General features: G+C 42.4%; 42 protein-coding genes and 1 pseudogene (1 of these 43 only partly in view). 15 read left to right on the forward strand and 28 right to left on the reverse strand.

Features of this window, described 5'->3' with window-relative positions; all coding sequences use genetic code 11:
* Positions 1–167: 167 nt before the first annotated feature.
* Positions 168–1,166, reverse strand: coding sequence for an NADP-dependent oxidoreductase (locus tag AC5YCD_RS07800; protein WP_441367053.1), 999 nt, complete (start codon positions 1,164–1,166; stop codon positions 168–170).
* A 49-nt stretch (positions 1,167–1,215) separates the two neighbouring features.
* Positions 1,216–1,872, reverse strand: a pseudogene (locus AC5YCD_RS07805) (SDR family NAD(P)-dependent oxidoreductase); the annotation flags it as partial.
* A 52-nt stretch (positions 1,873–1,924) separates the two neighbouring features.
* On the opposite strand from AC5YCD_RS07805, the gene AC5YCD_RS07810 reads away from it, so the two are divergent.
* Positions 1,925–2,663 (forward strand): IS5 family transposase gene (locus AC5YCD_RS07810; RefSeq protein WP_496129499.1). Its coding sequence is split into 2 segments (ribosomal slippage): positions 1,925–2,256 and positions 2,255–2,663, totalling 741 coding nucleotides; the frame shifts between segments, so codons are not numbered across the junction.
* Positions 2,664–2,783: 120 nt separating this feature from the next.
* On the opposite strand, the gene AC5YCD_RS07815 is transcribed toward AC5YCD_RS07810, so the two are convergent.
* Entirely contained in the window at positions 2,784–3,875 is a 1,092-nt protein-coding gene (locus tag AC5YCD_RS07815) for a transcriptional regulator (protein WP_496129500.1), read from the reverse strand.
* Between the two features lie 233 nt (positions 3,876–4,108).
* Positions 4,109–5,083 (reverse strand): lipoyl synthase, encoded by a 975-nt coding sequence (lipA, locus tag AC5YCD_RS07820; protein ID WP_496129538.1) that lies wholly within the window; start codon positions 5,081–5,083, stop codon positions 4,109–4,111.
* 384 nt (positions 5,084–5,467) lie between these two features.
* Between lipA and AC5YCD_RS07825 the strand changes: the two genes are divergently transcribed.
* From AC5YCD_RS07825 to AC5YCD_RS07855, 7 genes are all read left to right on the forward strand, one after another.
* On the forward strand, positions 5,468–6,430 hold the full coding sequence (locus AC5YCD_RS07825) for a thiamine pyrophosphate-dependent dehydrogenase E1 component subunit alpha (RefSeq protein WP_078389307.1): 963 nt from the start codon (positions 5,468–5,470) through the stop codon (positions 6,428–6,430).
* 15 nt (positions 6,431–6,445) lie between these two features.
* Entirely contained in the window at positions 6,446–7,465 is a 1,020-nt protein-coding gene (locus AC5YCD_RS07830; RefSeq protein WP_004979604.1) for an alpha-ketoacid dehydrogenase subunit beta, read from the forward strand.
* Between the two features lies 1 nt (position 7,466).
* Positions 7,467–9,002, forward strand: coding sequence for a dihydrolipoamide acetyltransferase family protein (locus tag AC5YCD_RS07835; RefSeq protein WP_496129501.1), 1,536 nt, complete (start codon positions 7,467–7,469; stop codon positions 9,000–9,002).
* 11 nt (positions 9,003–9,013) lie between these two features.
* Positions 9,014–10,414, forward strand: a complete 1,401-nt coding sequence (gene lpdA, locus AC5YCD_RS07840; protein ID WP_126036461.1) for a dihydrolipoyl dehydrogenase — start codon at positions 9,014–9,016, stop codon at positions 10,412–10,414.
* Between the two features lie 11 nt (positions 10,415–10,425).
* Positions 10,426–11,211, forward strand: coding sequence for an acetoin reductase (locus tag AC5YCD_RS07845; protein WP_126036463.1), 786 nt, complete (start codon positions 10,426–10,428; stop codon positions 11,209–11,211).
* 21 nt (positions 11,212–11,232) lie between these two features.
* A complete protein-coding gene (locus AC5YCD_RS07850) occupies positions 11,233–12,291 on the forward strand; it encodes a 2,3-butanediol dehydrogenase (protein WP_010326712.1) in 1,059 nt (352 codons plus the stop codon).
* A gap of 1,650 nt (positions 12,292–13,941) precedes the next feature.
* The gene (locus AC5YCD_RS07855; RefSeq protein ID WP_496129502.1) at positions 13,942–17,070 is read left to right on the forward strand and encodes an efflux RND transporter permease subunit; all 3,129 of its coding nucleotides are present in this window, start codon (positions 13,942–13,944) and stop codon (positions 17,068–17,070) included.
* 409 nt (positions 17,071–17,479) lie between these two features.
* On the opposite strand, the gene AC5YCD_RS07860 is transcribed toward AC5YCD_RS07855, so the two are convergent.
* The 5 genes from AC5YCD_RS07860 to AC5YCD_RS07880 all read right to left on the reverse strand — a co-directional run bounded on the left by AC5YCD_RS07860 (position 17,480) and on the right by AC5YCD_RS07880 (position 22,863).
* Positions 17,480–18,115, reverse strand: a complete 636-nt coding sequence (locus AC5YCD_RS07860) for a tetratricopeptide repeat protein (protein WP_496129503.1) — start codon at positions 18,113–18,115, stop codon at positions 17,480–17,482.
* A gap of 223 nt (positions 18,116–18,338) precedes the next feature.
* Positions 18,339–19,199 carry an isochorismatase gene (locus AC5YCD_RS07865; RefSeq protein ID WP_496129504.1) on the reverse strand — a complete coding sequence of 287 codons (861 nt, stop codon included), beginning with the start codon at positions 19,197–19,199 and terminating at the stop codon, positions 18,339–18,341.
* Between the two features lie 9 nt (positions 19,200–19,208).
* Positions 19,209–20,843 (reverse strand): (2,3-dihydroxybenzoyl)adenylate synthase, encoded by a 1,635-nt coding sequence (locus tag AC5YCD_RS07870; protein WP_496129505.1) that lies wholly within the window; start codon positions 20,841–20,843, stop codon positions 19,209–19,211.
* Between the two features lies 1 nt (position 20,844).
* Positions 20,845–22,071 (reverse strand): isochorismate synthase, encoded by a 1,227-nt coding sequence (locus AC5YCD_RS07875; RefSeq protein ID WP_496129506.1) that lies wholly within the window; start codon positions 22,069–22,071, stop codon positions 20,845–20,847.
* A gap of 21 nt (positions 22,072–22,092) precedes the next feature.
* Positions 22,093–22,863 carry an SDR family oxidoreductase gene (locus tag AC5YCD_RS07880; RefSeq protein ID WP_496129507.1) on the reverse strand — a complete coding sequence of 257 codons (771 nt, stop codon included), beginning with the start codon at positions 22,861–22,863 and terminating at the stop codon, positions 22,093–22,095.
* Positions 22,864–23,124: 261 nt separating this feature from the next.
* Between AC5YCD_RS07880 and AC5YCD_RS07885 the strand changes: the two genes are divergently transcribed.
* From AC5YCD_RS07885 to entS, 4 genes are read left to right on the forward strand one after another with little or no spacing between them, the layout of a single operon-like run.
* Complete coding sequence (locus AC5YCD_RS07885; protein WP_496129508.1) at positions 23,125–24,318, forward strand: alpha/beta hydrolase-fold protein; 1,194 nt, start codon at positions 23,125–23,127, stop codon at positions 24,316–24,318.
* Entirely contained in the window at positions 24,315–24,530 is a 216-nt protein-coding gene (locus AC5YCD_RS07890; protein ID WP_496129509.1) for an MbtH family protein, read from the forward strand. The genes AC5YCD_RS07885 and AC5YCD_RS07890 overlap by 4 nt, the downstream gene beginning before the upstream one ends.
* A 10-nt stretch (positions 24,531–24,540) precedes the next feature.
* Complete coding sequence (locus AC5YCD_RS07895) at positions 24,541–31,638, forward strand: amino acid adenylation domain-containing protein (RefSeq protein WP_496129510.1); 7,098 nt, start codon at positions 24,541–24,543, stop codon at positions 31,636–31,638.
* A complete protein-coding gene (entS, locus tag AC5YCD_RS07900; protein ID WP_496129511.1) occupies positions 31,635–32,867 on the forward strand; it encodes an enterobactin transporter EntS in 1,233 nt (410 codons plus the stop codon). Before AC5YCD_RS07895 ends, entS begins: the two co-directional genes overlap by 4 nt.
* 100 nt (positions 32,868–32,967) lie before the next feature.
* On the opposite strand, the gene AC5YCD_RS07905 is transcribed toward entS, so the two are convergent.
* The 7 genes from AC5YCD_RS07905 to aptA form a co-directional block, all read right to left on the reverse strand.
* Positions 32,968–33,678 (reverse strand): 4'-phosphopantetheinyl transferase family protein, encoded by a 711-nt coding sequence (locus tag AC5YCD_RS07905; RefSeq protein ID WP_496129512.1) that lies wholly within the window; start codon positions 33,676–33,678, stop codon positions 32,968–32,970.
* A 57-nt stretch (positions 33,679–33,735) separates the two neighbouring features.
* The gene (locus tag AC5YCD_RS07910; protein ID WP_496129513.1) at positions 33,736–35,349 is read right to left on the reverse strand and encodes a PepSY-associated TM helix domain-containing protein; all 1,614 of its coding nucleotides are present in this window, start codon (positions 35,347–35,349) and stop codon (positions 33,736–33,738) included.
* Positions 35,346–35,642: a hypothetical protein gene (locus AC5YCD_RS07915; protein WP_496129514.1), complete on the reverse strand. Its 297-nt coding sequence runs from the start codon at positions 35,640–35,642 to the stop codon at positions 35,346–35,348. Before AC5YCD_RS07915 ends, AC5YCD_RS07910 begins: the two co-directional genes overlap by 4 nt.
* Positions 35,639–35,887: a hypothetical protein gene (locus AC5YCD_RS07920; RefSeq protein ID WP_496129515.1), complete on the reverse strand. Its 249-nt coding sequence runs from the start codon at positions 35,885–35,887 to the stop codon at positions 35,639–35,641. The genes AC5YCD_RS07915 and AC5YCD_RS07920 overlap by 4 nt, the downstream gene beginning before the upstream one ends.
* Positions 35,888–36,046: 159 nt before the next feature.
* Entirely contained in the window at positions 36,047–37,447 is a 1,401-nt protein-coding gene (locus AC5YCD_RS07925) for an amino acid permease (RefSeq protein WP_496129516.1), read from the reverse strand.
* 94 nt (positions 37,448–37,541) lie between these two features.
* Positions 37,542–39,077, reverse strand: a complete 1,536-nt coding sequence (locus AC5YCD_RS07930) for a CoA-acylating methylmalonate-semialdehyde dehydrogenase (RefSeq protein WP_496129517.1) — start codon at positions 39,075–39,077, stop codon at positions 37,542–37,544.
* A 10-nt stretch (positions 39,078–39,087) separates the two neighbouring features.
* A complete protein-coding gene (aptA, locus tag AC5YCD_RS07935; RefSeq protein ID WP_496129518.1) occupies positions 39,088–40,446 on the reverse strand; it encodes an omega-aminotransferase AptA in 1,359 nt (452 codons plus the stop codon).
* 103 nt (positions 40,447–40,549) lie between these two features.
* Here aptA and AC5YCD_RS07940 point away from each other — a divergent pair, with 103 nt between their 5' ends.
* Positions 40,550–41,473 (forward strand): LysR family transcriptional regulator, encoded by a 924-nt coding sequence (locus tag AC5YCD_RS07940; protein ID WP_496129519.1) that lies wholly within the window; start codon positions 40,550–40,552, stop codon positions 41,471–41,473.
* A 25-nt stretch (positions 41,474–41,498) separates the two neighbouring features.
* Here the strand turns inward: AC5YCD_RS07940 and AC5YCD_RS07945 are convergent, their stop codons facing one another.
* The 5 genes from AC5YCD_RS07945 to AC5YCD_RS07965 all read right to left on the reverse strand — a co-directional run bounded on the left by AC5YCD_RS07945 (position 41,499) and on the right by AC5YCD_RS07965 (position 48,667).
* On the reverse strand, positions 41,499–42,875 hold the full coding sequence (locus AC5YCD_RS07945; RefSeq protein ID WP_496129520.1) for an amino acid permease: 1,377 nt from the start codon (positions 42,873–42,875) through the stop codon (positions 41,499–41,501).
* A 281-nt stretch (positions 42,876–43,156) separates the two neighbouring features.
* A complete protein-coding gene (locus tag AC5YCD_RS07950) occupies positions 43,157–44,068 on the reverse strand; it encodes a bestrophin family protein (protein ID WP_496129521.1) in 912 nt (303 codons plus the stop codon).
* An 82-nt stretch (positions 44,069–44,150) separates the two neighbouring features.
* Positions 44,151–45,845, reverse strand: a complete 1,695-nt coding sequence (locus tag AC5YCD_RS07955) for a purple acid phosphatase family protein (protein ID WP_496129522.1) — start codon at positions 45,843–45,845, stop codon at positions 44,151–44,153.
* A gap of 269 nt (positions 45,846–46,114) precedes the next feature.
* A complete protein-coding gene (locus AC5YCD_RS07960; protein ID WP_496129523.1) occupies positions 46,115–48,232 on the reverse strand; it encodes a TonB-dependent siderophore receptor in 2,118 nt (705 codons plus the stop codon).
* 129 nt (positions 48,233–48,361) lie between these two features.
* Entirely contained in the window at positions 48,362–48,667 is a 306-nt protein-coding gene (locus AC5YCD_RS07965) for a hypothetical protein (RefSeq protein WP_496129524.1), read from the reverse strand.
* 326 nt (positions 48,668–48,993) lie between these two features.
* Between AC5YCD_RS07965 and AC5YCD_RS07970 the strand changes: the two genes are divergently transcribed.
* Together AC5YCD_RS07970 and AC5YCD_RS07975 are read left to right on the forward strand one after the other, a co-directional pair.
* On the forward strand, positions 48,994–49,488 hold the full coding sequence (locus tag AC5YCD_RS07970; protein WP_496129525.1) for a lipocalin family protein: 495 nt from the start codon (positions 48,994–48,996) through the stop codon (positions 49,486–49,488).
* A 51-nt stretch (positions 49,489–49,539) separates the two neighbouring features.
* Positions 49,540–50,409 carry an SDR family oxidoreductase gene (locus tag AC5YCD_RS07975; RefSeq protein ID WP_496129526.1) on the forward strand — a complete coding sequence of 290 codons (870 nt, stop codon included), beginning with the start codon at positions 49,540–49,542 and terminating at the stop codon, positions 50,407–50,409.
* A 24-nt stretch (positions 50,410–50,433) separates the two neighbouring features.
* Here AC5YCD_RS07975 and AC5YCD_RS07980 read toward each other — a convergent pair whose 3' ends face one another.
* From AC5YCD_RS07980 to AC5YCD_RS08010, 7 genes are all read right to left on the reverse strand, one after another.
* Positions 50,434–51,213 (reverse strand): SDR family NAD(P)-dependent oxidoreductase, encoded by a 780-nt coding sequence (locus AC5YCD_RS07980; RefSeq protein ID WP_496129527.1) that lies wholly within the window; start codon positions 51,211–51,213, stop codon positions 50,434–50,436.
* The gene (locus AC5YCD_RS07985; RefSeq protein ID WP_496129528.1) at positions 51,185–51,910 is read right to left on the reverse strand and encodes an SDR family NAD(P)-dependent oxidoreductase; all 726 of its coding nucleotides are present in this window, start codon (positions 51,908–51,910) and stop codon (positions 51,185–51,187) included. The genes AC5YCD_RS07980 and AC5YCD_RS07985 overlap by 29 nt, the downstream gene beginning before the upstream one ends.
* A 68-nt stretch (positions 51,911–51,978) precedes the next feature.
* The gene (locus AC5YCD_RS07990) at positions 51,979–53,343 is read right to left on the reverse strand and encodes an MFS transporter (protein WP_496129529.1); all 1,365 of its coding nucleotides are present in this window, start codon (positions 53,341–53,343) and stop codon (positions 51,979–51,981) included.
* 46 nt (positions 53,344–53,389) lie between these two features.
* The gene (locus tag AC5YCD_RS07995; RefSeq protein WP_496129530.1) at positions 53,390–54,835 is read right to left on the reverse strand and encodes an NAD-dependent succinate-semialdehyde dehydrogenase; all 1,446 of its coding nucleotides are present in this window, start codon (positions 54,833–54,835) and stop codon (positions 53,390–53,392) included.
* Between the two features lie 12 nt (positions 54,836–54,847).
* Entirely contained in the window at positions 54,848–56,275 is a 1,428-nt protein-coding gene (locus tag AC5YCD_RS08000; RefSeq protein WP_496129531.1) for a sigma-54 interaction domain-containing protein, read from the reverse strand.
* Positions 56,262–57,413 carry an iron-containing alcohol dehydrogenase gene (locus AC5YCD_RS08005; RefSeq protein ID WP_496129532.1) on the reverse strand — a complete coding sequence of 384 codons (1,152 nt, stop codon included), beginning with the start codon at positions 57,411–57,413 and terminating at the stop codon, positions 56,262–56,264. The genes AC5YCD_RS08000 and AC5YCD_RS08005 overlap by 14 nt, the downstream gene beginning before the upstream one ends.
* A gap of 12 nt (positions 57,414–57,425) precedes the next feature.
* Positions 57,426–57,671, reverse strand: partial view of an alpha/beta hydrolase gene (locus AC5YCD_RS08010; RefSeq protein WP_496129533.1) — the end only. Its footprint extends 693 nt past the window's final position; only the last 246 of its 939 coding nucleotides appear in the window; the start codon falls outside the window, past its right edge; its stop codon occupies positions 57,426–57,428.

Raw genomic sequence — 57,671 nt, forward strand, 5'->3', positions numbered from 1 at the left:
ATTGTTTATTTGGATAAATTAATTTACTTAAAAGAAGATGGTTCATGAACCTAAGATTTTTATTAAAAATAAGCTTAAAACCATAAGTTCTTTCATTCGATTGAGGCCTACTCTCGTTTATTGAGGAAAAGGCATCAAAAGATGCCTTTTTTCTCTTTTCCCTGAATTTATTCTGCAATTTTTAAGACAACTTTACCTTTGGCTCGTCCAGTATTTACATATTGGAAAGCATTTGTAATCTCACTGAATTCATAAGTCTTATCAACGATTGGATTTATTTTCCCCGACTCGACTAATTTTGAAATTTCAGATAACTGTTGACCATTCGGTTGCATAAACAAAAATGAGTAGGTGATGCCTCTTTTTTTTGCTTTATTGCGGATTGACCAACTTAAAAGGGGGATAATACATTTCAGTAACCAATTGGCTTTGATTGTTTCTGCGAACTCACGATCAGGTGGACCTGAGATACTGATAATACGACCACCACGTTTAAGAATATTCAGAGACTTCTCTAAAGTTTTTCCACCTTGCGTATCTAAAACTACGTCATAGTCTTTAAGGACTTGCTCAAAATCAGTCGTTTTGTAGTCAATGATCGTGTCTGCACCTAATGCTTTGACCCAGCGAATATTTTTTCCACTTGTGGTTGTTGCAACAGTTGCACCTAAGTATTTTGCAAGCTGAATAGCAATTGATCCAACACCGCCAGAACCAGCATGAATCAGTACTTTTTGTCCTGCTTGAACTTTCGCAATTTCGACCAAAGCTTGCCATGCAGTCAAAGAAACAAGGGGAAGAGAAGCCGCGAGTTCCATAGAAATATTTTGAGGTTTTAGCGCCAGTGAAGATTGCTGTACGACCGTATATTCGGCAAAAGCACCATTCGAATCTGTCTTGGCATACACTTCAACACCGACTTTGAATTGAGTAACATTTGCCCCAACTTGAACAACTGTACCAGCAAAATCATTGCCTAAAATAAAAGGAAATTGAATGGGCAGAATTGCCTTAAATTCACCTTCTAAAACTCTTAAGTCGAGTGGGTTAATACTTGCGGCATGAACTTTAATGAGAACATCATTTTCTGTTAGAACTGGTTTGGATTGTTCATCCAGTTGTACATCATTGATATTGCCGTAGCGGTTAATGTAGGCTGCTTTCATATTAGGACCTCTATTTTTTGAATTTTGTTTTAACGTTTTATAAGCATCATTAAACTTTCAAGCTGCGTTGAATTAATGTGTCAAAGATCTTTACTGGGGCAAATTTTCGCAAATTTTTTAAATGTTTTGCTGCCTTGCCCGAGGTATAGCGGGGTAAGATGTTTTGACTGTTCATGACCGTTAAAATGGTCTTCGCAACAACACGCGGATCATCTGACTTATTAATTGATTTTATCATTTGTTGATGTAGCTTCTCACGAATGTGGTCATACGCTGAGACTTTTGCATCTGCTTCAAGTAAGTTTATTCCTAATGATGTTTTGGTGTAAGCAGGTTCAATCAATGAAACACGAATGCCTTGAGACCTTAACTCATGATCTAAAGATTCGGAATAGCCTTCGAGCGCATGTTTTGAAGCAGAATAAAGCGCACCAAAAGGTGTTGGTAAAAGTCCTAAAATTGAACTGATATTGAGAATAAGTCCAGATTTCTGTTCACGCATCACAGGAAGTACCGCACGGGTCATTCGGACAACACCAAAAAAATTGGTATCAAAAATAGCTTGAGCTTGTTGCATCGAACTTTCTTCAGCGCCAGCTGGTGCAATGGCAAATCCTGCATTATTGATCAAAACATCAATTCAACCTTCATTCTGAATCACTTTTTCTATTGCATGATTCACCGAATCATCATTATTTACATCTAGGGCGTGTCATCAATTAGCTTGAGGAAAACCGCCTTGTCCCCATTATACTTTTATGACTAAACGCTATGCATTAAAAGATGAGCAGTGGGAACAGATTAAAGATCTGTTACCTGGACGAATGGGTATTGTTGGAGTGACGGCCAAAGATAACCGACTATTTGTTGAAGCTATATTGTATCGGTATCGTTCAGGTATCCCGTGGCGAGACTTACCCGAACGCTTTGGTGATTTTAGAGTCGTGCATACTCGTTTTAGTCGTTGGGCTAAAACAGGTGTGTGGCAGAGAGTCTTTGAAGTACTGTCACATGACTGTGATAATGAATATGCCATGTTAGACTCTACCATTGTACGTGCTCATCAACACAGCGCTGGGGGAAAAAAATCAGGCGATTGGACGCAGTAAAGGGGGCTTAAGCACCAAAATTCATGCCCGTACTGATGCTTTAGGCAACCCGACAGGATTTTATCTCACTGATGGGCAGGTCCATGACTTAAATGGTTCAGATGTGTTGCTGGACTTATCGTTGAGCCAGATCTGGCTTATGGATAAAGCCTACAACTCTAGTGATCGGGTCATTGATCCAATTTTAGAGGCGAAGGGTCAAGTTGTGATGCCAGCGAAAAGTAATTCTATTGATCAGCGTGATTATGATCGACATCTCTACAAGGCAAGACATCTGATCGAGAACTTTTTTGCAAAGCTCAAGCAGTATCGTGCTATTGCCACACGCTATGATAAATTGGCTCAAAACTTCTTATCAGCGATCTACTTGGCTTCAACAATCATCTGACTTAATTGATGACACGCCCTAGTTCTCAATTTTAAATTTTATTAAAGGAAGTATGAAAATCATACTTCCTTTTCAATCTGCTTCACAATAAAACTTTAGAGTTGAAGCAACAGATCAAATCTAAATCAGATTTGAAAAATAATTACGGTGGATACTGTCCTGTGGTAATAACTCTAATAAACGCTGTACCGCATCAATTCGGTCATGTGTTTGCCCAATAATTCTTAATAATTGATCGATATCCTTTATTTGATAGATCAACTGGCTTAAACGGGCATCAAAACAATGTCTCCAAGTGCTGAGTAAAGGGCTTTCTGATTTAGAGAGAAAGCTACCTTTATATAGCGAGAATGTACTGGAAATAAGATTTGCATTTAATGATTGTTCAGCACGTAAAAAATCACATTGGACTTCACAGCTAAGCCTATAAATGCGAGCCTCAATTGAATGAGGTAATAGGCTACGAAGTTGTGAAAGCTCAGCCTTTAGGGTTTTTAGGCTGACACTACGCTCACCATAAAGGGCATAGTGTAACTCTTCTAAGCCAATGCCATGGGGATGCAAAGCTAAAATGCAAAGTATTTCAATTTGACGGTGACTCAAGTTCAAGGTATGTCCATTAAATTGAACCCAAGGCGAGCCTAGCGCCTTAATGTATAAAAAATTTTGCTGTTCAAACTTTATGGCTCGTTGTATTAAATCCGCACAGCGCTCAACTGCAAGCAGCCCCAAAGGAGTATGTTTTTTATATTTTGTGGAAAGGTTAATAATGCCATGAAATTGCCCTGATGTCGGATCCCAGATCGGCGCGGCATAACAGACCCAATCTCGAACACTGTCCATTTGGTTTTCATGAGTATAGACACAACTTGATATTTGGCTGTTCAACGTCATACCAATCGCATTGGTCCCAACAGCCTGTGTAGACCAATGCCCACCCTCAATAAAATGAACCTGTTCGGCAGAAGAAAGCATTGCAGAACTACTCCATGTCCATAAGAGAGTCCCGTGATGATCTGTAAGACCAATCGCCATATCTGAATCTTCCGCTATTTTGAGTAAGTCAGCATAATTATGTTGGATAGAGCGGCGAAATAAAGACGTTTTATCTTCTGGAGGTAAGGCTAAAACAGGGGCGGCATGCACAGTATGTTGATTAATTAAATGGGTTGTTTGCAGATTTTTTGCAGATGCGGTATTGAACAGGTTCATATCATATTCCTTTATGATGAGACTGTAATATTTTTAAATTTTAGAAATGAGTTTCCAAATTTATAGTCATTTACGTCATTTCTTCTTGCTTCAATTTTAAATGCTTTTATCTTTGCTTGGTTAAATCATATCTTTTGGCTTTACCAGTCCTTGAGTTACTTTAAAAATGTTCTTATGAGCTGAAAATGACTATTTCCATCTGAAATGTTAATAAACGTAAATAGGATGAAAATTCATTCGCTCATGTAAGGGCTAGGCACAGCTTCACCATGATACTGACGGTCTGCAAAATAACTTGATCGTACTAATGGCGCACTCCAAATATTTTTAAACGCTAAGCGCTCCCCATGTATTTGATAATGCTTAAACTCTTGCAACGTAACAAAACGATGAATTGGCGCATGAGATTTAGATGGCTGTAAGTATTGACCGATTGTGACATAGTCCACTTGATAATCTTTCAAATCATTTAATAACACAATAACCTCAGCCTCGACTTCTCCTAAACCGACCATCAAACCACATTTCGTTGGAATTTCAGAACAGTAGTGTTTAAATTTTTTGAGTAAATCCAATGAGTGCTTATAGTCAGCGCCTGGTCGCATGGCTTTATACAGACGTGGAACGGTTTCAATATTATGATTAAAAACATCGGGTGGGTTTTGGCTCAGAATCTTCAGGGCAATATCTGCACGACCACGAAAATCAGGAACCAAAATTTCTATAAGAGTTTCTGGACTGGTTTGACGAATTTCTCGAATGCAATCTGCAAAATGCTGTGCGCCACCATCTTTTAAGTCGTCTCGATCAACAGAAGTAATCACGACATACTTTAAGTTTAGATTCTTGACTGTTTCAGCCAGATGCTTTGGCTCATTAGGATCTAGGATATTAGGACGACCATGTGCGACATCACAGAATGGACAGCGGCGAGTACAAATATCTCCCATGATCATAAACGTTGCAGTCCCTCCGCTAAAGCATTGTGGCAAATTGGGGCAGGCCGCTTCTTCACAAACCGTATGTAGTTTCTGTTGTCGTAATAAATCCTTAATGATTTGAACTTCATCAGGTTGACTAATTTTAGTCCGAATCCATTCTGGCTTTTTCGGTGTCGTTTCCGTTGGAACAACTTTAATTGGAATACGCGCCATTTTTTCAGCGCCACGTAGCTTCTTTCCAGTTAATACTGTGTTATTTAAATCCATTACAAACACTCCATCGTTTAATACTGTGTTATTTAAATCCATTACAAACACTCCATCGTTTAAAATAATTAATATAGATCCCGATATTAAATAAGCTCTTTTAGGTGCTTTAATAATATTAAAACAGTGCAAAAAACTTATCATATAAAATAAAGGTTGGTTAAAGGTTTGTTTTCATATGTGATTGAACTAATGTAAAATTTTAAAAAATTTTTTAAGTTCTTAACCTTCTGTTTTTAATATTTTTCTCATCTTTTTATGCATTATATTTTTTTAGTCTAATATGAAATTAAATAAAAATATATTTATATAAATATACGGTTTAAAAATTCAACCATTAATTTTTGGATTTTCTTTTAAGCGTAATTAATAAGGAACAAAGATATGCAATTAACGGAAGAGCAATTGCTAGCAGCATACAAAAGAATGCGCGACATTCGTGAATTTGAGGATCGACTTCACGATGAAAATAATACAGGTGATATTCCCGGTTTCATCCATTTATATAGCGGCGAGGAAGCTGTTGCCGTAGGGATCTGTGAAAATTTAACAGACAAGGACTTCATTACATCAACGCATCGTGGTCATGGACATTGTATTGCTAAGGGCTGTGACATTCATGCCATGATGTTAGAAATTTTTGGCAAAGATGATGGTTTGTGTCGTGGTAAAGGCGGCTCAATGCACATTGCGGACTTAGATAAAGGCATGCTCGGTGCAAACGGTATTGTGGGTGGTGGTCCACCTTTGGCTATTGGGGCAGCTTTAAGTGCTAAAACACTGAAAAATGGTGGGATTGGTCTATCTTTTACCGGTGATGGCGGGTCAAATCAGGGCTTAACTTTTGAAGCCATTAATATGGCTGTCGTGTTAAAGCTCCCTGTCATTTTTGTTTTTGAAAACAACGGTTTTGGTGAAGGCACTGCACACGACTATGCCGTAGGCAGTAAAGACATTGCAGGCCGAGCGGCAGGTTTTGGCTTACCTGCCGAAAAAGTAGATGGAACAGACTTTTTTGCTGTGTATGAAGTTGCACAAAAAGCCATTGAACGTGCCCGCTGTGGTGAAGGTCCGAGTGTGATTGAAACGGTAACCAACCGTTTTTATGGACATTTTGAAGGTGATCCGGGGCTTATTCGTTCCAAAGAAGAACTGGATTATGTCAAAGAACATAAAGACCCATTGAAAATATTCCGTGAAAAAGTCAAGGATAAAATTGACGAAGCCAAACTGGATGCGATTGATGCCCAGTCTAAAGCCAATGTAGACGATGCCGTTGCAAAAGCACGCGCAGCTAAGTACCCAGAAGTCTCTCAGTTACTTACTGATGTTTACGTCTCTTACTAAAGGAATAGTAGAAAAATGCCAAATAAAAGTTATCGAAACGCGATTAAAGAAGCAATTGAATTAGAAATGCGCCGAGATCCGAGTGTCATTGTGGTCGGTGAAGATGTTCGTGGTGGGCATGGTGGCAAAAATACCGATGACAATAAACTGGAAGGTTTTGGCGGTGTACTTGGTGTAACCAAAGGCTTATGGACTGAATTTGGTTCTGAGCGAGTCATTGACACCCCGATTACAGAATCGGCGATTATTGGTATGGCGGCAGGTGCTGCTGCAACGGGTTTAAGACCTGTGGCAGATTTAATGTTCATGGATTTTTACGGCGTGTGTTATGACATGCTGTATAACCAAGCGGCTAAATTCCGCTATATGTTTGGTGGCAAAGCCAAAGCGCCACTCGTTGTACGAGGCATGATCGGTGCAGGTTTTTCCGCAGCAGCGCAGCATTCTCAGTCGCCATATAACGTGTTTGCCTCAGTGCCTGGTTTAAAAGTGGTGGTGCCTTCAAGTGCCTATGATGTGAAAGGGTTGTTGATTCAAGCCATTCGAGATGATGACCCAGTAGTATTTTGTGAACACAAATTGTTGTATGACATTAAGGGCGAAGTGCCAGATGAAGCCTACACTATTCCTTTTGGTGTCGCAAATTACACCCGTGAAGGCACTGATATTACCATTATTGCCTTAAGCTTGATGGTGCATCGTGCCAATGAAGTTGCGGATAAGCTCGCAAAAGAAGGCATTTCGGTTGAAGTGGTTGACCCTCGAACCATTTCTCCATTAGACGAAGATGGCATTTTAGAATCAGTGGCGTCAACAGGTCGCGTAGTGATTGTAGATGAATCTGCGGCGCGTTGCGGTTTCGGACATGATGTGGCTGCACTCATTGCACAGAAAGGCTTTCATTATCTTAAAGCACCAATCGAGTTAGTCACTCCACCACATTCACCCGTACCATTTTCACCAGTATTAGAAAAAGAATGGCTACCCAGTGTAGAACGCATCGAACAGGCTGTACGTAAGACGTTGGAGGCTTAGGATGAGCGAAATTAAAACTTTAGAAATCCCAAAATGGGGTTTGTCCATGGAAGAGGGTACGATTGCCCAATGGCTGATTGAGGAAGGTACGCAATTTAGTAAAGGACAGGAAATTTGTGAAATTGAAACCACAAAAATCGTCAATGTTCTTGAAGCACCTTTTGATGGCTTGCTACGCAAAATTATTGCTAAAGATGGTGACACTCTGGTTGTAGGTGGAGTTATTGCAATTTGTGCAGACGCTCAAGTTTCAGATACAGAAGTTGAAGCATTTGCACAGTCCTTAGGTGGAACACCTGCTGTAACAGAAAATAAAGCGGTAGCAGCGGTTCCTGAAAAAGTAGCTGTAGCTCAAGTTGAAACCAAAGTGCAAGCTGCTCCTAAACAGAACAGTGTTGGTAATGGATCAAAAGCGGTGACTCAGGGCGGATATTCTATTCCTGCTGCGTTACAAGGCTACCAACAAAGCGATGATATTTTTGCAACGCCACATGCCTTGAAATTGGCTGAAAAGCATAATGTAAACTTGTCTCAGATTACGGGTTCTGGACGTGAAGGTCGTATTAGTGTTCAAGATATTCAGACCGCAGTTCAAGCTGCTGGTGGTTCTTGGCCAGATGTGCGTCATCAAGCCAGTACCAAAGCCGCGAAATCTAAAGCAGATGATACTGATGTTCTAGCGACACCTGTTGCCCGCCGTTTGGCAAGACAATGGGGCATTAATTTGCATGATTGTCGTGCATCGGGTTCACGTGGACGAGTCTGTAAGGAAGATGTTGAAGCTGTATATCAACGTGAAAACCCTGTACAAGCTCAACATGCTGATCATGCGCATCCAGCAGAGTCCGCAAAATTCACTACTGTAGCTATGAATGGTATGCGTAAAGCAATTGCTTCGCGCTTACAGGCTGCGAAACGCAATGCACCACATTTTCGCTTAACGATAGACTTAAATGTTGAGTCGGTTCAGGCTTTGCGTCAGCAAATTAACAGTACCGTACCGCAAGTCAAGCTGTCCATTAACGATATGCTGATTAAAGCTGCTGCTGCCGCACTGATCAAAGTTCCACAGGTCAATGTTCAGTTTGATGAAGAAAATCAGCAGATTTTACAGTTTGAACAGGCTGATATTTCGGTTGCTGTGGCCATCGAAAATGGACTGATCACGCCAATTATTAAATCAGCGAACCTTAAATCTTTGGCGCAAATTTCCAATGATATGCGCGATCTGGCGACACGTGCCAAAACTGGAAAACTAGCACCTGATGAGTTTCAAGGTGGCAGTTTCAGTATTTCCAATTTGGGAATGCTGGGTATTCAACAGTTTGATGCCATTATTAACCCACCTCAAGGTGCAATTCTGGCCTTAGGTGCAGCAGAGAAACGTGCTGTCATCGAAAATGATGAGATTGTTGTTCGTGAAATGGTGACTGCAACATTGTCTTGTGATCATCGTGTCATTGATGGTGCGTTGGGTGCTCAATTCTTATCGGCATTGAAGCAGTTTGTCGAAAACCCTGCATTAATTTTGGTGTAGGAGGAATAGCCATGTCAGATACACAATTTGATCTTGTGGTTATTGGTGCTGGTCCTGGAGGATATGTCGCTGCGATTCGCGCAGCGCAACTGGGATTAAAAACAGCAATTGTTGAAAAACAACACTTAGGCGGAGTGTGTCTTAATTGGGGATGCATTCCAACCAAGGCATTATTGAGCGGGGCTGCGCTTGCGCAGCAGTTCAAACATGCAGAGCAGTTTGGCTTTACTCTTAACGCGGTTGATTTTGACATTCAAAAACTGGTCCATCATAGCAGACAGGTTTCTGAGCAACTGGTACAAGGTATCGGTCAATTATTGAAAAAGAATCAAATCACTGTTTTTAATGCAGCAGCCCAATTTATTGCCAAAGAGCATTTAGAGCTTACAGATGCGAATGGTCAAAAACAGCAGATTTCTGCACTGCATATTATTGTCGCAACAGGTGCACGTGCGGCCAATTTGCCTCATATTCCTGTAGATGGCCATCAGGTCTGGAGTTATAAAGAGGCTTTAGTTCCAGACCAATTACCAAAATCTTTACTGGTCATTGGTTCGGGTGCTATAGGCAGTGAGTTTGCAAGCCTATACCAAGACTTAGGCTGCCAAGTCACCTTGGTTGATATTGCAAAGCAGATTCTCCCTAGCGAAGACATTGAAGTTGCGAAGTATGTACAAAAGCAATTTGAACAGCAGGGTATGCAGGTTTTAACCGAAGCGACTGTAAAAAAAATAGAAACTGATCAGGCTCAAGTACATTGTCATATTGAAACTGCCACAGGTGTGCAAATAATTACTGTTGAAAAGGTGCTTTCAGCTATTGGCGTGAAACCGAATGCTGAAAATCTTGGCCTAGAAGCTTTGGGAATTGAATTTGAGAATGGTTTTATTAAAGTCGACTCATGGTGTAAAACCAATGTAGTGGGCATTTATGCAATTGGTGATGTCGCAGGCGCACCGTGTTTGGCACACAAAGCCAGTCATGAAGCCATTCTTTGTGTGGAGAAAATTGCAGGCCTAAGTCATGTATATGCTTTAGATCGTACACAAATTCCGGGCTGTATCTTTACCCATCCGCAAGTGGCCAGTATTGGTTTGACAGAACAGAAAGCGAAAGCTGCGGGCTTGAATATCAATGTGGGTAAGTTTCCTTTACAAGCGAATGGTAAAGCATTGGCTTTGGGCGATAGCGCAGGATTTGTTAAAACCATTTTTAGTCAGGAAACAGGTGAATTGTTGGGTGCTCACATGGTTGGACATGAAGTCACCGAACACATTCAAGGGTTTGCCATCGCGAAATACCTAGAAGCTACAGATGAAAGCTTAGCGCAGGTCATTTTCCCTCATCCTACTTTGTCTGAGGCGATGCATGAGTCGGTCTTGTCGGCGATGCAACGTGCAATCCATATTTAAGGAGTCGCAACATGCCTAGAGGTTTAAACAATAAAGTTGCATTAATTACGGGTGCGGCACAAGGTATTGGACGCGGTATTGCCTTACGTTTAGCACAAGAAGGTGTTCATATTGGATTGGTCGATCTTCACCAAGAAAAGTTAAATACTGTTCAACAAGAGGTTGAAGCCTTTGGCGTAAAAGCCACCACATTTATTGCGGATATTTCAGATCCAATACAAATCAGTGACGCTATTAATCATGCAGAATCGACACTTAATGGTTTTGATATCATGATTAATAATGCAGGTATTGCACAAGTCAAAGCTTTGGCAGAAGTAACGCCGAGTGAATTTAACCAAATTATAAACATCAATGTCGGTGGTGTACTTTGGGGGATTCAAGCCGCAGCAAATAAATTTAAACAACGCCAACAGGCTGGAAAAATTATTAATGCATGCTCAATAGCAGGTCATGAAGGCTTTGCTTTACTCGGTGTTTATTCGGCAACTAAATTTGCAGTTCGTGCATTGACGCAAGCTGCGGCTAAAGAATATGCCAGTGTTGAAATTACTGTAAATAGTTATTGTCCGGGTGTTGTTGGTACAGACATGTGGGTCGAAATAGATCAGCGGTTCTCTGAAATTACAGGTACACCAATTGGTCAAACGTATAAAAAATATGTAGATGGTATTGCTTTAGGACGTGCTGAAACACCAGATGACGTGGCTGCATTAGTTGCATTTTTAGCCAGCGAGGATGCAAACTATATTACAGGTCAGTCTATTTTGACAGATGGTGGAATGGTTTACCGTTAATATCAACATGAGGAATACACAATGAAAGCAGCTCGTTTTTATGATCGAGGGGATATTCGAATTGAAGATATCCCTGAACCGAAAGTACTTCCAGGCACAGTTGGAATTCAAGTTGCATGGTGCGGTATTTGCGGTACAGATTTACATGAATTCATGGAAGGCCCTATTTTTATTCCACCTTGTGGTCATCCACATCCAATTTCGGGAGAATCTGCACCTGTAACAATGGGACATGAATTTTCAGGCGTAGTTTATGCAGTTGGTGAGGGTGTAGACGATATCCAAATTGGACAACATGTCGTAGTTGAACCCTATATTATTGCGGATGATGTCCCGACTGGCCTGAATGATAAGTATCATTTATCAAAAAATATGAACTTTATTGGTTTAGGCGGACGTGGCGGCGGTCTTTCTGAAAAAATTGCAGTTCAACGACGTTGGGTACATCCTATTTCAAATGATATTCCCTTAGATCAGGCCGCATTGATAGAACCTTTATCTGTCGGTCATCATGCCTATGTCAGAAGTGGTGCAAAAGCTGGCGATATAGCACTGGTTGGTGGAGCAGGCCCTATAGGCTTACTTTTATCAGCCATTTTAAAGGCTAAAGGTCTCACGGTCATCATTACTGAATTGAGTGCAAAGCGTAAAGAAAAAGCGATAGAAGCGGGTGTTGCAGATTATGTGCTAGATCCATCTAAGGTTGATGTGGTCGCTGAAGTGATGAAAATTACGGAAGACCGTGGTGTTGATGTCGCTTTTGAATGTAGTAGTGTTAATAAAGTCATGGATACACTGGTGGCGGCGATGAAACCAACTGGTGTGGTCGTTATCGTTTCGATTTGGAGCCATCCTGCCACAATTAATGTGCATAGTGTGGTTATGAAAGAGCTAGATATTCGTGGCACGATTGCTTATGTAAATGACCATCAGGAAACCATCCGCTTAGTCGAGCAAGGTAAGATTAATCTAGAACCTTTTATTACCCAACGTATTGCATTAGATGATCTTGTTTCTAAAGGCTTTGAAACGCTGATTCATAATAATGAGTCTGCAGTAAAAATTATTGTTCATCCGTAGTAAAACCTAATTTTAACGACAAATTTGAATAAGCTAGAAATAAACTTTATGTAGCTATTTCTAATATCTTTAGCGATAGGGAGTGACTCTGTACTTACAGATTCATTCTCAAATTTACAGTGTTGAGTGCCAGTATGATTTTGATCATACAGCCTAGTAAAGATAGAAAATAAGTTTTTAAATAAACCATAGGGATATAGACTAAATTTTGCTAGGAGAGTGGTGGCAGCCCACCAACAATTAAAAGGTGTCTACAAAATCATTGGCTATTCACAATAATTTGATTTCGTTCTTATTCGATATCTTTTGCTCTAACTGGATACTTTTGACTTCAAACATAGTGAACTTCATGAACTAAAATTTAGGTCAACATATCATATTTTTGATTAGGAGTTATATTTGTATAAGTTATTGATATTAGGTAGGTGAAGTATAATTATGAATTTATTATCAGGTGTATTATATTTAACATAATCTATATTATACGAAATTAGACTTGTAACTCCAAAATAGAAATGTCCGGTTTCTCCAAAGTAAAAATGTCCGCTTTTAGAAAAAGTTATAAGCGGACTCAAAAGCTACAAGATCAAATGAATGACCTAATTCTTTTGTATAGCGAGTAGCTGCGATGAAAAGCGTCACCAATGATATTTCAATTGCGTTTTAAATTTTGTCTTGCAATGCTTAAAACAAAAATAAGCTATAGATATTTGGCCTATAGCTTGAGTAGTTTGAGATCTAGTTTTAAACCACCGCTTATAAAATTTTCGGCGAGTTTTTAAATACAATAGCCATCCTCAACCAAACTAATCACAGGTAAATCTAAAGCCTTGAGTTTGGCAGCAACTTACGCAAACCAAGCAGTACTAAATTGCGCTGAGTCGCCAGATCCATCACAGACTCAATTATGACCATTTAATTGCATAAAAGTATGCGCTGTACTGTGCCGAACACCATTCACTCTATCATCAAGATATCCAAAACTTAGAACAAATTTCAGGCCATGATTTTATTGCCTTTCAGAGTGATCAACTCGATGATCCTGCCTCAGCGCTGTATCACTTACGTCAGAAAATTTTGGAGCAAAATCGTCTTTTAGTCAGTCAATACCAATAATTTAGATGAATTGATCCACTTTATTCGTAGTGGTTTTGGCATCGGCTTTTTGCCACAACATGTGGTACATCATCATCCAGACGGCATCTATTTAAACAATTATCGCCGTTTCCTTATATTCGCGTAGTGCCTATTTATGTGATGTGGCATCAAGATCGTCTTTTAAGCATAGCACAACAATATTTGCTGCATGATTTACATCTAGCTTTTAGTAAAGACAGTTAGTCTTAGAATCATTTGATATTGAAACAAAAATAAATGATAATTAATTTCACTTAAAATTAATTATCATTTAAATTTTGTCAGATTTAGAGCTTATCCTGATCTTATTGATCATATTATTCACCAGCCAAATCAGTTGTTCACTAGTTCTTTATCTATTCTAGATGCATTATTTTTAATTTAATATCAATAAAACCAATAAAATATAGCTCAAATAAAAATGATTATCATTATTGTTTATGATGAATAAACATCCTATGATGGTGGAAATCGAACGTAATTTCCCCCTATTTTTGTTCAAGTGAATGCACTATGCTGCCGCGATTTTTTATTTATCATCCAATTTTTGCCAGTGTCATTGCACTTGCGATGCTTATATTTGGTAGTTTTGCCTTGTCGAAGATGGCAATTGAGCGTTATCCCAATATAGCCCCACCAACAGTCAGTGTCGGTGCCAATTATCGAGGTGCCTCAGCACAAACGGTTGAAGAAAGTGTCACTCAGGTTTTAGAACAACAAATTAAAGGCTTAGAGGGCTTGTTATATTACACATCCAAAAGCGAAGCCAACGGTCGTAGTCGAATCGATTTACATTTTGAGCTCGGCACAGATATCGACCAAGCGCAAATTCGTGTACAAAATGCCATGAACGCTGTACTCAATAAACTCCCTGAACCCGTGCAACGTCAAGGCTTAAATATTTGGAAAACCACCGGTGATTTGCTGCTGATTGTCGGCTTATACGATAGCAAGGGCTTAGCTAACAATATTGATCTATCTGATTATATGATCAATTATTTTCAGCAACCGCTGAATCAAATTACAGGAGTGGGTGAAGTCGATATTTTTGGCTCCTCCTATGCGATGCGTATTTGGCTGAATCCACACCAACTAAGAAATTACGCTTTAGTCGCCAGTGATATAGAACAGGCTTTGACTGATGCCAATACGCAAATCGCAGCAGGTGCGATTGGGTCGATGCCAAACTTAGCCGAGCAACGCATTTTTGCCAAAGTCAGTGCAGGCTCACAATTAAAAACGGTGGCTGATTTTGAAAATGTAATTTTAAAAGCGGATGCCGATGGTCGTGTAGTGCGTTTAAAAGACGTCGCACGCGTTGAAATGGGCGCTGAAAATTACACCACCATCAATACTTTAAATGGCTACCCTTCAGCAGGTTTAGGAATTTACTTAACGCCGGATGCCAATGCGATCAGTACCTCAAAGCAAATTAAAGCCAAGATAGAACAACTCAAACCCTACTTACCAGAAGGTTATCAAGTGATTTATCCACGAGATAACACACCATTTATTGAGGAATCTATTCAACAAGTCATGATGACTTTAATTGAGGCGATTATTTTAGTGGTCGCGGTAATGTATTTATTTTTACAAAATTGGCGCGCCACTTTAATCCCAACCATTACGATTCCCCTTGTCATAGCAGGCACCGCTTTACTGTTATACCTCATGGGGATCAGTATAAATACCCTCACTTTGTTTGCTTTGGTCTTAGCCATTGGCTTATTGGTAGATGACACCATTGTTGTCGTTGAAAATGTTGAACGGCTCATGCATGAGCAAGGTCTTGAGGTCAAACAGGCATGTTTAGCATCGATGCAGGAAATGAGCGGTGCATTAATTGGTATCACCTTGGTCTTGAGTGCGGTTTTTATTCCGATGGCATTTTTTACTGGCTCAACAGGTGTGATCTATCGCCAATTTTCCATCACCTTAGTGACAGCCATGCTGTTATCGCTCTTCGTGGCAATGTTCATCACGCCTGCGCTGTGTACCCTCTTGCTTAAACCATCGCCTAGGCCAAGATGGGCAGTTTACGTTGAATATGGTTTAAATCATATTCGGGATTATGCGACAAGAATTGCGCAATGGATGTTAGCGTATAGAGTTTGGATGCTCACGAGTATTGTCGTGCTGAGTCTTGGATTAGCTCTGCTCTATCGTCATCTACCGACTAGTTTTATTCCGAATGAAGATCAAGGCTTACTGGCACTGCAATATCGGCTGCATGAAAGTGCTACTTTGAGTGAAACACAGGCTATTGGTCAACAAATTAATCAGTACTTATTGTCTCAACAGGCGGTGGAGAGCGTATTACTGATTAATGGTCAAAACTTCTCTGGCAATGGTGCGCATTTAGGCATGGCCTTTATTTCACTCAAACATTGGGATCAGCGTAGGTCAAAAGCAGATGCTGCCACAGCTTTAAGGCAACGTTTTATGCAGGATTTGCAAAGCGTCAATGCTAAAGTCATGCTGAGTTTACCCGCAAGTGTTTCAGGTCTGGGGCAATCCAATGCATTAGAGTTTTGGCTACGCGATGTCCATGGTCAAGGTCGCCAAGCTTTACGGGAAAAGCTAGAAGCATTGCAACAACAAAAAGCTGTGCACTACCAAGATTTAGGATCTGTAGCCCCAGAACATAAAGCTGAAATTTTTATCGATATTGATCAAAATAAAACTAAAATTTTAGGTATTGAGCAACGTGATATTCAAAATACTTTAGCAAGTGCATGGGGTAGCCGTTATATCGGAGATTTTATTGAACGTGGTCGTATTAAACCGATTATCTTACAAGGTGATGCGCCCTATCGTTCTGATCCACAGTATTTAGGTGACTGGTATGTGCGCAATCATCAAGGGCAAATGCTGTCTTTAGCGCAGTTTGCAACACCAACGTGGACAGGTGGAGCAGAAAGTCTGCATCGTTTTATGGGACTTGCTGCCTTGCCCATGGAAGCCTTTGTACAATCACATGCGAGTTCAGGGCAAGCCATGCAGGAAATTCGCACGCATATTCAGCAATACCGTGGTATTGATTTGGCTTGGAGCGGTTTATCTTTACAGGAGCAACATGCCCAGCATCAAGCACTTTTTCTGTATCTCATTTCCATTTTATTTATTTTCATGTGCTTAGCAGCATTATATGAAAGTATTAAAATTCCATTGGTGATTTTATTGGGCTTACCCCTTGGGGTCATGGGCAGCATTATTTTTGCGACCTTATTTAAATTACCTAATGATGTTTATTTCCAAATTGCCTTACTGACAGGGATTGGTTTGTCTTGTAAAAATGCCATTTTAATTGTTGAATTTTCAACAAAAGCGTTAAGTCTCGGTAGGAGTGCCCGTCAAGCAGCGCTCGCAGCTTTGCAACTGCGTTTACGCCCTATCCTGATGACCTCTTTAGCCTTTGGGGCAGGTATTGTTCCCCTGATTTTTGCCACCGGTGCTGGCGCAGTGAGTCGACATGAAATTGGACTCAGTATCTTAGGCAGTGTGCTGTTTGGTACCTTATATGTGCCACTTTTTACCGTGTTGCTGTTTGTAATGATTTATGAATTATCTTTTACTCAAATCTCAACTCGCGTCAAGCGAGCCCAAAAGAGCCACTTAAATAACCTCACTTCTAAAAAATGAATCACGCCCTATGGCTTATCTTTACTTAAACATACGGGTGAATAACGCTCGCTTTGGTGCCAACTGATCAAAGCAAGCTGTTAATTAAGGCCTAAGAAATGCGGATCATCTTTTTGTGCATTGGCATGCAAATGATCTAAAACCTGCTGTGAATGGTGTAAAAAATTGCTGCATCATGATTTTTAATACTGTCAGCAAAGACAACTGCGATATTAAAATCATGCTATAGCTCAATCACCTATGCCACTTATCCTTGAGCCGTCGGATCCACATCAAGGTATACGTGGATCCTTAGCCCTCAGTTCTCGCGTATGCAGAGCAGCTAAGTGATCTTCTGTGTAGTGAATATTGCAATGTTTGAGATGCTTGTTAGGCAAACTAAGTATCAACTGCCTTATGGATAGTAGCTTTAGCTATATAATACAGGGATCATGAGACGACTCAGCATTTCATCAGCACCCGCCCAGCCATGCTGATCAGCTTTGGTAAACCAATAACGAGCCAAACTTAAGTCTTGTTCGATCCAAGTGCCATTAAAGTATAACAGCCCTAAACTCCACTCCGCCGCTGCTATTTCTTGTTCAGCCGCTTGGGTATACAGTTGAATCGCTTGGGGAATATCTTGTATGACCCCTAAACCTTGTTCATATTTATCGGCTAAGTTATTCATGGCAGGATAAAAGCCACGTTCTGCGGCATAAGCATAATATTCAACTGCTAATTGCATATCTTCAGTTTCATAAAACACACCCAGTACATAGACTGCCGCCAACTGACCTTCAGCGGCAATCTGTTTTAAGGTGTCTAAATCAATCTCTTCTGGAAAATCGTGTGCATTGAAGTCGCCCCATGTTAAGGCCCAATAGTATTGAGCTAAAAAGGATTCATAGTAGCAGGCTGCTACCCAAAACCATGCCCGTGCACATGCTAAATCCTCTGCAGTTGCTCGTTCTTTTAAGGCATATTGTAACCCGATCTCAATTTGTTCATATACGCTAAAATTGCGTGCCTGTTCAAGCACGTCTTGGATACAAATTTCGCTCATTACATGCCCTTGTGTCATTCTTGGTGTACACCGTGCCAATCAATGCGGTGTCTATTGATATCAATCTTGTGTTTGGCAGTGTAACAGCTTCAATGTGTGAAATTTGGCTTATTGTCTTCTACTGCAGCGCTATCAGTCTATTTATGTGTGAAGTGCAGGTTGTATTGCTGATTAAAGGTAAAAAACCCAAGCATGCGCTTGGGTTCTGATGTGAAATATAATATTAGGCCGCCAGCTTATTAAGCCATGCAGCTAAAGTAGGTTGTTCAGCCAAATCTTCAAAACTGACTTTCGCCCCGGCAGCCTGCCACTCACCTACTAAGGTCATTAAGCGAACTGAATCGAGCCCTAACATTAAGAGGTCATCTTCGAGTTCAATTTCATCAACAGGCAATTCTAAAGCTTGACTGACAGCAACGATAATCTGATGCTCCTCAAGTAACGCTTTTGTCTGCCAAGCTTGTGTGATGTTTTGCGTTGCTTCAACTTGTGCACAACGCGTGCTGGCATATTGCAATGCCAAATCATGCTCTTTACGGCTAAAATCTGCTAAAGCATCTCCCACTAAGAAAGGCTGAATATTCAGCATAAATGCTTCAGCCGCACTCATTAAACAACCAATATGTGCATAAACCCCACAAATGACCAGTTGATCACGTCCCCAAGATTGCATGCGTTGTTCCAGATCGGAAAATTTAAATGCACTATAACGCCATTTTGTGAGCACAATATCTTGCTCGGCAGGTTGAACAGCATCATGAATTTTGGTGATTTCAGGGTCAGCTTTTAAGCCCGTACCCCAAAAATCAGTGAGGAGTTGGCGATGTTCTGGGGTTTGATCTCCCGGCTGAGCAGTATAGACCACCGGAATACCTTGCTGGCGTGCGGCGGTAATTAAAGCTTGGCTATTACGCAATAGTTCTGGAATAGGTGCTGCATCTAGATCATAAAAATCTAAGAAATACTGTTGCATGTCATGCACCAAAAGCACAGATCGCTTAGGATCTACATTCCACTGAGTTTTATTGTTAAAAAATTCCTGCGGCTTTGGCATGGCATAGCTGTTAATTTTTGGAATACTCATATGAATCTCTTAAGCGGGAATAGGATTTAAGCGCTGACGTAGGCATTTTTTATCAATTTTGCCAAACGCCGTGTAAGGGAAATGATCGAGGAACTCAATGCGATCTGGAATTTTGTAGGTTGCAAGCCCATAATCTTGAAGATATTGGCGTAGCTGCATGGCTTTACGCACTGGGCTTGGATCTCCCTCTTGGGCTTGCCAAGCGACAAAGGCACAACTTTTCTCCCCTAAGAGGTCATCAGGCATGGCAACTAAAGCCACCAAACGTACCTGTGGATGGGTAATCAGCACTTGTTCCACTTCTTCAGTGGCAATTTTTTCCCCACCACGATTAATTTGCTCTTTGGCACGTCCCTCAACCACGATGCAACCGTCTTGACGTATGCGAACCAAATCACCTGTGCGGTAAAAACCATCTGGGGTGAAAGCATTTTGGTTATGTTCAGGTGCATTAAAGTAACCACGAATCGTATAAGGACCACGGGTCAGCAGATGGCCGACCTCCCCGGCTTTGACCGGCTGATCGTCATCATCTAAGACTAAAATTTCATCATGTGCAGAAATCTTCAGTCCTTGGGTATGAATAATTTGTTCTGCCGTCATATCAAAACGGGTGTAGTTGACTAAACCTTCTGCCATACCAAACACTTGTTGCAAATTGACCTTAAATTCATAGATCAGTCGTTCGGCCACTGCATTCGGTAAACGTGCGCCTCCTACCTGTAAACAGCGCAGTTGGCTTAAAATAGGATCTTGATCCCTGGCTGCTTTATCCATCCAAGGACGTACCAATGCAGGGACTAAACAAACATCCGTCACTTGATACTTTTTGATACGTTGAAATGCGGCCTCAGGACTTGGATCTTGGCCTAAAATAACAGCCCCACCTGCATAGAAAATACCCAGTGCACCGGCCGAGCTCATCGAAAAGTTATGCGCTGCAGGTAAAACCATCAATAAACGCGACTGATCGTCTAAACCACAGATGGTTGCACTTGCACGGACACTGTATAAGTAATCATCATGTGTACGTGGAATCAGTTTTGGCATTCCTGTACTGCCACCTGAAAGCTGCAAAAATACCACTTCATCTGCAGAGCTTGTGGCACAAACATGCGGATCAATGGCTGTATTTTGCATGAGCTTTGCCAAGTCTAGATGGTGTGCCGCATCGCCTAAAATAAATACGTGTTTTAAGCAGCTATGTGCGGCTTGAACTTTATCAGCTAAAGCACGGTAATCGAATTTTTGTGTGCCCAAATCTGCTGCAAAGTAAGCGGTGGCTTGGGTTTGCCCCACAAAGCTTTGAATTTCATTATAGCGATGGGCGGCAAGTGCCATAATAGGCACCACACCTAAGCGAATGAGCGCGAAAAATAGCGCATAGAATTCAGCACAATTGGGTAATTGTAAAACAGCTTTATCCCCCACTTTAAAGTAAGGCGCTAAGGCTGTGCTGGTTTGCGCCACTCTTTGTTCGAATTGTGCATAGCTCCATTGCTGATGTTCATCAATAATGGCGATATGTTCAGGAAATTTGTGGCAACTCTGCTGTAAAAACTCGGTTAAATTTTGTCCTTGCCAATATCCCAACTGTCGATATTGTTGGGCATATTCTGCAGGATAAGGTACACAACCGTTCATATTAAGACTCCAAAACTGCCTGTATATCTGTTGGATTTAATGCGAAACCATCTAAAACAGTACGCAACTTCGCGGCGGTTTCAGCATGTTCTGCTTCAGGTTGCGAAGCGCTGACAATGCCTGCCCCTGCAAATAAACGCGCAATGCTGTGCTGAATACGGGCACAGCGGACAGTCACCGACCATTCACCATTGCCCTCACAATCTGCCCAACCCATGGTGCCGGCAAATAATTCACGGTTAAATGGTTCTAAAGCTAAAATTAATTCTTTGGCAGTGTGTGTCGGTTGACCACAAATGGCAGGCGTTGGATGCAGGTATTGCACTAAGTCTAAGACATGGGTGTCTTTAGATTTAAGTTCACCTTGGATCTGTGTAGCTAAATGCCAAAGACGTTGCGTACGAATGAGCTCAGGCTGCTTGGGAATATTCAACTTGCTACAAAAAGGCGCCAGCGTATCGGCAATCATTTCAATCACCACCCGATGCTCGTGTTGATCTTTATGAGATTGCAGTAAGGTCTGGGCATTGGCCTGATCCTGAATCGGATCTAGATCACGAGCCAAGGTTCCGGCAACCGGCTTACTCCAAATCTGCCGCCCCTGTTTACCGACTAAAAGTTCGGGACTTGCTCCCATAAACCAGCCATGCTGCTTAGGATCATTGGCCACAGCATAACTGTAACCTTCAGGATTAGCTTGCGTGAGCTGTTGCAATAAAGCTGAAGCATCAATCGGTTGATCGAACTCAAGTTCTAAGATCCGTGCTAACACAGCTTTACTCAGCTTGCCCGCCTGCATTTCATCCACCAAATATTGCACTTGTGCCTGATAATCTGTGCCTTGAGGGATATAACTGGCATATTTCAGGGTTAAACTGTGCAGCTGATGATAAGGTTGATACAGTAATTTTTGATAGACTTTGATCTGATCGAGCAACATTAGATTTACATCGTGCGAGGATGCAAATGGAATACCGCCCATTAACATAGTTTTGCTATCACTTTGAGCCTGTGCATTGGATAAAGCCTGTTTAGCCGTACTGATCCAGTCACTGAGCTTAGAGTTAGGACTGACCTGAATGTCAGCGCGTTTTTTTTCACCTGTTAAGATATATTCAGGTGTTGCAAATAAAAAACCTGCATTTTCTTGACACTTAAGCACCTCATGTGCCCAAGCTGTATGTTGACAGCTGTGTTGTTCTGCAGCGAATGCCGTTAAAATACTCATCACCATTCCTTGTTTAAATATTTAGACCCCAAGCGTGGCCCCACCATCAATCACCAATTCTTGCATGGTAATTTGTCCTGCCTGTTCAGATAAAAAGAAACGTACGGCATGGGCAATATCCTCTGCCTCGGCCATTTTCCCTAATGGAATACCGGTTCTAAATTGGTTAAGATCACCGGTTAAAATTGAAGCAGGTGGTTCATCCCCATCCCAAAGCTGTTTTTGCATGTGTGTTAAGGTTGAACCGGGTGAAACCACGTTGACACGTACCCCATAAGGTGCCACTTCAAGCGCAAGGTTACGGCAATAATGGCTTAAAGCCGCTTTAGTCGTCGCATATAGTCCTAAATCCATACGTGGCATGCGCGCACTATTAGAACTAATGGTGACAATTGACCCTTGGCGTTTTTGACAAAAGTGCGCCGCACATTGCTGACTTAAATAAATCGGTGCCAAAACATTGACTGCAAATGAATGCTGCCAGTCCTGAGCCTTTGCCTCTAATAAACGGGTCATTTTTAAAATTCCCGCTGCATTCACTAAGGCATCTAAGTCATATTGTTCAATCAGACCTGCAACTAAACTCTGGGTCGCATCATAATCGCGAATATCCTGACAAATGCCTAACCAACGCGCGCGCAGCTCTTGGGTTAACTGTTGTTCAATTTGCCAATGCTCAGGAGGTGCTTGGCAATCCAGACCAATAATTCGATGTCCATCTTTTAATAAACTTAAAGCCACTGCAGCACCCATTCCTTGTGCTGCACCTGTGATTAATATCGTTTTCATCATGTTTTCTCCGTACGCCTGAACAGCGTCGCGAAGAATAATGCAAACAATTCTCATTATTATCAAGAGCCATGACTATGTTTCCTGTTGCCCCCCTGCCCGTATTGATCAACACGCAAACAATTTCTTAACTTAAGTATTTGATTTTTAAAAATACATGAAAATTACCGTTTTTTTAATTGATTATAATGATAATTATTTTCATTTACTATTGATATTCATTCTTGTAGTTTAACCTAGTTTTTGCTTCAGGACTTGAGCAACATGCAACCAGAATGCATTCCCTTATTTCAACATCCATTTTTTGCCCGCAATGATTTTGCGACTGAGGCATGGTGGCAAGCGTTTCAACAACCTTTACAATTCAAACAACATGAAAATAGTCAAACTTGCGTTTTTTTATGGCGACAACATGATGATATTCAACATGTTTATATTGACGTTTATTCACAAACACCAAGTATTTATCAAACTTGGAATGCCTTTAAAAAAATTCCAGACAGTGACGTTTTTTACTACACACTGGAATTACCGCATGACTGGTCTGGCAGCTATGTCATTGTAGAATCAAACACACCTGCCCCAAACAGCACAGATAAACGAGAGCGACGTCTATGGTGGCAGGCGCAATTACAACACAGTGTACAAGACCCGCATAATCTTTATCCCGCCTATCGGGCCAGTATGGCGCGCTTGGTAAATCAATGCCATTTAAATGGCGCTTATTTAGATCAAAAAACTTCGGATTTAATTTCATTTCAGCTTGAAGTAGATGACCTTTCTATCCAAATGGCAACCATGGGTGAGCTAACAGCAGAGAGTCCCACTGTAATTTTATTGGATGGTCAGTGGTGGTGTCATGATTTATCCATTCTGAATCAAATTGCTCAGCAGACTCAAGCACAGACCTGGCAAGCGGCACGCTATATTTTCATTCACACCCAACAACGTCAAAAATATTACGGTTGTGTAGATGCCTTTCATCACATTCTCGTCCAACAGCTCTTCCCTTATCTTCAAGCCATTGATCCTAGTTTTAGTCCAAAACACTTTATTTTGGTGGGTCAAAGTTTGGGGGCCACAGCCGCACTCTATCTTGCCTTAAATAATACTCAACATATTCAAGGTCTGATCTTACAGTCAGGGGCGTACTGGTGGTCAGATTTTTCCCAGAGTCACTATCTTTTTCAAGGCAGTACGCTGTTACAGCACCTACAACGTGCGCCACAGACACTCAGCCATGTTAAGCATATTTCAATCAGTGCGGGCAGTTTAGAAACAGACATGCGCCAAGATGCTGTGCATCTGTTTCAAGCTTTACAACCCACGACCCAAGTTGAATTTCAAATCTTTTCTGGTGGCCATGATGCGATTCATTGGCGTAAGGATTTATTACGTCAACTAGATATTCATCTTAGCGCCAATCCCCTTTCCCATCGCAAGGAACGATGCATATGAGTACTTTACAAGACAATTATATTAATCCATTTGATCATGAGGGTTATCGCTTTTCAGTGCTAAAAAATCAGCAAGGCGAATACAGCCTATGGCCTGAAATTCAAGAAATTCCTGCAGGTTGGCAAGTCGTGTTCGGGCAAGCATCCCGTCAAGAATGCTTGGATTATGTGACGCAATCTTGGACACAAATTAATCCATTTGCGCAAGTTTAAGGAAGATATCATGAATCAAAAATTATCTGAAGATGTAGCCTATCTACAACAACAATGGCCTTTACAATCTGCCCAATTGGGTATTTTTCTAGCCGACCATCTGTCTGAAGTAAATGATCTATATAGTATCGCGCACTGTCTAGAGTTGCCTAAAGATCTCAACCTAGAGCAATTTAAACAAGCCATTCAGCTAGGCTTAAATGAGGCTGACAGTGTGGTGGCTGATTACTCAAGTGACCCAGCAGCGCCCTATTTAAAATTGGCGCATAAACACATTGAGATTGAATGTTTTGATTTTCGTCATTTATCCCAAAAGCAGGCTTTAGAACGGCTTTGGAGTTGGATGCCATCTGATCGTGAAGCAGCTAAATCTCTCAAAGATCAAGGTGCCAGCTTATATCGTCAGGTCTTGTTTATTACCCATGATAAGATCTTTTGGTATCAACGCTATCATCATATTATGTTAGATGGTTTTAGCTTTATTCATCTGAGTAAACGTATTGTCCAACTCTATCAAGACATTCACCATAATCGAGCCATTTCAGCCTCACCTTTTATCTCCTTGGTTGAGGTGCACCAAGAGCGTGAAGCCTATTTAGCCAGTGCTGCATTTACGCAGGATCGTGAGTTCTGGCAAGGCTATTGTCGCGAATTGGCCACGCCAATCACACTATCGACTCACCATCGCACCGCGACCACCACTGCACATTTTATCCAACATCAACTCAAGTTTTCAGCTGGCATTTTGTCAAAAATCCAAGCCTTAAGTGCGGCGCATAAACTCGCTTTACCTGATATGGTGATGGCATTGTCATTACATTATCTACACAAAATGACTGATAAACGTGATTTGGTGGTCGGTATTCCCTTTATGCGCCGCCTCGGCTCAAAAGCCTTGCGTTCAACTTTACCCACCGTAAATGTCTTGCCGGTACAATTCCATGTTGAAGTAGAAGCGTCATGGTTAAGCTTAGCACAGCACGTAAAAGCCGAAATGCAACGTGTACGCCGACATCAAAAATACGATGCCGAACAAATTTTACGTGATCTCAATGCCATTGATGTACATGAACGCCTTTATGGTCCGATCTTAAATTACAAAGCATTTGATCAAGCACTTGATATCGATGGTGAGAGCATTCATACCCATCATATCTCGACCGGTCCAATCGATGATTTTGAATTTTCATTCATGCTACAAAATGGTGAATTAGTCATTGAATTACGTGCCGATGCAGAACGTTACCGTCTGACTGAGCTTAAAGCACATGCTGAACGTTTGACGTTATTGCTTGAACAGGCGCTATATGCACCAGACGCTGCCTGTCAGAGCTTCAATTTAATTTCACCTGCTGAACAAAGATTACTCCGTGAGTGGGGTACAGGACCGGTGTTTCGTCATCCAGCACATTATAATAATTTACTGGATATTTTTTATGAACAAGCCAATTTATATCCAGAACGCATTGCGATTGTCAGTGGTGAACGACCCCATTTAAAGCAGCTCAGTTTTGCCCAAGTAAAAACGCAAATTAACCAGCTGACACGTTTTTTAAAGGCCAAAGGTGCTGGGCGCCAGACAGTCGTGGCTGGTGCGATTCCACGTTCTAGCGATTCAATTATTTTGATGCTGTCGGTACTCAACTCAGGGGCCAGCTTCTTGCCCCTCGATTTAGATTATCCAATTGAACGCATGCACATGATGTCTGAAGATGCACATCCTTTGTTTGTGGTGACCACACAAGCGCTCAGCCAAAAACTGCCAAACAATATGCCGCAGCTCTATTTAGATGATGCTGCCGTACAAGCAGAAATTCAGGCGCAATCGGCTGAGGATATTACAGCTCAGCAACGTCAGTTTGACTTTCAAGATGTGGCCTATGTGATCTTTACTTCAGGCAGTACAGGACGTCCTAAAGGCGTGATGAACACCCATGGCTCCTTGGTCAATTTAATTCTATCGCACCGTCCAAGTATCTACCTGCCTGCTTTACAAGCAGTCAATACGCGTTTCCCTGAGCGTACGTTACGTGCGGCACATACTCATTCATTCTCCTTTGACTCTTCTTGGTTACAGGTCTTTTGGATGATTTGGGGACAAGAGTTACATATTTTTGATGAAAATATGCGCCGTGACGCCTATGCCTTAGTGCAAGAAATTCAAGCCCGTCATATTGATACCCTCGATTTACCGCCTTCTTTTTGCGCACAAATGATGAGCAATGGCTTATTCGAGCCGGGGCAACATCATCCAAGCCTGATTTTAATTGGTGGTGAGGCAGCACCTGTGGCCTTATGGCAACAGCTCAATGCACAGCCCAACTTAATCGCGCATAATCTATATGGCCCGACCGAATATACAGTGGATACTTTCCGTGCAGAACTTAAACTCACACAACGTCCAGTGATTGCCCATCCAATTGCCAATACACAAGCTTATGTTTTAGATGCGTATTTACAACCTTGCGCAACTGGCGTGATTGGTGAGCTTTATATTGCCGGTTATGGTATTGCCAATGGCTATTTAGGCCGTGCCGATTTAAGTGCAACACGCTTCGTGGCCAATCCATTTATGTCAGGTCAACGGATGTATCGTACAGGTGACTTAGTCCGTTGGAATCATCAGGGCAAACTTGAATTCATGGGCCGCTGTGATGATCAAATTAAAATTCGTGGTTATCGGGTCGAAATTGGTGAAGTCGAAAATGCCCTGTCATTGTTAGAAGACGTAGAAAGTGTCGTCGTCATCGCTGAGCCTATTCATAACAGTCACCGTCTACTCGGTTATTGTGTGGTGAAAGATCGTGATTTAAATGAGCAGCTTGCTACAGCGCTGGCAGCACAGTATTTAGCCCAATTACGCCAAAATCTACCTGATTACATGGTGCCATCAGCACTGATGGTCATGGCAGAGTTTCCACGTAATGTCAGTGGTAAAGTGGATAAGAAAGCGCTGCCCAAACCTCAGGTCAGTGTACAAAGCCGCCAAGCTGAAACCGCTGAGCAACAATTACTCTGTGATATTAGCGCCAAAGTACTCAAATTAACCCGCATTGGCATTGATGATGACTTCTTTATGGTCGGTGGGGATAGTATTTCTGCCATTATGCTGTGTACCCAATTGCGTGAACACGGCCTGATCTTAAAGCCAAGTGATGTATTTCGCTTAAAAACCATTGCCGCTATGGCCAAAGTTGTACAAAAACCAACTGAAGCCAAGCCAAGCATCAAAGCACAAGTACTCGATCAAGCCACTTTAAATGCCCTACAACAGCGTTATTCTGCCCAACATTTTCGCTTTTTACCTGTACTGCCCTTACAAAAAGGCATGTTATTCCATGCGCAAAGCAGTCTAGAAGCCGACTATCAAGCCTTTACCCGCTTAAGCCTCGACCGTCATATTGATATGCCACGTTTGCAGTTGGCCTTGAATTTGGTCTTACACAAACATCCACATTTAGCCGGTTGCTTTGATAGTCAATCGAGTGACGAGGCTGTGTTTGTTTATCCATATCAAGATCTACACGATTGGCCATTACAACATCTCTATGTCTCTGAAGATCAGCTCGAAGTACACATTGAACAAGCGCTGCATACACCAATGCAAGTTGATCAGTGCTACGGTTTAATCCGTGCTGTGGTACTACACACCCCATCACGTGCAGAACTCGTGCTGATTGTGCATCACCTGATCACCGATGGTTGGTCAACCCCACTGTTTATGCAAGATTTGCTTGCTGCCTTTACTCATTTAAAACCTTTACCACCGTTATCGCACAGCTATGACAGTGTGATTCAGGCGCTTGTACAACGTGATCTGCAGGAAAGCCGCAGTATTTGGCAACAAGATTTGCACACCTGTTCAACGACCCTTTTATTTGATCAGGTGAATCAAGCGGTCCAAGAGCAGCGTATATGTTTAAATCGCAGTTTGACTCAAGCCCTACAGCAACAGTTACGTCAGCGCGGCATTACCTTAAACGTGTTTATGCAAATGCTGTGGGCGATGACTTTAAATAGCTTTAATCACCAGCAGGATGTGGTCTTTGGTACCCCTGTAGCGGGTCGTTCTGCGCCTATTGATGGCCTAGATCAACAGATTGGACTATTTCTAAATACGATTCCGGTACGTGTCCAACTTGATCCACAAGCAGATCTATGGTCACAATTAGATGCGCTGCAACAGTTACATATGCGCCATCTTGAGCATGACGGTTTAGGCTTAAATGCCATTCAAGAAATCTGTGCTCAAGGCCCATTATTTGACACATTATTGGTGGTTGAAAATTATCCTGATCATCAATATTTACAGCAGGCTCTAGGTGATGCGCACATTACCAATCTCACCAATCGTGGCTATAGTCATTATCCACTGGCGTTATTGGTCATTCCAGATCAAGAGATTGAATTATTACTTGAACAACGTGGCGTATTACAAGCACCTGAAGCATTGTTACAACGTTTGGTTAGTTGGATTGAAATCGCCTTAACTCAGCCTGAGCAAGCGATTAGCGCTTATCCGCTGCTAGATACACAGGCCGCCGCTTTGATTCAACAGGTCAATCAAACAGCATATCCTGTACCGCAAATCACGTTGCAAGCGTTATTGCGTGAGCAAGCCCTTCAAACACCGGATCAGATCGCCTTAGAAGATGCAATGCATTGCCTGAGCTTTGCACAAGTACGCGCCCAAGTTGAGCATTTAGCCGCGCAGCTACAATCGCATGGTGTTGGTCCGGGTGAGATTGTTGCGGTAGCCTTACCACGATCTGTGCATTTAAGTATCGCAATTTTAGCGGTGATTGAAGCCGGTGCGGCTTATATGCCGATTGATGTGCAACATCCGCTGCAGCGTATTGAGTTTATGTTACAAGATGCTAAGCCGAAGGTACTCATTCAAGCAGATACACGCTTCAATGCGATTGCTGCTATGCCGAGCGTTATTTTTGACCAGTTAGCCGCTATTGAGAGCCAAACTCAAAGTCTTAACCCCACACAAATTAGCCCTGCCCATCCGGCCTATTTAATTTACACTTCAGGCACTACGGGACGCCCCAAAGGGGTATTGGTGTCACACCAAGCGATTGTCAATCGTATTTTGTGGATGCAACATCAATATCCACTTGATCAACACGATTGTATTTTACAAAAAACGCCGTGTAGCTTTGATGTATCAGTGTGGGAGTTCTTCTGGTCGTATCTTGTTGGTGCGCGTCTGTATATGGCAGCGCCAGATGCCCATCGTGATCCACTGGCCTTAATCGAATGCATTCAACAGCACAACATTACGACTTTGCACTTTGTCCCATCCATGCTCTCTGTGTTTGAAAGTGCCGTGCAACAAGCACTGCATCCAACACAAATTCAAGCCCTGCCGCTGAAGCAGGTGTTCTGTAGTGGCGAAGCCTTAAGCTCACATCTAGCAAGCGCTTTCCGACGACATTTTAGTGCTCAACTGCATAATTTATATGGCCCAACAGAAGCAGCAGTCGATGTTAGCTACTTCCCTGCAGCACAAGATCAAGGGACAAATAGCAGCGTCGCGATCGGCTATCCGGTTTGGAATACTGAACTTTATATTCTAGACGCACATTTACGTCCTGTTGGTTTTGATCAGCAAGGCGAATTATATTTAGCAGGTGATCAATTGGCGCTGGGCTATTTAGGGCGCAGTGATTTAACTGCAACACGCTTTGTCGCCAATCCATTTAAAGCCGGTCAACGAATGTATCGTACCGGCGACATGGCACGTTGGAATAGCGATGGCAGCGTACAATACTTAGGGCGTAGCGATGATCAGCTCAAAATTCGTGGTCAACGTATCGAATTGGGCGAGATTGAACAACTGCTGCAAAGTTTAGTGCCACGGAGTGAAGTGGTCGTACATGCGATGCCAGTTGGCGAAACGACTGAACTGAGCCTAGTCGCTTATCTAAAAACAGCGTTAGAGGTAGATATTGATCGTCTGAAACATGCCTTAAGCCAACAGCTGCCTGCATATATGCTGCCACAGCATTGGGTCCGTGTAGATGAATTCCCAGTGTCACATAATGGTAAATTAGACCGTAAAGCTCTCCCACAACCTCAGCAACATGTGCAAGTCATGCGTTATGCTGAAACTGCCCAAGAGCAACAATTAGAGTCGATTTTCCAGAAGCTGCTCAATACACAACAACGTATTGGTGTAGAACAAGATTTCTTTAGCTTAGGCGGTCACTCAATTTTAGCCATGAAATTGGCGATCGAAATTCGTAAACGTTTTGATCAAAACATTGCCATGCAGCAACTCATGAGTCATGTCAGCATTGCACGTTTGGTTCATCTTCTCAATCATCAGGATGCAAGTGCCAATGCCAGCACAGATCCTGTATTTACGATTCGTGAAGGTTCACAACGACCAATATTTTGCTTCTACCCAGGTTCAGGCTCGGCTTGGCAATATACTGCACTTAGCCCTTATATCGATGCTGAGATTGGTTTGATTGGTTTACAATCGCCACGTCCTGATGGTTTATTGGCACGCAGTGAGAGCATGCAACAATTGGTCAGCGCACAGCTTGAGCAAATTCAAGCATTACAACCGCATGGCCCTTATAGCTTACTCGGATACTCATTGGGGGGGACGGTTGCCTACAGCGTGGCAGCCGCATTACAAGCCCAAGGTGAACAAGTTGATTATTTAGGCTTACTCGATACCTATCCAGCAGAAATTCATCAATGGCAAGAAGAATCCATAGAAGAAAAAAATGCTGAAGCAGAGCAATTACAATTCTTTGCTGATTTAATGCTCGATGCAGATTCCGAATTGTATGCTGAGGCAACACGTATGCAAGAGGATATCTTTGCCAATTATCGTGATGCTGTACGTTTATTAAAACCTTATCAAATGCCTCATTTTAAAGGACATCTGTATTTAAGCGTGGCTGAACGTGGGTTACTCAACTATATTCAGCCAGAACAGGTATGGACCCCTTTAGTCGATCGTCTCACGATCACGTCCTTAGCGGAGGCCAGTCACAGCACTATTTTATCACCAGCGCAATTAAAAACTTTAGGACCAATTTTAAATGCTCAAATTGTTGCAGCACGCCGTGAGGCTAAAGCATGAAGTGGCTGACTGATTTTAGTTTACTCAAAACCAATAAAAATTTTCGTCATGTGTTTTGGGCCAGAACTTTATCCTTACTCACAATTGGTATGCTCGTGGTTGCCATTCCCAAACAGGTGTATGACCTGACCGGTGATTCATTGGCGGTGGCATTTGCCACTGCCTGTGAAGGTATTGCGATGTTTATTGGCTTATTGTTGGGCGGTGTATTGGCCGATCGTTATGAACGTAAAGGGTTAATTGTTTGGGCGCGTAGTCTATGTGGTCTCGGTTTTGTCGGTCTAGGCATCAATGCGATGTGGTCAGATCCTTCACTTTATGTAATTTATAGCCTTGCCGCTTGGGATGGCTTCTTTGGCGCGATTGGTGTCACGGCCATGATGTCCATCATGCCGAGTATTGTTGGGCGTGAAAATATTGTTCAGGCCCGCGCAATTAGTATGCTGTCTGTACGTTTAGCGACCGTTATTTCGCCAGCTTTAGGCGGTATCTTAATTGCGTCCTCCTCTGTTGCCAATGTCTACTGGATCTCTGCGATTGGTACACTGATGACCGTGCTCTTGCTGCTGGCTCTACCGCAAATGCAACCCAAATCCACCGCCCAGAATGAACATCCTCTGCAACAACTCAAACAAGGCTTTGAGTTTATTTTCCGCAATAAAATTGTTGGCAGTACCATTTTAATTGGAACCTGTTTAGGTTTTAGTAGTGCGATTCGTATTTTATTCCCCGAGTGGAATGCTGTTCAATTTGGGGGGTCTAGTACTAGTTTAGGACTCATGTATGCTGCTGTACCCTTAGGTGCAACTTTCGCTGCACTCTTTAGTGCGTGGGCGAAAGAGATTCAGCGTCCGGGCTTGGTGATGCTTTATGCCTGTCTGGGGGTATTCAGTTGTATTATTTTCATCAGTATGACGCCTTGGCTGATTTTGTGCTTAGTATGGTTATGTACTTTTGGTTATTTAATGTCTGTTGCCAACTTGCTGCAATACAGTATTGTACAAGGACATACACCGGATGAATATTTGGGCCGTATTAACTCAATTTGGCTGGCACAAGATGCATCTGGGGATTCTATTGCCGCCACCGGATTAGGTGTCCTCACCCGCTTTTTACCTATTTCAAGCAGTCTATTTTGCTTTGGTATGCTCAGTCTCAGCTTTGGCTTACTGTGTTTAATCAAGCTACAAGGCATGCGCCGTGCTGCTATTCAAGATCCGAGTCTTTAGACTTACTTTAAAAAAAGACCCGATTGGGTCTTTTTTAATGCTTGTCTGTATATTTAAATCTTAAGCATTGTGACTTCAATCTGCTTCGGATTGCATAGCTTTAAGCACTGCTCATTGCTGAGTCTTCAGGCTGCAAAGGCATTTTATTGATAAGATCACTGACCATCGTTGCGATAAAGTCTGTGTCAGCATACCAATAACCATAATATTCACGCTGTAATTGATGCTGATGTTGGATGTCTGCGGTAAAACTTAAACTTAAGGTTTGCGTCGCTAAATCAATATCTACAATGTAGGCCTCTAAAAAATCAATGTATTGCTGCACTTTAGGATAGATGGCCTTATACAGACTTTCCTTGATCGAGAAGACTAAAGTCAAATATTCTGTCCAAGAGAGTTGCGAGGCAAGGTTCGCATACAGTTGCTTTTCATGCGCATGTAGTAATAAATCAGCACTTTGCATCGCAAATTCAGCGTCAACCCAATATTCAAGATCTATACCGAGATAATCGGCTTGCTGAGTTAAGGCAACAATTACATCAGTTGCACAATGACTAATACTCCCGAGCCAACCTGTAGGCCACTCAGGTAACGGATAATGGAACACATTTTGAGTATCTTCTATACCCTGCTGTTGCAAAATTTTCGCAGCAAGACAACGCCCTGTTAAAAACTCATCTTTTCGTGTGATCGCCGCTTGTTGTAAAGCACCAGGGAGTTTTTGAATATGGGCAGCTTGATTTGTTAACACAGTATGTTCAAGTAGAATATATGGAAATAATAACTGTTTAATATGATTGATAAATTGCATAACATGAGTATTTAAAGCGCGTATAAGCCTGATTGGGCTTATACGCAATTGAGATGTTTAAGCTTTTTCTAATGCCCATAAACTGCCAGGTTCTGCAGTTATGGCACGTTTTTTCGCATTTTTGTAAAATTGGAAAAATAGAAAACTCAATAGAATGGCCATCAGATCAATACTGATGCTATCTGCGTGGTACCACAAACCGCTATTCGGCCATAGATATGCCACCAAGGACGATATTGGAATCAGCATTAATATCATTGCAATGCTACATAAGATCTGCGCTAAGGCACGCTGATAACCAATCACAAAGGTATATAAAGTGACAATCATGAATATTGCATAGTAACTATACATATAGAGATGATTGATACTATTCACTTCCATCCAGATATGCGCCAATCTGCCCACCAACATGCTGGTTGCTATCGCCAGTACACAGCCTAAACAAGTACCAATGGTAAGATTGGCAAGAAAAATCACATCTTTACGTTGCTCTGGTACAGGATCCTGTGGGCGCTTTTGTTTACGTGCACGCGTTTCTACCCATAAAATATTGCCTGAATAGAATAAGAATGCCCCACCAATTCCTAAAATAAAGTAAATCCAGCGCACGCCATTGCCGCCGTAGCTGCCAAAATGCATACTAAATAAGGCATTAATCAACGTATTGGCGTGGTCTGTTTGAGTGTTAATTCCACGATGATCATACACCTCCACATTGTAAGGATTTAAACGCATAAAGTCGTTATTTGCCCCACGTAGCAGCTGTGATGAGCTATATAGAGCAATCCGTGCATTGGCTTTTTGTGGTTCATCTAATCCACTAAATTGAATGTATTTCACCTCATATTCTGGCGCAACTTGCTGGACTTTGGCCAAAATTTGCTGAACATCAATATGCTGTTGTTGAATTTCAATGACCTGAGCAGGTGGTCGTGCAAAAGGTGACTCTCCTTTTAAAGCCAGTTGCCGAATAGAATCATAAAAATAATCATGGAAGGCAAAGACCACAACCGTAAAACTAATCACAATATGAAAGGGTAAACTAGTAATACCAATCACATTATGTGTATCCAGCCAGAAACGCTTCTTATTTTTACCCGGACGAATAGCAAAATAATCTTTGACCAATGTCGGCAGTAAAATAATTAAACCTGACATTAAAGCAAGAAAATACAGTGCTGCCACCACGCCCATGACGTACACCCCTAAGGTGTGATGTCCGGCCATGCCCGGAATTCCTGCAGTTTCATGCAGTTGTTCAATCAACCACCCCAATTTGGAGAGATTTTCTTGACTGCTGATTAACTCACCTTGAGAATTTAAACTGGCTAAATATGCTGTTTGTGTGGTGTTAAAGCCTTCTCCACGTCCTTGGCGCTCAGTCCATATCAGGGGTGCATGATGAAACTCTTGCGAAGAAATATTCAGGGTAAAGCCTTTTTGTGTTGCAGGATACGCCTGTTGTACTTGTGCAATGAGTTGATTATATTGGTCCGCTTGAATATCGGGTAAGACTTGCGCTTGTGGTGTACCCCAACGGCTTAAATCGTGTTGGAACATGCTTAAGCCACCGGCAAAGAAGCAGATAAATAGTAAAATCCCAGAACAGACGCCAACCCAAGTATGCATGGTTTTGGAGAGCTTCATAATATCGCTACGAACTTTCATATTAATCCTCGTAGCGCAAAAATCAGTGCATAGCTGAGAAAATTCATAACACTCATAACCCCAACCATGTGCCAACCCGTTTTAAAATAAAAACAACCAAACAGTAAAGCTAAGAATAAAATGGCTATGCTCCACATCCCCATTTGCGCCAATACATCTAAAGCCATAAAGGGTTTAAACAGTACAATCATTAAATTGGCTAGTCCTACTGCGAGGAGCAGGCTCAGTACTGTGCCTAAAATACTTTTGACCCACCAGTCAGGTTGAATCTGAATCTGGACTTTGCGATTCATTGATCTAATCCCCTGTTAGCCAAGCCGATAAAAGGCATAAAACTCCATACGGTGATGGGTAGAATTAACCAAGTTAGTAATGCCACTGCTTTTGGTAGGCTGAGAAATAGTAAAACCAAGGCAATCAATAGTAGGATTGCCCCGCCCCACATGCCAGTTTTTCTAAATGGCTGTTCTAATAGCATTTGATTGGAATGGGATAAATACACAACTATTGCACCGCTTAAAGTCAATAGGTAGCCCATGGTATGCATCCTTGACCCTCTTTTTGTCATAAGGCATGGTATTATTATTTAAATGATAATTATTATCAAATAAAAAATATAATATTTTATTATTAGGCCGAATGGTCTTTCATAAAGGCATAAAAAAGCCCCCTGAAGTAGGAGGCTTTAATTTGAATTTTAAACTGAGGATTGTTTGGTTAAATGCTTGAGAGGCACATAACGCTCTCGACGACGCCGTGTCACAATAATACCTAAAATTACCACAATGGAGGTAATCCCCAGCGATAACATAGTTTCATAGCTATATTCAGGTGAGAAGAACATATAACCTAAAACACTTAGAATCACTGCAATTACAAACCAAGTCAGCCATGGGAACAGCCACATTTTAAATGGCACTTCAATTTGATGTTGAATGTAATGGCGACGTAAACGTAGCTGTGAAATTGCAATCACTAGGTAGACCAATAAGGCAATTGCTCCTGTAGTGGACAGCAAAAAGCCGAAGACTTGACCTGGGAACATATAATTGGCCAAACATGCAATTAGACCAATCAAGGTCGAGGCAAGTACTGCCACACGTGGCACACCGTGTTGGGTCAGTTTAGTCATGATTTTAGGTGCATCACCACGTGTGCCTAAGGAAAATAACATACGTGATGAAGTAAATAGAGCTGCATTCATACAACTGGCCACAGCAATAAAGACCACAGTATCAATAATCAGTTTAGTCCCTGGGACATTAAGCGTCATTAGTACATACTGGAAGGTGCCATATTGTTGTAATAATGGTGAGCGCCAATCCACTAAAGACACTGCCAAGAAAATAGATACCACAAAGAATAAAATAATACGATACAAGACCAAATTGGTGGCTTTTTGGATTTTCTCCTGTGGATTCTTGGCTTCAGCTGCGGCAATCGATAAAATCTCCACGCCAAAAAAAGAAAATGCGGTAATTAAAACAGCTCCTAGTACACTGCCAATACCATTAGGCATAAAGCCTTCATTTTGAATGAGGTTGGCAACACCACTGACATCGGGTGCTAATGGCCAAAAACCCAGTACCGCCATGAGCGCCACTGCGATAAAGCCAACAATCGCCACCACTTTAATCAGCGCAAACCAAAACTCAAATTCCCCAAAGTTTTTCACGCTAAAGAAATTGGCTAAGCTGAGGAAGACCACAAACCCAAAGGCAAATAGCCATGCAGGCACCATAGGAAACCATGAGCTTAAAATAGCTGCACCAGCAATGGCTTCAATGGGAATGACCAACACCCAAAACCACCAATAGAGCCAACCAATGCTAAAGCCTGCCCAAGGGCCAATCGCTTTACGTGCATAGGTAGAAAATGAACCTGTATCAGGTTGCATCACCGCCATTTCCCCCAGCATACGCATGACTAAAAATACCAATACGCTGGTTAAAATATACGAAATCACCACTGCTGGGCCTGCTTTGGCAATCGCAGCAGAGGAGCCAATAAATAGACCTGCGCCAATCACGCCGCCTATGCTAATCATCATAATATGACGATTACTCAGTCCTTCAGGAAGTTTGGTTTCGGGTTGCATATCAGGGCTTCCTTTATTGTTTTATTTTTACATGAGAGATACTCGGGTTGAAAAAAATAAGGGAAATGCACAGCATTTCCCTTAAGTTGTAGGTTTAGTTTAATGTTGGCATTGAAAATTGTTTGGCTTCACGCACATGCGCAGATGGCCAGCGCTGAGTAATGGTTTTACGTCGTGTGTAGAAACGTGCACCATCTGGACCATAGGCATATAAGTCACCAAATAATGAACGCTTCCAACCACCAAAGCTATGGTATGCCACGGGCACAGGTAATGGTACATTGATCCCCACCATTCCCACTTGAATATGGCTGCTAAAATAACGCGCGGCTTCACCATCACGGGTATAGATACAGGTGCCGTTGCCATACTCATGCTCGTTAATGAGTTGCATCGCTTCTTGCATGGTCGCAACACGCACAATTTGTAGCACTGGACCAAAAATTTCTTCTTGATAGCTTTGCATATCTGGCGTGACTTGATCAATTAAAGTTGGACCCACAAAGAAGCCCTTTTCAAAGCCTTGTGGTGCAGCACCACGACCATCCACCACGATTTTAGCACCTTGCTGTTCTGCACTGGTGATATAACCTTCTACTTTGGCTTTATGAGCGGCACTAATCACTGGACCAAAATCGTTGTTGGTATCGGCGTAATTGCCATATTTAAGTTTTTGAATTTCAGCCTGTAATTTTTCAATTACCACATCGGCAATTTCATCCCCTACAGCCACCGCAACCGATAAAGCCATACAGCGTTCGCCAGATGAACCAAATGCAGCACCAAGTAAAGAGCTCACTACATTATCGACATCGGCATCAGGTAAGATAATGGCATGGTTTTTCGCTCCACCTAGTGCTTGGCAGCGTTTACCTGTGGATGTGGCAGTCGCATAAATATATTCAGCAATTGGGGTCGAACCCACAAAACTTACTGCTTGAATACGACGATCATGCAATAGCGTATCGACGGCCTCTTTATCACCATTCACTACATTAAATACACCATCTGGTAAACCGGCTTGTTGAAGTAGCTCTGCTAAGAATAAGCTTGCTGATGGATCTTTTTCAGAGGGTTTTAAAATAAAGGTGTTACCGCAGACAATCGCCATTGGGAACATCCATAGGGGCACCATTGCGGGGAAGTTAAATGGGGTGATACCTGCCACCACACCTAGCGGCTGAAATTCACTCCATGAGTCAATATCAGGTCCTACATTTTTACTAAATTCACCTTTTAAGAACTCTGGCGCACCGCAGGCATATTCAACGTTTTCAATACCACGTTGCAACTCACCTGCAGCATCATGCAAAATTTTACCATGTTCTTGCCCAATCAAGGCGCAGATCTCTGCACTGTGTTGCTCTAACAGTTCTTTAAACTTAAACATAACACGTGCGCGTTTAATCACTGGGGTATCACGCCATGCAGGAAAAGCTGCAGCTGCAACCGCAATCGCTTGCTCAACAGTTTTACTGTCTGCCAGTGCCACTTGTTTGGTTATTTCGCCTGTCGCTGGGTTATAGACGTTTTGGGTGCGTTCGCTATGCTGGAGTACTTGTCCGCCAATAAAATGGCCTACTACATTGGTGTTTTGTTGTTCTTGATCAAATTTTTCATTAAAGTTCATGTGTAATTCCTTAAGCGCTACATGCTGTTTTTGTTGTTGCTTCAAGTTGATATAGAGTGTCACCGACCGCATTGATCAAGCGATCTAAATCTTGTGCTTTGGCATTAAACATGGGTCCAAATTGCAGCGTATCTGCACCAAAACGGACGTAAAAGCCTGCTTGCCACAGTTTGAGTCCCGCTTCAAATGGACGAATGGCTGCATCACCGTCACGTGGGGCCAGCTGTACCGTGCCAATCAAACCACAGTTACGAATATCGACAATATGTGGTGTACCTTTTAAGCCATGCAATAAGCGCTCAAACTCAGGTGCTAGCGTTGCGGCACTTTCAATCGCCTGCTGCTCTTCTAAGGCTTGAATGGTGGCTAAGCCCGCAGCACAAGCCACAGGATGTGCGGAATAGGTATAACCATGCCCAAATTCAACCATATGTTCTGCTAAATCTTGTTGCATAAAGGTTTGATAAATCTCACGCGTTGCGACCACGCCACCTAAAGGAATGGCACCATTGGTGATTTGTTTGGCAAAGTTTAAGATGTCAGGTGTCACGCCAAAATATTCTGCGCCAGTCCACGCGCCTAGGCGCCCAAAACCTGTAATCACTTCATCAAAAATAAGTAAGATATTGTGTTGATCACAGATTTCACGTAGACGTTTTAAGTAGCCCACCGGAGGTGCAAGACAACCTGCAGAGCCTGAAACAGGCTCTACAATTAAAGCGGCAATATTCGATGCATCATGTAACTCAATGAGTTTTAGCATCTCATTGGCAAGTTCGACTCCACCCGTTTCAGCACAGCCTTGATGGAATTGAATATGCGGCTGTAAGGTATGTGGAATATGGTCGGCATCTAACATTTGACCAAAGGTTTTACGATTACCCCCAATACCACCTACACTCGTCCCCCCCACGTTGACGCCGTGATAACCACGGGCACGTCCAATGAGTTTAGTTTTGCTAGGTAAACCTTTGGCACGCCAGTAGGCACGCGCCATTTTTAGGGATGTATCGGCTGATTCTGAGCCTGAATTGGTAAAAAATACATGTTCTAGACCAGCAGGCATTTTTTCTACGATTTTTTCTGCTAATTTAAACGACCAAGGATGAGCAAATTGGAATGCCGGTGCATAGTCAAGTTGAGATAATTGTTGTGCCACGGCCTGCTGAATTTCAGGTACACAATGACCTAAGCCACATGTCCATAAACCAGACAAGGAGTCGTAGACTTGGCGACCGTGTTGATCCTGTAAATAATGCCCTTTGGCACCTACAATTAAACGTGGATCACGTTGAAATTGTCGATTGGCAGAAAATGGCATCCAATGTGCTTGGTAATTGAGATCGTTTAAATTATTGATATCGTTCATATCCATCTACTTATTGTTGAATTTATACTTTGAGTGTAGATGGATCAGAGATAGAGATAAATTTAGATTCACTTACGTTTAGATATAAAAAAGTTTACCTAAAATGAAAAACACTAAATTACAGCAAATCACGGATTTTGATTTAAAACTGCTCAAGATTTTTAAGACCGTTGCCGAATGTCGCAGTTTTACCGCTGCTGAAAGTGTGCTGGGGATTAGTCGTTCTGCCATTAGTTTACATATGACTGATTTAGAGAATCGAATTGGATTGCGTTTGTGTCAACGGGGTCGCGCAGGGTTTGCTTTAACAGAGCAAGGTCAAGAAGTCTTAGGCTATTTTGAAGAGCTTTCGACAGCAGTTGAGCGCTTTAGGAGTAAAATCAATCAAATCCATAATCAGTTAAAAGGTGAACTACATTTGGGTTTGATTAATAATTTGGTCACCATGCATCATGATCTAATTACCGAAAGCCTCGCGCAATTGACCGAAGAAAATCCTGATGTGTGCCTAAATTTAAGTATGAGTACCTTATCTGATATTGAATGTAAGGTACTGGATCAACGTTTGCATTTGGGCGCTGTGCCTTTGGTCACGCCACTTGCGGGCTTGGACTATACGCCCCTTTATGCTGAAGATTCATCTTTATACTGTGCCAAACAACATCCGCTCACTCAGTTAACAGACATTAACTTAAATGACTTGGGGCGCTGGCCTGCAGTGCGACCCAATTATGCAATGCCAGATAGCGCAATCCGCTTACACCAACACTTAAATTGTACCGCAACCGCAACAGACCGGGAAGGCATCGCATTTTTAATTTTAAGTGGAAAATTTCTAGGCTTTTTGCCCGATCACTATGCAAAAAAATGGCTCGATGATGGTTTAATCGAGCAAATATTGCCACAAAAAATGCACTACACCACCGAAATTTGCATGATTAGTCGTAAATCAAATTCGACCAATTTGATTGTCGAGCAATTCTTTAAGTATTTACAACAAGCACAGCAACGCTATCAAGCAGCATAAAAAAGGCAACTTACGTTGCCTTTTCTTAGTTGGGTTCATGCTGCCGATGACGCGTGACATAGAGGCCACAGATCATCACCAACAAGGTCACACCAAAAGACATCAATGTTTCGTGACGATACAGCGGGGAAAATAACATGTAACCCAACACCATGACAATGATCGCAATCACTAACCACGTGAGCCAAGGAAACAGCCACATTTTAAAGTCAGGCGTTTGCCCTTGAGCGTCTAAGTGGTAACGTAAACGTAACTGAGAAATCGCAATGACCAAATACACCAATAAAGCAATAGCACCAGTAGTGGAGAGTAAAAATGTAAAAATTTGACCAGGGAATAAATAATTTGCCAAGCAGCACACCATCCCAACCACAGTTGAGGCAATGACCGCCACACGTGGTACCCCTTTCGCATTCACCCGTGTCACGATACGCGGCGCATCATGCCGTGCACCTAAAGAAAATAGCATGCGTGATGAGGTATATAATGCTGCATTCATACAGCTGGCTACAGCGACAAATACCACAGTATCAATAATCAGTTTTGTCGCAGGCACGTTGAGGCTCATGAGCACATATTGAAAAGTACCTAGCTGCTGTAACTCTGTTGCCCGCCAATCGACCAAACATACAGCTAGGAAGATAGACACCACAAAAAATAAAATGGTGCGATACAGCACCAAATTAGTGGCTTTACGGATTTTTTCTTGTGGTTTTTCAGACTCTGCTGCTGCAATGGATAAAATTTCTACCCCAAAAAATGAGAATGCGGTAATCAGCACGGCGCCTAGTACACTGCCAAAACCATTGGGCATAAAGCCGCCATGACTAAATAAATGACTGATGCCACTCACTTCAGGCGCTAAAGGCCAAAGGCCAAAGACTGCTAGTGTACCAATGACAATAAAACTCACGATCGCAATGACTTTGATAAGTGAGAACCAAAATTCAAATTCACCAAAATTTTTAATACTAAATAAATTGGCAAAACTTAAACCTATCACAAAGAAGAGTGCATACAGCCAACTGGGCAACAATGGAAACCATGCATGCAAAATATGTGCACCGGCAATGGCTTCAATCGGAATCACCAAAACCCAAAACCACCAATATAACCAACCAATGGTAAAACCAGCCCAATGCCCAATGGCTTTACGCGCGTAAGTTGCAAATGAACCGGTGTCTGGTTGCATCACCGCCATTTCGCCTAACATTCGCATCACCAAAAACACCATCACACTGGTGATTAAGTAGGAAATCACCACCGCAGGACCGGCTTTGGCAATGGCAGCAGAGGAACCAACAAACAGTCCCGCGCCAATCACGCCCCCTAAGCTAATCATCATAATATGACGATTACTGAGTCCTTCTTTAAGTTTCGGTGTGATGTCTTGTTGCTGCATCCCCTATTCCTTTTGCGCTTAAATATTCATTCAACAAAAAGGGAAATGTTTGACATTTCCCTTTTTGGCCAGATTTAGACAAAGTGCTAAATTGCATTGATTCTATCATTACATGATTTTTGTATGTGAGACTAAATTTGACTTCATCCGCTGAGGTATTTGAATTTGCGCATTTTTCCGGCAATTTTTTGTCCTGTTATGCTCAGTAAATCATTTTTTTATTTGTGCTGGATGATTCCTATGAGGCATACCAAAAATACTTAGGCTATTTTTTAGCACGTTTAAGTGAGCTGAGATCGATGTGCAGTGGTTGCCGCAGGTACAGCATCGCCCAATGCACTACGCATTTCGCGCTCGATTAACCGCACAATCGAGTCAAGCGCCAAATCATTATCTTGTAGGCCAAAGGGTTCTTCTAATTCATTGCTTAAAGCATCTAAGCCTAAAACCAAATAAGCAATCACACCCACCAGTAAAGGCGCCCAAATCCCCAAACTATTACTGAGGCTAAACGGTAAAATTAAACAAAATACATATACCGCACGGTGCAATAACACCGAATAGGCAAAAGGTAATGGTGTACTGGCAATACGGTCACAACCTGCATGAATATTGCCAAGCTCAATGATATGCTGGGTAAGACCTTGATAAACAATATCGCTGATTTGACCGGTGTGGAGTTGTTGCACCAGATCTTGCTGAATTTTTTCTAAAAGATATTGAGCAGCATTAATATGCGTAGATAAGCCATCAAACGCTGCCGCATCTAAGGCCACATGCGCACGGTAAGACTCAAAGTCTTGCGTATTACGACGTAATCGATCACGCAGTAAATGAGTAAATAACATCACTCGATACATCAAGACACGGCGCTCGTTGGGTGCAAGTACATAACTATCGCGGCTGATATGACGTGAATTGGCAATTAATGCTCCCCACAGCTTACGCCCTTCCCACCAGCGTTCGTAACATGCATTATTACGAAAACTTAAGAAAATCGATAGAATTACCCCAAAAATGGTAAATCCGATGGCAGGTACTTCCGGCAAAGCCACAATGCTCTGCCGAGCCAGATAGACCAAGAAAGCTGAAATGAGCAGTACAAAAACCAATGCACCCAACACCTTGGGCAAAATCGTGCCATACCAAGCAAACAATAAGCTAAAGCTATTATTTTTATCGCGAACAATCATAATACAGAAGATCGATTTAACATCCTGCCACCTTATGAAGTTTCATCCAAAAGTTCAAGTCCATGAGGTGGCCAGATCGCGTTTAAGGCTGAACATTCACCTGAATGACATGATCGTAGATTTCTTGACTAAACTGACCGGTCGGACGACCATCTTCATGCATCATCGGCAATACATAACGAGGTTCAAAGCGCACTTGATACTGACCTGCCGTAGTTGGCTGTACCTTGACATGCAAAAAGCCATAATGTTTCCCGCCTTTGACGAGACGTTGACCTTCCCAAATTTCATCAGCATCACCATGTGCACTCCAATGCGTTGCTTGTGCTTGCTCAGGTAATAGATCAAAAGGTACATAGTCTGTTGTTGGTACATAACCTGGACCACGCAGACCATCGCCTGCAATCCCCACATCCCAATAATGCACACCATCTAAAGTCACGGTCTCAAGTAATTCGTTGTGACCAGAAAATACAGCTGTCACTTGGTATTGACGCATTAAATCATGATAAACACGCATAGGCAGGCCTGATTGGTTATCTTCATTTTGCGCAATACCAGCACTTCCAGATGTCAGACTATGCACGCCTGTACCATAGGCCATATGATGCCATTGAACGAAGATGATTTGTCCCTTGCTACGTGCATCGGCCAATTGACGCTCTGCCCAGCGCCATTGCTCTGAACCAGGGTTAAAATCTGGCACCTGTGCATCATGCCCATTGAGGCTTAAGTTTGTATCTTTGCTCGGATCTGTATCATCTCCATTTGAAGAATCGAGATGAATAAAGCTGACAGGGCCATAATCTACCCGATAATAACGTTCTTGATGGCGTGCATCACTGGCAGCATTGTCAGGCAACTCAAAATAAGTTTGCCATTTGTCATAAGCACGGCGTGCCGCAGCAGCACTATAACCGCTTTCACTTGGATGCCAATAATTTTCATGATTGCCTAACACCGGTAAAATTGGCGTGGTCGACGCCATGTGTCCCCATTCACCGGCTGCATGTCGCCAAAATTCATCCCAATCGAGCTGACGACCACCTTTTTCAACCAAGTCACCGGCAATTAACCATAACCGTGGCGCTAAACTGGCCGCATATTTTAAGTTATGTTGATAGCCTTGTGTTTGATCCACAATGTACTGGCGTTGATAGGTGCTTGGATCACTGGCCAGCTTCCCTCCTCCTAGTGCCGTCGCATTGGCAGCCCAAGCCACAGTTTTTTGTGTGGATTCAGGTTCTGTTTCCATATCAGCCATAACCACAAAATTCACCGCAGTCGAGGTATTCGCTTGTGGGGCTGTGGTGAAATGGGACGTAAATGGCTGTTGCGGATCATGCGCCACACGATATTGATATTTAGTATTGGCCTTTAAGCCAGTAACACGTACACGATGTTGATAAGGCACTGCAGGTGCTTGATCTGCTGCTAAATCGCTAAAAATTTTTCCAAAGTTTTTTTCACCATGAATATAAGCCACTTCGCTGTCACTATAGTTCAGATGCGAAGCGAGCGTAGCCTCACTCTTAAATACGCCTACCCCCTCTACCGTCACGCTCACCGGACGATCATCCTCACTCAACCATAAAATGGTCATCGCATCACTGCTTGGATTTTGTAAATAAGGATAAACGCGATAGGGTGTCGCTGGCGCAATCTCGGCCGAAGGGGGCGTCACCGTCTTAGACTGCTCCTGATCATTACATCCCACTAAGCCACTCATGATGATCAATGTGACACTGCTCGACAAAATATTTTTCATCTTAAGCATGTTGCTGTTATTCCTTATTTATCAATGCCGCACACCCTAGCGTCGTGCAATGTCGATAGCATGACAAAACCATGACACTTTTATGAAGATTGCATCAAAAATTGGCATTCTTGGGCGGCTTCTGGAATCAGAGCCGATATTATTATTTAACAGCACTACACAAATTAAAATAAAGCTTAGATACATCCCCGGGGATATATCTAAGAAACAGCTCAAAAACCAAAACATTGATTAGATTTTCTAAATAATGAGTACTTAAATGCTAAAGCTTAAAACTGCCACGTGGTCGCAACTTTTAAGGTTCGTGGTTGGCCTAAGAACAAATAATCATCGCCCATATAATCACCCACATCACGCCAATATTTTTCATTCAGTACATTATCAACTTGCATCCTCAACATCACAGGATAACGCTGCCACTTAAATGCATAAGCTGCACTAAGATCTAACACTGTATACTCTGGCACCTTAACAGTGGCTGCTTTATTGGCAAATTTGCTGGCGCTATAACGCAAATCCGCTGCCAAGCTTAAGCCATCAATTTGCTCAACTTGATAGTTAGCTTGTACCACCGCAGCAAACTTTGGCACATTTTGCATCTGCTGACCAAAGCCCGTTACGCCTTTAACCTTACTTTGTAGCCATGTGGTGTTAGCAGTTAATTTTAAGGCTGGTGTGACTTGTGCCAACAGTGCTAATTCTAGACCCTGACTGTGTTGTTGACCTTCATTGACAAAACGAAAGCCGTCTAGGAGAGGCTTGGCATGTTGATAGTCTTGACGCAGATCAAATACTGCAACATTCCAAGACCAATCTGGTAATTCTTGTTTAAAGCCAATTTCATATTGCCGAGATGCACGCGGTGCTAAACTGACCAAGGCATTTTCGGCATACCACGGCGCTACAGCCCCATCACTTAAACCTTCACGATAAGATACATAGGCTTGTGCATCTGGCAAGAGTTGGTACATCAGCGCCAATTGTGGCAAAAAATGCTGCGTTTGAGTATCACGCTGGCGTTGCCCATCGCTGCTATATGCTTGTTCATCTAAATGTAACCACTTGACTCCCAACAGTGCCGACCATTGTGGATGCCAACGGAGGTGATCTTGCAGATTAAGACTATGTTGCTGACTCTTTAAAGCAGTATAACGTGGCCCCAATTGTGCATCTGCGTGAGGGAATGGTACATTCGGTTGCGTGGCATTGCCTACCCCAACCCACGCATTGATAGCTTCGTGTTGCTGCTGACGTTTTTGTGTACTCTGCCAAGCCATATGGAGTTGATGCTCAACTTGGTCCGTCTGTAATTGCCCAGATAAACTGGCGCCAAATTGCACAGTCCGCCGTGTATCATTTGGACTTTGAAAATCATATAAGTCGTAATTACCGTTTTGGTCAAACTGATTGCCTAAACCTTCAATTTGGCAAATCTCACTATAACAGCCCCATGGGAAGCTACTATAATCATCAATCACCACCTGACTAAAACTTGCAGTTAAAGCTGTTTGCCAATTGTGGGCAAGCTGCTGCTGATATTGAATTTGCGTACTCAGGCTGTCATTTTTGACCGGTTTAGACCAGGCTTGATGACCAAGCGCATGATCCCAATCAATGCCTTGAGGTAACGCGCCATTAAAGAGTTGATAGCCTGCAACAGAATACTGGCTTTGTCGTTGCCACTCCGTATCAAACTCGATACGTTGTTTGGGACTCAAATGATAATCTAAGGCCAGTGCCGCTAAATAACGCTCGCCCTCAGCCGATTGAATATACGGTTTTAATTTTTCGGTCACCAAATTGACCCGATAACCAAGATCTTGAGTTGCATTAAAGCCACCGACATCAAGATGTGCAGCTATTTGTCCATATTGATTGGCATTGAACGACAGTGCACGCACCTCTTCTGGGCGTTTACTGACATAGTTCAGTACACCACCCGGTGTTGCCATAGGACTATATAAAGCGGCCACACCTTTGAGCACTTCCACCTGTTGTTTATTTTCGAGCGCGATATTTTGTTCACCACGCACGGTTTGCCCATTGATTAAATAACTATTGCTACTGTCTAAAGCAAAACCGCGTGAGATCAGATTGCCATAATAACCAATCGGAATATACCCCTCGCCAAGGCTGGCATCCTGCGCAGCAATATCTGCTAAGCCGGTTAAACCTTGGCTCTCAATATGCTCAGCATCAATTAAGCTCAGACTATAGGGTGTCTCAAGTGCATTTGCTGATAATGGATCAAGCTGGAGATGAGATGGAGTTTGGGCTTGGATCACCAAGGTATCGAGTTGTTGTACTTGCGCTGTGGCATAGCCGCTACAGATCAAAAGCATCGCCGTGGCCAATGGGGTATGTACTAGATGTGGAGAGAGCGTCATCAAAATACTATGCAGTCAATTGCGTTGACGGCATCATAGTCGGAAGTGTTTGAAAAGTTAATGACTTTTTTGGCTTTTCTTTAGTGCATTAAAAAGCCCAGCATATACTGGGCCCTTTTTTATTTAAGCTTAACCTTGTTGATCGCGGTTAGGCTGTTTTTGCTGCACATTTTGCTGATTGTTTTGACCGTTTTGTTGTTGCGGCTGTTGCTGCTGCTGGTCATGTTGATTTTGCTGCTGTTTCCACTGATCTTGCTGTTGTGGTTGCTGCTGTTGTGGTTGCTGCTGTTGTTGATCTTGTTGCGGTAAGCGCGGATTATGTTGCTGATCACGCTGTTGCTGTTGTTGCTGTTGGTCATTTTGATGCTGTTGACCATTTTGTTGCTGCTGTTGCAGACGTTGATTCTGGTTCTGGCTGTTTTGATTGTGATTCATGATTGATTCCATCCATATTAAAATTGCATTAAATTTGAGACAAATCATTCAATGCTCAAATCATCGACACACTTACATCATGCCGGTGAAGATTACTTTACGCGCTTTTTTCCATTCTCCAATTGAGAACGTGTATCATTTTAATGCAACGTGAACAAAACCCACTTAAGCGACTGATATTCGATTTTTTCACTTACCTTTTTTACCTGATGGTCTATTTTTTTCACATAAGCCAACATAAGCTGCACAAAGCAGCTAAGGTCTTGTAGCTAAAAAACCGTTCTAATTAAAGTCCTTATAGCAATGATAAACAATAGGAATAACATATGTCAGAGATCCAAACGGTTAACCATTTTGATTTAACTCGCTATTTAGGCACGTGGTACGAAATTGCTCGCTTACCCATGAAGCATCAGCCCGAAGACAGTACCGATATTTCTGCCGTTTATTCACTTAATGATGATGGCAAAGTCCGTGTGCAAAACCGCTGTCTAGATGGCAAAGGTGAATTGGATGAATCTATTGGTGAAGCCACCATCATAGATGCTGAGCACGGCAAACTTGAAGTGAGTTTTTTACCTGAAGGTTTACGTTGGATTCCGTTTACCAAAGGCGATTATTGGGTATTAAAAATTGATGAGCACTATAGTACAGCTTTGGTGGGTGAGCCCGGTCAAAAATACTTATGGCTGTTACATCGTGATGTCGATTTAGATCCCAATGTAAAACAACAATATTTAGCGTATGCAGAAAGTCTCGGCTATGATCTGACTGATCTTATTCATACTGTACATACCGGACGCAAAACGCCACAGCTTTAAACCTCTAAAGCCCTCTCTAATAGAGGGCTTTTTTTATGGGAGCATTAAGACATGAGTCAACACTACCCAGCTTCACCTCCTGCTCAACATCAGGAACATCAACCAGGACAGCAACATCACATGCACCCTGAACCTGAGATCATTAAGCCGCAGCATCGAGGTAGTCAACAATTACAAAATAAAGTGGCGATCATTAGTGGAGGCGATAGTGGCATTGGCCGCTCAATTGCCGTGTTATTTGCGCGTGAAGGCGCAGATATTGCTATTGTTTATTTAGATGAAGATCAAGACGCGCAAGACACACAGAAACTCGTTGCCGCAGAAGGTCGAACCTGTCTGACGTTAAAAGCAAATCTTGCTGATCCACAGCAAGCACATTCTGTGGTGAGCCAAACTCTGCAAAAATTTGGCAAAGTTAACATTTTAATTAACAATGCAGCGGTGCAATATCCTCAAGCCAACTTAGAAGACATTAGCCCTGAGCAATTACAGCATACTTTCCAAAGCAATTTATTTTCAATGTATTACTTAACGCAAAGTGTATTACCACATTTGCACACAGGTGACAGTATTATCAATACCAGTAGTATCACCAGTTATCGTGGCCATGAGCAGTTAATCGATTACGCCAGCAGCAAAGGCGCAATTACCAGTTTTACTCGCAGTTTAGCCAGTCATTTGCTGAAACAAAGTCGAGGTATTCGTGTCAATGCGGTTGCACCTGGTCCTATTTGGACCCCCTTAATTCCGAGTAGCTTTGATGCTCAAACCGTGGCAGATTTTGGTAAAGACAGCCCAATGGGCAGAATGGGACAACCCAGTGAAGTTGCCCCTGCTTATCTGTTTTTGGCCTCAGATGCAGCAAGTTATATTGCAGGACAAGTGATCCATGTAAATGGCGGTGAGATTTTAAATACTTAAAGGCGATTGAGTCGTGTTCACCTTTTACTGAATACTATAACCACCATCAATGACATACTGCGCACCTGTCACAAACTGCGACTGCTTAGAAAGTAAAAAACAGACCAAATTGGCCACCTCTTCACTGGTGCCTAAACGCCCGGCTGGATGCTTGGCTGCGAGTGACTGTAGATCTAAATGCGCAATGAGTGGGGTTTCAATATAGCCTGGATGAATGGAATTGACCCGAATCTGATGTTCAGCGCCATCTAAAGCAGCCGCTTTAGTTAAACCTGTCACGGCGTGTTTGGTCGCAACATAAGCTGCTCGATGTTTGGTTGCAATTAAACCTAACATGGAAGATGTATTCACAATGGAGCCTCCACATCCATGCTGTTTCATGAGTTGCATCTGATATTTTAGGCAGTAAAACACACTGTTTAAATTAACATTCATCATCTGCTGCCAAACATCGAGTTCTAATGCATCAATACTGGCCGCCGCTGATGTGATCCCCGCGTTATTGAATGCGCAAGCGAGGCCTTGTCCATAATCGCCAATTTTTGCTAGCACGTCGGCAATAAATATCGCATCACTCACATCACCAACATACAGATAGACTTGAGTCTGCGTACTTAATTCAAGCTGTAACTGCTGTAGCGCCTCAGCGTTTACATCAAGTAAATGTAAAATATAGCCTTGTGTGGCCAGTTGCCTTGCCACAGCTTGACCAATGCCTGAGGCAGCGCCCGTGATCATTGCCACCTGTATTTTTTCGTTCATATTGTTCTCTGATTTAGTGACGATATAGCCCACCATTGACATGAAGGGTTTCCCCAGTCATGAAAGAAGCACCTTGACTACATAAAAATAAAACCACATCAGCGATCTCGCGAGGTTCACCTAAGCGTTTTAACGGGGTGGTTTCGGTCATGGCGCGGCGTTTTTCTTCAGTCATGCCTTGCATCATTGGGGTATTAATCAGTCCAGGGGAGATACAATTGACACGGGTTTTAGGTGCCAATTCAATCGCTAAACTTTTACTTAATGCAATCACTCCCCCTTTAGCTGTGGCATAAGCTGTATGTGCAATACTACCTTGATGCCCGGCAATCGAGGCGATATTCACAATGGCACTTTGTTCACTCAAAAGATCTTTAAAGCTTTTGACCAAATAATAATTGGCATTTAAGTTCAGCTGAATCTGCTGATTCCATGTCTCAACATCTAAATCATCTAAGTCAATATGTTGATAAACACCTGCCGCATGAATCAGAAAATCAATCTGACTAAATTGGCTGGCAATGTCCTGACGCAGCTGATTGAGGGTTGCGGTAATGGCAAGATCCACTTGAAAATACACCGCAGTACTTTTTAACTGATCTAAAAAGGCCTGATCTTTGGCTACTACATCAATTAAAATAAAGTGCACATCGTATGCATCAAAGGCTTGAATGGTGGCTCGACCAATTCCGCCCAATGCGCCCGTCAGTAAGACCGTTTTATGTTGTAATCCTTTCATGCCGACCTATTCTTATAGTTAATGTTGTCCTAGGGTCAAGTGATTGCGTACTTGACCCTAGTGTTGCCTTAAGCATGTTTTTGTTGATCTTCATGATCAACATCACGTAGTGAGCGACCACCGGTTTCTTTGAGTAAAATAATGGAGATCACCGAGATCGCAATCACAAATAAAATATAAAAGGTAATGGGTAAGGTACTATCAAATTTTTTCCATAATAAGGTGGCAATCATTGGCGCAATTGAGCCAGCCAAGATAGAGGAAATTTGATAACAAAATGAGGATCCTGAGTAGCGCATCCGGGTTGGAAAAATTTCTGCCAATACCGCACCTTGTCCGGCATAGCACATACCTTGGAACAATAGACCCGTACACATTGCCAATAATACCCAAGCAAATTCACCGGTATTTAAACCAGCAAAGTAAAATGGAATCCAGGCAACCAAACCTGCATAGCCAATATACATGGTCAGTTTACGGCCAATTTTGTCGGATAGAGCCCCACAAGAAATCATTGAGAAAAACTGAAACGCATTGGCACACAGCAATAAGCTTAAAATCGTCGGATAGCTAAATTGCATTTGAATAGATAAATAGGCGATCGAAAACACCACAATAATGTAATAGGCTGAGTTTTCGCCAACACGCATGAGCATGCCGCAAATCGCTTGTTTTGGATAATGTTTGAGGACTTCTTTTAAACCTGCAGAGGCTTTTTGTTGTTGTTCTTGGCGCTCAATTGATTCCTTAAACACATCGGATTCTTCGACATTTTTACGAATATAATAACCAATAAATACAATCACGGCAGATAGCCAAAATGCAATACGCCAGCCCCAAGCCAAGAAATCTTCAGGAACAAGTAAAGCAGATAAACTGAGTAACACTAAACTGGCGAGGACATTACCCGCACATGCTGCAGCTTGTGGGAAACTGGTCCAAAAACCACGCTGATGTTCTGGACTATGCTCACCCACTAATAACATGGCACCGCCCCATTCCCCCCCTACAGCAAAGCCTTGAATAAAACGCAGTAGCACTAAGATGACTGGTGCGGCATAACCAATACTGGCGAAGGACGGAATACAGCCCATAAGAAAAGTCGCCACACCTACCAAAATTAAGCTAATTTGCAGTAATTTTTTACGTCCATATTTGTCACCATAGTGACCAAACACCAGCCCACCTAAAGGGCGTGCCATAAAACCCACCGCATAGGTGGCAAAAGCGGCAATAATGCCCATCAGAACGCCGCCGCTGCCCATCGCAGGGAAAAATATCTTTGAAAAAACCAAGGTACTGGCTATACCGTAAATAAAAAATTCATACCACTCTGCAATGGTGCCTGCCATTGCTGCGCCAACCACTTTTTTGATCGAGGAGCGTTCCGCTGTCACCTCAATTTCTGGAGCTTTTGTTTGTGCAATTTCCATGTTCATTATCCTTTGAGCATTGCTTTATCGTTGTTGTTTTATGTTGTTATAGTTGAATATTGCCTAGACAGACATATTTCATTTCAAGGTATTCATCCATGCCGTATTTAGAGCCTTCACGGCCGATCCCTGATGCTTTTACGCCACCAAAAGGTGCAGCAGCATTAGAAATTAGACCGGTATTCACGCCTACCATGCCGCACTCTAAAGCACGTGACACACGTATAAATTGACTCATGTCTTGGGTAAAAACATAAGCTGCTAAGCCAAATTCGGTATCATTGGCCAGTTTGATCGCCTCCGTTTCATGTTCAAATTTAAAAATAGGTGCCATTGGGCCAAAGGTTTCTTCACGGGCACAGAGCATGTCTTGGGTCACATCTTGCAGCAAGGTGGGGCTACACTGATTGCCCTGCTGGGATTCAATCTCACCTGTGACCAATTTTGCGCCTTTGCTTAATGCATCCTGAATGTGTTGCTGAACTTTCTCGACGGCTTTGGCATTAATCAGCGGGCCAATATCAGTTGTTTCATCTAGGCCATTGCCCACCTTAAGCATTTCAACTTTGGCTTTGAGCTTGGCAATAAATTCTGCATAGATGCCACTTTGCACATAAATACGATTGGCACAGACGCAGGTTTGTCCTGCATTACGAAACTTACTGTCCATCACCCCTTGTACCGCTTGATCAATGTGCGCGGAATTAAATACTAAAACCGGCGCATTACCGCCGAGTTCAAGCGATAGTTTTTTAATGGTTGCTGCACTTTGTGCCATCAGTTTGGCACCTACTTCAGTCGAACCAGTAAAGCTTAACTTTTTGACCAATGGGTGACGTGTGAGGACTGCACCAATTTCACTAGATGATCCTGTGACTACATTGAAAATGCCCTTTGGAAAACCCGCTTGTTCGGCAAGTTTAGCCAAAGCCAAAGCGGTTAATGGTGTTTCTGAAGCCGGTTTAACAATAATGCTACAACCTGCCGCTAAAGCAGGTGCCACTTTCCGCGTGATCATTGCCGCAGGAAAATTCCACGGCGTAATGGCAGCACAGACGCCCACCGCTTGCTTAAAGACCAAAATTTCACTGTTGCTTACTGTGGGAATAATATCGCCATAGCCGCGTTTGGCTTCTTCGCTAAACCATTCGATATAGCTTGCTGCATAAGCAATTTCCCCTTTGGCTTCTTTAAGCGGCTTGCCTTGCTCTAGGGTCATAATGCTGGCGAGCTCGTCTTGATGCGCTTGAATCAAATCAAACCATTGTCTTAATAAACGACTGCGTTCATTCGGGGCCACCTCACGCCATTTTTTTTGGGCAAGATCGGCATCTATAATCAGTTGTTCAATTAACGCTGCATTAAGTCGCGGCACTTCGCTAATCAAACTTTGATCATAGGGGTTATAAACCGCTATTTTGTCCTGTGTGGTGATCCATTCACCATTGATCCAGCATCGATTTTCAAAAGATGCAAATGTCTGAATATCCATATATGTATATCCTTATTCTTGTTGTTTAAAACGCGCTATTTTTTTCACTAAGGTGGATTGCTCAACCTGCAGGGCTTGCGCTGTGGCACGGGTAGAACCATGCACGGCCAAAGCCTCAATAATTAATTGCCGTTCATAAGCTAAAACTTGCGCTTTGAGTGATAATGGCTTGCTTGCAACGATAGGCTGTACTTGCAAGGGTTGGGGTAAATCCTGCATGTCAATATGATCTTGACGACTCATCACACATAAACGCTCAACCCAATTGACCAATTCACGAATATTGCCTGGCCAAGCATAATGAGTTAAAGCTTCTAATACTTCAGGACTCAACGACTTATGCTGCTGATATTTCTGATTCCACAGACTTAAATAGTGCTCAAGCAAAGGGATAATTTCCGCACGGCGCTCACGTAAGGGCGGTAAATTGAGCTCGACAACATTCAGCCGATAAAATAAGTCCTCACGAAATTGCCCTTGATCCAGCATGTCTTTTAAGTTGCGATGTGTGGCACTGATAATCCTTACATCAATTTGTTTAAATTCTGTACCACCGACGGCTAAAAACCGCTGTTCTTCAATGACTTTAAGTAATTTCACCTGTAAATGTAACGGCAAATCACCAATCTCATCTAAAAACAAAGTGCCTTGATGGGCAATTTCCAATAAACCTTTTTTGCCTTTACTAGAGGCGCCGGTAAAGGCACCTGCCACATAACCAAACAGTTCAATTTCTAATAAATTATCGGGTAGACCTGAACAATTCAGCTCTAGAAAAGCCTGTTCAGCACGTGGACTCATGTGATGAATATAGCGTGCCAGCTGACTTTTACCTGTCCCCGTTTCTCCACCAATCAGCACTTTACTGTCAAACTTAGCCACATGGGTCGCCAAATCAAATACGTCTTGTGTATGCTGCGAGACAATACAATCACTGGCATGACTGCTGAGTTTGTATTGTGCTTGACTACGGAATAAATTTTCTAGCTGTTCTTGTGCATGTTTGGCACGCAGGAGTTCAGTAATATCACGCACACAGGTCACTACACACAGGAGTTGCTGCTTGGCATCAAAGATAGGACTCCCTGTCACTAAAATTTTTTGATTGCCATGAATGCTTTGCACCAAAGTCACCACATCTTGGCGTTTAATGACTTCTAAAGAAACCGAATTGGATAAATAACCAAGTTTAACCAAATCACCCATATAGCGACCTAATAACAAACTACGGTTGAGGCCAGTAATCCGTTCATAAGCACTATTGACCGCCAACGTCACTGCCTCGGCATCAGTAATATAAATGCCATCTTGAATCGCTTCCATAAAGGAGCGAATTGGTTCGACATTAAAAATCGAGCGGCCATCTTGGGTTTTTAGCGCAAAGCCTTGCACTTGATCTAAAAAGCTCAAATGCTGCTGGCGCGCATCAGCGACTGACATAGGCTTCTCGATAAATCGATTCAATTTCATGCACAGTGAATTGACGCGGATTATTTTTCAGCAAGCGCTCGACTTTTATCGCTTCTGCCGCAAGACCGGCCAAGTCTTCCTCCAAAATGCCAAAATGCTGTAAACCTGCGGGAATATTCAGTTGACGACAGAATTGATGCAAAAATTCCACTAATTTTTCGGCATTAAGCATATGGTGATTACCCTGGGCCAGATGTAAGCGTTTAGCAATCTCACTTAAGCGTTCTGCACAGCCCAAGACATTCCATTTTAAGACATAAGGCAACATAAGCGCATTACTCACCCCATGTGCCATTTTATATTTCCCGCCCAATGGATAAGCCAAGGCATGCACGGCACCCACTCCCGCATTACCAAACGCCAATCCAGCCATTAAGCTTGCCGTGGCCATTTTTTCTCGCGCGAGTAGATGATTCGGCAAAGCATAGGCTTGTGGTAAGTATTCAACAATCATTTCAATGGCTTGAATGGCCAAGGCATCGGTGACATCAGAACGATTCACTGAAATATACGCTTCAATAGCATGTACCAAGGCATCTACCCCACTGGCGGCAGTGACAGCAGGTGGGCAACTGACTGACATGACCGGTGAAACAATGGCCACATCAGGTAATAAGCAATCACTGACAATCCCTTGTTTCATTTGCTGGACGGTATCGGATAAAATCGCAATGTTGGTCACTTCCGAACCCGTACCCGCCGTGGTAGGAATCACAATCAGTGCAATATCGCGGCGTTGAATTTTATCTACCCCAATAAAATCCTCAACAGCGCCAGCTTGTCCTGCCAAAGCTGCCACACATTTGGCAATATCTAAGGCACTACCGCCACCTACCGCAATTACCCCATCACAGGCTTGTTGATGATAGCCATTAATCACCTCTTGCACTTGTGCTAACTCAGGTTCTGGTTTGACTTGATCATAAATGGCGTAATCAATATTTAAGCGACTGAGTACCTGTTGAATGGTACCTGACTGTACCACGCCTTGATCAGTGACAATCAATGCCTTGTTCATGTTGAATTTTTCGATGGCGGTATTTAAATAATCCAGTGCATTCGGCCCAGTAATCAATTTATTGGCGGTTTTAAATGTTGCAAATGTCATATTATTGTTATCCTATTTAATATTATGTTTGATAAATTCACTGATCTTATCTAAATATTGTTCTGCAATTGGTAATTTTCCTGCCAGAGTGAACATGCCATGCATCAAACCTTGCACATGGTGATATTCCACATTTAAGCCGGCTTGAATTGCCGCGCTTACATAGTCTAAAACCTCATCACGTAGTGGATCGTGCTCAACGGTCAGAATATAGAGTTTGCCATTTTCCCGTATAAACGGCTGATTTAATAGACAAAT

The organism is Acinetobacter sp. CY05 (genome assembly GCF_059515805.1).

Coding starts and splice junctions, on each gene's coding strand:
- AC5YCD_RS07800 (WP_441367053.1), bottom strand. CDS start 1,166: ATGAAAGCAGCCTACATTAACCGCTACGGCAATATCAATGATGTACAA.
- AC5YCD_RS07815 (WP_496129500.1), bottom strand. CDS start 3,875: ATGAACCTGTTCAATACCGCATCTGCAAAAAATCTGCAAACAACCCAT.
- lipA (WP_496129538.1), bottom strand. CDS start 5,083: ATGGATTTAAATAACACAGTATTAACTGGAAAGAAGCTACGTGGCGCT.
- AC5YCD_RS07825 (WP_078389307.1), top strand. CDS start 5,468: ATGCAATTAACGGAAGAGCAATTGCTAGCAGCATACAAAAGAATGCGC.
- AC5YCD_RS07830 (WP_004979604.1), top strand. CDS start 6,446: ATGCCAAATAAAAGTTATCGAAACGCGATTAAAGAAGCAATTGAATTA.
- AC5YCD_RS07835 (WP_496129501.1), top strand. CDS start 7,467: ATGAGCGAAATTAAAACTTTAGAAATCCCAAAATGGGGTTTGTCCATG.
- lpdA (WP_126036461.1), top strand. CDS start 9,014: ATGTCAGATACACAATTTGATCTTGTGGTTATTGGTGCTGGTCCTGGA.
- AC5YCD_RS07845 (WP_126036463.1), top strand. CDS start 10,426: ATGCCTAGAGGTTTAAACAATAAAGTTGCATTAATTACGGGTGCGGCA.
- AC5YCD_RS07850 (WP_010326712.1), top strand. CDS start 11,233: ATGAAAGCAGCTCGTTTTTATGATCGAGGGGATATTCGAATTGAAGAT.
- AC5YCD_RS07855 (WP_496129502.1), top strand. CDS start 13,942: ATGCTGCCGCGATTTTTTATTTATCATCCAATTTTTGCCAGTGTCATT.
- AC5YCD_RS07860 (WP_496129503.1), bottom strand. CDS start 18,115: ATGAGCGAAATTTGTATCCAAGACGTGCTTGAACAGGCACGCAATTTT.
- AC5YCD_RS07865 (WP_496129504.1), bottom strand. CDS start 19,199: ATGAGTATTCCAAAAATTAACAGCTATGCCATGCCAAAGCCGCAGGAA.
- AC5YCD_RS07870 (WP_496129505.1), bottom strand. CDS start 20,843: ATGAACGGTTGTGTACCTTATCCTGCAGAATATGCCCAACAATATCGA.
- AC5YCD_RS07875 (WP_496129506.1), bottom strand. CDS start 22,071: ATGAGTATTTTAACGGCATTCGCTGCAGAACAACACAGCTGTCAACAT.
- AC5YCD_RS07880 (WP_496129507.1), bottom strand. CDS start 22,863: ATGATGAAAACGATATTAATCACAGGTGCAGCACAAGGAATGGGTGCT.
- AC5YCD_RS07885 (WP_496129508.1), top strand. CDS start 23,125: ATGCAACCAGAATGCATTCCCTTATTTCAACATCCATTTTTTGCCCGC.
- AC5YCD_RS07890 (WP_496129509.1), top strand. CDS start 24,315: ATGAGTACTTTACAAGACAATTATATTAATCCATTTGATCATGAGGGT.
- AC5YCD_RS07895 (WP_496129510.1), top strand. CDS start 24,541: ATGAATCAAAAATTATCTGAAGATGTAGCCTATCTACAACAACAATGG.
- entS (WP_496129511.1), top strand. CDS start 31,635: ATGAAGTGGCTGACTGATTTTAGTTTACTCAAAACCAATAAAAATTTT.
- AC5YCD_RS07905 (WP_496129512.1), bottom strand. CDS start 33,678: ATGCAATTTATCAATCATATTAAACAGTTATTATTTCCATATATTCTA.
- AC5YCD_RS07910 (WP_496129513.1), bottom strand. CDS start 35,349: ATGAAAGTTCGTAGCGATATTATGAAGCTCTCCAAAACCATGCATACT.
- AC5YCD_RS07915 (WP_496129514.1), bottom strand. CDS start 35,642: ATGAATCGCAAAGTCCAGATTCAGATTCAACCTGACTGGTGGGTCAAA.
- AC5YCD_RS07920 (WP_496129515.1), bottom strand. CDS start 35,887: ATGGGCTACCTATTGACTTTAAGCGGTGCAATAGTTGTGTATTTATCC.
- AC5YCD_RS07925 (WP_496129516.1), bottom strand. CDS start 37,447: ATGCAACCCGAAACCAAACTTCCTGAAGGACTGAGTAATCGTCATATT.
- AC5YCD_RS07930 (WP_496129517.1), bottom strand. CDS start 39,077: ATGAACTTTAATGAAAAATTTGATCAAGAACAACAAAACACCAATGTA.
- aptA (WP_496129518.1), bottom strand. CDS start 40,446: ATGAACGATATCAATAATTTAAACGATCTCAATTACCAAGCACATTGG.
- AC5YCD_RS07940 (WP_496129519.1), top strand. CDS start 40,550: ATGAAAAACACTAAATTACAGCAAATCACGGATTTTGATTTAAAACTG.
- AC5YCD_RS07945 (WP_496129520.1), bottom strand. CDS start 42,875: ATGCAGCAACAAGACATCACACCGAAACTTAAAGAAGGACTCAGTAAT.
- AC5YCD_RS07950 (WP_496129521.1), bottom strand. CDS start 44,068: ATGATTGTTCGCGATAAAAATAATAGCTTTAGCTTATTGTTTGCTTGG.
- AC5YCD_RS07955 (WP_496129522.1), bottom strand. CDS start 45,845: ATGCTTAAGATGAAAAATATTTTGTCGAGCAGTGTCACATTGATCATC.
- AC5YCD_RS07960 (WP_496129523.1), bottom strand. CDS start 48,232: ATGACGCTCTCTCCACATCTAGTACATACCCCATTGGCCACGGCGATG.
- AC5YCD_RS07965 (WP_496129524.1), bottom strand. CDS start 48,667: ATGAATCACAATCAAAACAGCCAGAACCAGAATCAACGTCTGCAACAG.
- AC5YCD_RS07970 (WP_496129525.1), top strand. CDS start 48,994: ATGTCAGAGATCCAAACGGTTAACCATTTTGATTTAACTCGCTATTTA.
- AC5YCD_RS07975 (WP_496129526.1), top strand. CDS start 49,540: ATGAGTCAACACTACCCAGCTTCACCTCCTGCTCAACATCAGGAACAT.
- AC5YCD_RS07980 (WP_496129527.1), bottom strand. CDS start 51,213: ATGTCAATGGTGGGCTATATCGTCACTAAATCAGAGAACAATATGAAC.
- AC5YCD_RS07985 (WP_496129528.1), bottom strand. CDS start 51,910: ATGAAAGGATTACAACATAAAACGGTCTTACTGACGGGCGCATTGGGC.
- AC5YCD_RS07990 (WP_496129529.1), bottom strand. CDS start 53,343: ATGGAAATTGCACAAACAAAAGCTCCAGAAATTGAGGTGACAGCGGAA.
- AC5YCD_RS07995 (WP_496129530.1), bottom strand. CDS start 54,835: ATGGATATTCAGACATTTGCATCTTTTGAAAATCGATGCTGGATCAAT.
- AC5YCD_RS08000 (WP_496129531.1), bottom strand. CDS start 56,275: ATGTCAGTCGCTGATGCGCGCCAGCAGCATTTGAGCTTTTTAGATCAA.
- AC5YCD_RS08005 (WP_496129532.1), bottom strand. CDS start 57,413: ATGACATTTGCAACATTTAAAACCGCCAATAAATTGATTACTGGGCCG.